Source organism: Paenibacillus taichungensis (genome assembly GCF_003287275.1).
In the GTDB taxonomy this organism is placed as follows: domain Bacteria; phylum Bacillota; class Bacilli; order Paenibacillales; family Paenibacillaceae; genus Paenibacillus; species Paenibacillus taichungensis_A.
The window spans coordinates 115343-173013 of sequence record NZ_QEVW01000008.1; the positions used below are offsets into that span (position 1 = coordinate 115343).

Annotated in this window: 55 protein-coding genes (2 of these 55 running past the window's edge); 42 read left to right on the top strand and 13 right to left on the bottom strand. The window is 45.2% G+C overall.

Translation table 11 applies throughout. The annotated features are described in order from the left end of the window. The 8 genes from DC345_RS13150 to DC345_RS13185 form a co-directional block, all read left to right on the top strand. Window positions 1–659, top strand: partial view of an S-layer homology domain-containing protein gene (locus DC345_RS13150; protein ID WP_113053478.1) — the 3' portion only. It extends 517 nt beyond the left edge of the window; only the last 659 of its 1176 coding nucleotides appear in the window; its start codon lies beyond the left edge, outside the window; it ends in the stop codon at window positions 657–659. Window positions 660–678: 19 nt separating this feature from the next. After that, window positions 679–4419 carry a DUF5704 domain-containing protein gene (locus DC345_RS13155; protein ID WP_258530647.1) on the top strand — a complete coding sequence of 1247 codons (3741 nt, stop codon included), beginning with the start codon at window positions 679–681 and terminating at the stop codon, window positions 4417–4419. Window positions 4420–4597: 178 nt separating this feature from the next. Further along, the gene (gene pulA, locus DC345_RS13160; RefSeq protein ID WP_113053479.1) at window positions 4598–6649 is read left to right on the top strand and encodes a type I pullulanase; all 2052 of its coding nucleotides are present in this window, start codon (window positions 4598–4600) and stop codon (window positions 6647–6649) included. Window positions 6650–7010: 361 nt separating this feature from the next. After that, window positions 7011–9890, top strand: a complete 2880-nt coding sequence (gene pulA, locus DC345_RS13165; protein ID WP_113053480.1) for a type I pullulanase — start codon at window positions 7011–7013, stop codon at window positions 9888–9890. Window positions 9891–10170: 280 nt separating this feature from the next. Then, a complete protein-coding gene (locus DC345_RS13170) occupies window positions 10171–10803 on the top strand; it encodes a 50S ribosomal protein L25 (protein WP_076287804.1) in 633 nt (210 codons plus the stop codon). 263 nt (window positions 10804–11066) lie between these two features. Next, window positions 11067–11585: a hypothetical protein gene (locus DC345_RS13175; RefSeq protein WP_113053481.1), complete on the top strand. Its 519-nt coding sequence runs from the start codon at window positions 11067–11069 to the stop codon at window positions 11583–11585. A gap of 271 nt (window positions 11586–11856) precedes the next feature. Continuing rightward, a complete protein-coding gene (locus DC345_RS13180) occupies window positions 11857–12822 on the top strand; it encodes a helix-turn-helix transcriptional regulator (RefSeq protein ID WP_113053482.1) in 966 nt (321 codons plus the stop codon). A gap of 48 nt (window positions 12823–12870) precedes the next feature. Then, on the top strand, window positions 12871–13233 hold the full coding sequence (locus tag DC345_RS13185; protein WP_113053483.1) for an HIRAN domain-containing protein: 363 nt from the start codon (window positions 12871–12873) through the stop codon (window positions 13231–13233). A 23-nt stretch (window positions 13234–13256) separates the two neighbouring features. Here DC345_RS13185 and DC345_RS13190 read toward each other — a convergent pair whose 3' ends face one another. Then, window positions 13257–14357 carry a glycosyltransferase family 4 protein gene (locus DC345_RS13190; RefSeq protein WP_113053484.1) on the bottom strand — a complete coding sequence of 367 codons (1101 nt, stop codon included), beginning with the start codon at window positions 14355–14357 and terminating at the stop codon, window positions 13257–13259. A 173-nt stretch (window positions 14358–14530) separates the two neighbouring features. Between DC345_RS13190 and DC345_RS13195 the strand changes: the two genes are divergently transcribed. From DC345_RS13195 to msrA, 6 genes are all read left to right on the top strand, one after another. Further along, window positions 14531–14845 carry a DUF3817 domain-containing protein gene (locus DC345_RS13195; RefSeq protein ID WP_181586579.1) on the top strand — a complete coding sequence of 105 codons (315 nt, stop codon included), beginning with the start codon at window positions 14531–14533 and terminating at the stop codon, window positions 14843–14845. Window positions 14846–15124: 279 nt separating this feature from the next. Further along, window positions 15125–15943: a TerC family protein gene (locus DC345_RS13200; protein WP_113053486.1), complete on the top strand. Its 819-nt coding sequence runs from the start codon at window positions 15125–15127 to the stop codon at window positions 15941–15943. A gap of 598 nt (window positions 15944–16541) precedes the next feature. Then, window positions 16542–18005: an RtcB family protein gene (locus DC345_RS13210; RefSeq protein WP_258530648.1), complete on the top strand. Its 1464-nt coding sequence runs from the start codon at window positions 16542–16544 to the stop codon at window positions 18003–18005. After that, window positions 18005–19309, top strand: coding sequence for an AAA family ATPase (locus DC345_RS13215; RefSeq protein ID WP_113053488.1), 1305 nt, complete (start codon window positions 18005–18007; stop codon window positions 19307–19309). Before DC345_RS13210 ends, DC345_RS13215 begins: the two co-directional genes overlap by 1 nt. A gap of 283 nt (window positions 19310–19592) precedes the next feature. After that, window positions 19593–19850, top strand: coding sequence for a GlsB/YeaQ/YmgE family stress response membrane protein (locus tag DC345_RS13220; protein WP_017686880.1), 258 nt, complete (start codon window positions 19593–19595; stop codon window positions 19848–19850). Window positions 19851–20015: 165 nt separating this feature from the next. Then, window positions 20016–20534, top strand: coding sequence for a peptide-methionine (S)-S-oxide reductase MsrA (msrA, locus tag DC345_RS13225; RefSeq protein ID WP_063565249.1), 519 nt, complete (start codon window positions 20016–20018; stop codon window positions 20532–20534). A gap of 122 nt (window positions 20535–20656) precedes the next feature. On the opposite strand, the gene DC345_RS13230 is transcribed toward msrA, so the two are convergent. Both DC345_RS13230 and DC345_RS13235 read right to left on the bottom strand, forming a co-directional pair. Continuing rightward, window positions 20657–21523, bottom strand: coding sequence for a putative RNA methyltransferase (locus tag DC345_RS13230; protein ID WP_181586580.1), 867 nt, complete (start codon window positions 21521–21523; stop codon window positions 20657–20659). A gap of 298 nt (window positions 21524–21821) precedes the next feature. After that, window positions 21822–23096, bottom strand: coding sequence for a hypothetical protein (locus tag DC345_RS13235; protein ID WP_113053490.1), 1275 nt, complete (start codon window positions 23094–23096; stop codon window positions 21822–21824). A gap of 256 nt (window positions 23097–23352) precedes the next feature. Here DC345_RS13235 and DC345_RS13240 point away from each other — a divergent pair, with 256 nt between their 5' ends. The 3 genes from DC345_RS13240 to DC345_RS13250 all read left to right on the top strand — a co-directional run bounded on the left by DC345_RS13240 (window position 23353) and on the right by DC345_RS13250 (window position 25631). Beyond that, window positions 23353–23949, top strand: a complete 597-nt coding sequence (locus DC345_RS13240; RefSeq protein WP_113053491.1) for a restriction endonuclease — start codon at window positions 23353–23355, stop codon at window positions 23947–23949. A 70-nt stretch (window positions 23950–24019) separates the two neighbouring features. After that, on the top strand, window positions 24020–24244 hold the full coding sequence (locus tag DC345_RS13245) for a hypothetical protein (protein WP_113053492.1): 225 nt from the start codon (window positions 24020–24022) through the stop codon (window positions 24242–24244). A 154-nt stretch (window positions 24245–24398) separates the two neighbouring features. Then, on the top strand, window positions 24399–25631 hold the full coding sequence (locus DC345_RS13250) for a DNA glycosylase AlkZ-like family protein (protein ID WP_258530649.1): 1233 nt from the start codon (window positions 24399–24401) through the stop codon (window positions 25629–25631). 104 nt (window positions 25632–25735) lie between these two features. Here DC345_RS13250 and fabV read toward each other — a convergent pair whose 3' ends face one another. Then, window positions 25736–26926, bottom strand: coding sequence for an enoyl-ACP reductase FabV (fabV, locus tag DC345_RS13255; protein ID WP_113053494.1), 1191 nt, complete (start codon window positions 26924–26926; stop codon window positions 25736–25738). 281 nt (window positions 26927–27207) lie between these two features. Between fabV and DC345_RS13260 the strand changes: the two genes are divergently transcribed. The 3 genes from DC345_RS13260 to DC345_RS13270 all read left to right on the top strand — a co-directional run bounded on the left by DC345_RS13260 (window position 27208) and on the right by DC345_RS13270 (window position 30058). Then, entirely contained in the window at window positions 27208–28488 is a 1281-nt protein-coding gene (locus DC345_RS13260) for an XRE family transcriptional regulator (protein WP_113053495.1), read from the top strand. Between the two features lie 274 nt (window positions 28489–28762). Continuing rightward, a complete protein-coding gene (locus tag DC345_RS13265; RefSeq protein ID WP_113053496.1) occupies window positions 28763–29179 on the top strand; it encodes a hypothetical protein in 417 nt (138 codons plus the stop codon). An 84-nt stretch (window positions 29180–29263) separates the two neighbouring features. Then, window positions 29264–30058, top strand: a complete 795-nt coding sequence (locus tag DC345_RS13270) for a hypothetical protein (protein ID WP_113053497.1) — start codon at window positions 29264–29266, stop codon at window positions 30056–30058. A gap of 102 nt (window positions 30059–30160) precedes the next feature. On the opposite strand, the gene DC345_RS13275 is transcribed toward DC345_RS13270, so the two are convergent. Both DC345_RS13275 and DC345_RS13280 read right to left on the bottom strand, forming a co-directional pair. Then, a complete protein-coding gene (locus tag DC345_RS13275) occupies window positions 30161–30976 on the bottom strand; it encodes a class I SAM-dependent methyltransferase (RefSeq protein ID WP_113053498.1) in 816 nt (271 codons plus the stop codon). A gap of 73 nt (window positions 30977–31049) precedes the next feature. Beyond that, on the bottom strand, window positions 31050–31952 hold the full coding sequence (locus DC345_RS13280) for a helix-turn-helix transcriptional regulator (protein WP_397333668.1): 903 nt from the start codon (window positions 31950–31952) through the stop codon (window positions 31050–31052). A 110-nt stretch (window positions 31953–32062) separates the two neighbouring features. Here DC345_RS13280 and DC345_RS13285 point away from each other — a divergent pair, with 110 nt between their 5' ends. After that, complete coding sequence (locus DC345_RS13285) at window positions 32063–33514, top strand: glycoside hydrolase family 1 protein (protein ID WP_181586581.1); 1452 nt, start codon at window positions 32063–32065, stop codon at window positions 33512–33514. 130 nt (window positions 33515–33644) lie between these two features. On the opposite strand, the gene DC345_RS13290 is transcribed toward DC345_RS13285, so the two are convergent. Continuing rightward, on the bottom strand, window positions 33645–34313 hold the full coding sequence (locus DC345_RS13290) for a phosphatase PAP2 family protein (protein ID WP_113053500.1): 669 nt from the start codon (window positions 34311–34313) through the stop codon (window positions 33645–33647). 145 nt (window positions 34314–34458) lie between these two features. On the opposite strand from DC345_RS13290, the gene DC345_RS13295 reads away from it, so the two are divergent. Next, on the top strand, window positions 34459–35025 hold the full coding sequence (locus DC345_RS13295; protein ID WP_113053501.1) for a hypothetical protein: 567 nt from the start codon (window positions 34459–34461) through the stop codon (window positions 35023–35025). 136 nt (window positions 35026–35161) lie between these two features. On the opposite strand, the gene DC345_RS13300 is transcribed toward DC345_RS13295, so the two are convergent. Then, entirely contained in the window at window positions 35162–35938 is a 777-nt protein-coding gene (locus DC345_RS13300; RefSeq protein ID WP_113053502.1) for an AraC family transcriptional regulator, read from the bottom strand. Between the two features lie 21 nt (window positions 35939–35959). Then, window positions 35960–36541: a LysE family translocator gene (locus DC345_RS13305; protein WP_076287827.1), complete on the bottom strand. Its 582-nt coding sequence runs from the start codon at window positions 36539–36541 to the stop codon at window positions 35960–35962. A gap of 268 nt (window positions 36542–36809) precedes the next feature. On the opposite strand from DC345_RS13305, the gene DC345_RS13310 reads away from it, so the two are divergent. After that, on the top strand, window positions 36810–38393 hold the full coding sequence (locus tag DC345_RS13310) for a copper amine oxidase N-terminal domain-containing protein (protein ID WP_113053503.1): 1584 nt from the start codon (window positions 36810–36812) through the stop codon (window positions 38391–38393). A 143-nt stretch (window positions 38394–38536) separates the two neighbouring features. Here DC345_RS13310 and mgtE read toward each other — a convergent pair whose 3' ends face one another. Further along, the gene (gene mgtE / locus DC345_RS13315; RefSeq protein ID WP_113053504.1) at window positions 38537–39907 is read right to left on the bottom strand and encodes a magnesium transporter; all 1371 of its coding nucleotides are present in this window, start codon (window positions 39905–39907) and stop codon (window positions 38537–38539) included. Window positions 39908–40083: 176 nt separating this feature from the next. On the opposite strand from mgtE, the gene DC345_RS13320 reads away from it, so the two are divergent. The 8 genes from DC345_RS13320 to DC345_RS13355 all read left to right on the top strand — a co-directional run bounded on the left by DC345_RS13320 (window position 40084) and on the right by DC345_RS13355 (window position 45873). Next, window positions 40084–40788, top strand: coding sequence for a DNA alkylation repair protein (locus DC345_RS13320; protein ID WP_113053505.1), 705 nt, complete (start codon window positions 40084–40086; stop codon window positions 40786–40788). A gap of 63 nt (window positions 40789–40851) precedes the next feature. Beyond that, on the top strand, window positions 40852–41406 hold the full coding sequence (locus DC345_RS13325) for a methylated-DNA--[protein]-cysteine S-methyltransferase (RefSeq protein WP_113053506.1): 555 nt from the start codon (window positions 40852–40854) through the stop codon (window positions 41404–41406). A 229-nt stretch (window positions 41407–41635) separates the two neighbouring features. After that, window positions 41636–42424: a DUF1361 domain-containing protein gene (locus DC345_RS13330; protein WP_146752131.1), complete on the top strand. Its 789-nt coding sequence runs from the start codon at window positions 41636–41638 to the stop codon at window positions 42422–42424. Between the two features lie 123 nt (window positions 42425–42547). Continuing rightward, window positions 42548–43774 (top strand): amidohydrolase, encoded by a 1227-nt coding sequence (locus DC345_RS13335; RefSeq protein ID WP_181586582.1) that lies wholly within the window; start codon window positions 42548–42550, stop codon window positions 43772–43774. 167 nt (window positions 43775–43941) lie between these two features. After that, window positions 43942–44397 (top strand): GNAT family N-acetyltransferase, encoded by a 456-nt coding sequence (locus DC345_RS13340; protein WP_181586583.1) that lies wholly within the window; start codon window positions 43942–43944, stop codon window positions 44395–44397. Between the two features lie 13 nt (window positions 44398–44410). Continuing rightward, window positions 44411–44839: a GNAT family N-acetyltransferase gene (locus DC345_RS13345; RefSeq protein ID WP_181586584.1), complete on the top strand. Its 429-nt coding sequence runs from the start codon at window positions 44411–44413 to the stop codon at window positions 44837–44839. 65 nt (window positions 44840–44904) lie between these two features. Next, window positions 44905–45315, top strand: a complete 411-nt coding sequence (locus tag DC345_RS13350) for a DUF6157 family protein (protein WP_113053510.1) — start codon at window positions 44905–44907, stop codon at window positions 45313–45315. Between the two features lie 96 nt (window positions 45316–45411). After that, window positions 45412–45873 (top strand): DUF6896 domain-containing protein, encoded by a 462-nt coding sequence (locus DC345_RS13355; protein ID WP_113053511.1) that lies wholly within the window; start codon window positions 45412–45414, stop codon window positions 45871–45873. An 82-nt stretch (window positions 45874–45955) separates the two neighbouring features. Here DC345_RS13355 and DC345_RS13360 read toward each other — a convergent pair whose 3' ends face one another. Then, window positions 45956–46858, bottom strand: a complete 903-nt coding sequence (locus tag DC345_RS13360) for an ArsR/SmtB family transcription factor (protein WP_113053512.1) — start codon at window positions 46856–46858, stop codon at window positions 45956–45958. Window positions 46859–47035: 177 nt separating this feature from the next. On the opposite strand from DC345_RS13360, the gene DC345_RS13365 reads away from it, so the two are divergent. The 11 genes from DC345_RS13365 to DC345_RS13420 all read left to right on the top strand — a co-directional run bounded on the left by DC345_RS13365 (window position 47036) and on the right by DC345_RS13420 (window position 55362). Further along, window positions 47036–48526 carry a glycoside hydrolase family 43 protein gene (locus DC345_RS13365; protein WP_113053513.1) on the top strand — a complete coding sequence of 497 codons (1491 nt, stop codon included), beginning with the start codon at window positions 47036–47038 and terminating at the stop codon, window positions 48524–48526. A 195-nt stretch (window positions 48527–48721) separates the two neighbouring features. Beyond that, on the top strand, window positions 48722–49585 hold the full coding sequence (locus DC345_RS13370; protein WP_113053514.1) for a GNAT family N-acetyltransferase: 864 nt from the start codon (window positions 48722–48724) through the stop codon (window positions 49583–49585). A 48-nt stretch (window positions 49586–49633) separates the two neighbouring features. Beyond that, entirely contained in the window at window positions 49634–50179 is a 546-nt protein-coding gene (locus DC345_RS13375; RefSeq protein WP_113053515.1) for a GrpB family protein, read from the top strand. 41 nt (window positions 50180–50220) lie between these two features. Next, a complete protein-coding gene (locus DC345_RS13380) occupies window positions 50221–50643 on the top strand; it encodes a hypothetical protein (protein ID WP_113053516.1) in 423 nt (140 codons plus the stop codon). Between the two features lie 44 nt (window positions 50644–50687). Further along, window positions 50688–51215, top strand: a complete 528-nt coding sequence (locus tag DC345_RS13385) for a cysteine hydrolase family protein (RefSeq protein WP_113053517.1) — start codon at window positions 50688–50690, stop codon at window positions 51213–51215. Window positions 51216–51588: 373 nt separating this feature from the next. Next, the gene (locus tag DC345_RS13395) at window positions 51589–52155 is read left to right on the top strand and encodes a GNAT family N-acetyltransferase (RefSeq protein ID WP_113053519.1); all 567 of its coding nucleotides are present in this window, start codon (window positions 51589–51591) and stop codon (window positions 52153–52155) included. Beyond that, a complete protein-coding gene (locus tag DC345_RS13400) occupies window positions 52156–52638 on the top strand; it encodes a DinB family protein (RefSeq protein ID WP_113053520.1) in 483 nt (160 codons plus the stop codon). Between the two features lie 94 nt (window positions 52639–52732). Then, window positions 52733–53560: an aminoglycoside phosphotransferase family protein gene (locus DC345_RS13405; protein WP_258530674.1), complete on the top strand. Its 828-nt coding sequence runs from the start codon at window positions 52733–52735 to the stop codon at window positions 53558–53560. Window positions 53561–53616: 56 nt separating this feature from the next. Then, window positions 53617–53964: a hypothetical protein gene (locus DC345_RS13410; protein ID WP_029881333.1), complete on the top strand. Its 348-nt coding sequence runs from the start codon at window positions 53617–53619 to the stop codon at window positions 53962–53964. 456 nt (window positions 53965–54420) lie between these two features. Next, the gene (locus DC345_RS13415; protein ID WP_113053522.1) at window positions 54421–54786 is read left to right on the top strand and encodes a hypothetical protein; all 366 of its coding nucleotides are present in this window, start codon (window positions 54421–54423) and stop codon (window positions 54784–54786) included. Window positions 54787–54810: 24 nt separating this feature from the next. Further along, complete coding sequence (locus tag DC345_RS13420; protein WP_113053523.1) at window positions 54811–55362, top strand: hypothetical protein; 552 nt, start codon at window positions 54811–54813, stop codon at window positions 55360–55362. Window positions 55363–55469: 107 nt separating this feature from the next. Here DC345_RS13420 and DC345_RS13425 read toward each other — a convergent pair whose 3' ends face one another. Both DC345_RS13425 and DC345_RS13430 read right to left on the bottom strand, forming a co-directional pair. Continuing rightward, on the bottom strand, window positions 55470–56537 hold the full coding sequence (locus DC345_RS13425) for an ABC transporter substrate-binding protein (RefSeq protein ID WP_181586585.1): 1068 nt from the start codon (window positions 56535–56537) through the stop codon (window positions 55470–55472). An 87-nt stretch (window positions 56538–56624) separates the two neighbouring features. Next, window positions 56625–57671 carry the 3' portion of a helix-turn-helix domain-containing protein gene (locus DC345_RS13430; protein ID WP_113053525.1) on the bottom strand. It continues 522 nt past the right edge of the window, so the window shows 1047 of its 1569 coding nt (coding positions 523–1569); its start codon lies beyond the right edge, outside the window; its stop codon occupies window positions 56625–56627.

Consider the following 57671-nt stretch of genomic DNA (forward strand, 5'->3'; position numbering starts at 1 on the left):
CTACAACTCGCGCTCAAGCAATTGCTGTTATTGAACGGGTTTTATCGATAAAGGATGGTAAGACATTGGCATCCGATAAGTATGCTGTCGCGGCTGCGGAACTGTACTGGCACAAGACCAATATTTTCACTGTTGCAGAAGAAATCTTTAATGGTCCGAAAAACTCCAATCACAGATTTGGTATTAAATCATGGAAACAGTCGAATCTTATCGTCTCAGCCCCTAACGGTTCTGTTCAGGGTCGCGTAAACAGTCTGATTGCGATTGATTGGAATGATCCGAAAGACCCGAATCGAAAACTGCTCCCATCCAAAGATAAGTTCTTCTGGCTCTACGGGGGACAAGAACAGAAATTCTCTGACAATGATGAGTGTTATATCTTGTTACTTGACTCCGAACTGACAGTTAATAAGAATCCACAAGGATATAGAACGAACCGACTTGCCCTTTCTGTTCTTGGCTATGACGGTACACCTAGTAAAGTAAAAATTAATCAAGCAATGCCTATTCGCTCTAACGATCCCAAAAAGGAAATATACGGCTTAGTGATCCCTAAAAAAGCTCTTTATTATGATGGTTCGGTACAAGTTTTAGTAGAAACAATTACCACTCCTGGAGTTACTGTCTATCAAAAAAAATTAGCACAATCCGAGCTTTAAGAAGTTAGGAAGTGGTCCTTTGAAGAACAGAATTCTTCCCATTGTGTTGTTAATGCTTCTCCTTTCGCAGTTGCTACCAACTAGCATTTTTCTAAACACCGTATCAGCCGCAGGAGAAATTACAGAGATCATAGCGTATGAGATGAAAGGGGACGCTGACGATTATCTTTATGGAGGGCTTTATTTCTCGGATAAGCCTACCTTACCAACCGTTCCAATCGTGGTGCCCTCAAAGCCTGGCAAAATCATTAAAAAGATGGAGTGGATAGACAAGGACGGTAAGGTACTCCGTTCAATATCCATCCCTACAGGTAAAACTGAAATTAAAGCATCTGACAATTTAAAAGATACTTTAAACGGCACGAGGTATACTGTTCGTTCTAAAAATAATTCTAATTACGGTGGAATTTACTATTGGGACAGATGGACAGCTGGTGATTCAGGAAACTTTAATGGTAAGTATTGGCGCGCCGGGGGCGGACAAGTAAGTGTTTATACCAGTGAACCCGGACCAAACTGTCCAGGTGGTGTGCCAACCGAAAACAAAAACCCAAACACGGGGCAAAGTTTTAATGGGAATCTGCCACGTTATCCTGGGTGCACGGACCCTAACTTGGCTGCCAATATTCCACGTACGGAAGCATTCTATATCGTTGCTAATGGAGATTCTCTACATGATTTATGGATTAGGGATGGAGGGATTTCTAAGACTGATGTAAAAGCATCACGCACCATAATTGACTCCACTAGTCCAATTAATGATGTACATGGAACTCAAGGTTATACTGATCCAAGTACAGTTGCAGGTCAAGTAATCGACGTGCCAAGTTTGAACTTAATCACAATTAGTTTTAAACAAACATTTAATAATGATACTTATAGTAAATACTGGGCGAATCCAGGTGCAAAACAAGTATGGTATTTCTCCAAATTTAGAGCTGACTTTGATTCCTACACTTACGTATACAAGGATAAAAAATTGAAAGTCACGTATGCAGATGGGACATCCGGACTTGAGATCAGCGGTAATATTTGCGTAGCGCCAAACGGAACAACTCAGTTAACAGCAACTTTGACAAAGGTAGATGGAAGTGTTTGGCCCCTACAGAGCCATGCCAAGCTCACGTGGTCAAGTTCTAACACATCTACAATGACGGTTAATAGTTCTGGATTAGTAACAGCGGTTGCCCCGACTGGCACAGCAACGATTACTGGACACTTTGTTGACGCTACCCAAGCGCTTGATGAAAAGGATACTTTTGAGATGACAGTTGGCTCGGGGGCTTTATGCACCGACAGTGGCGGAGGAGGCAATCAACCTGAAATTCCTGAAGGTAATGGATCGGGACAATGCAGTTGGACGATTGGAAGTCCCTCTCAAGGAACTGTTATGAAGCAAAGTCACATGGATCCAGGTGCCAATGGGGTTATTCGGGCTGACGATAGGGATTCCGAAAAATTCGATGTTCTTAAGGGGATTCCAACATCTGAATCTCTTTATACCAATGCGTTGGCTGATGAATATTTGTTCAAACAGGATTGGGGGAAAATGTCTGGAAAGACCACATATGACTGTACCGTCGAAGTTACGTACGCACGTCAATGGACAGTACCCGGTCCTCAAGTATGTACTGAAACGGGTTGTACTCCAGGACCTCCGGTGACAAAAACGGATACTCAGTCCAAAACCTATACATTCCAATTATTTAGGGATTACTCATACTGGCAAATTAATAATTTGGAAGTATACAAGATAAATCAGGCTGAAATGAGTAACTACGCCTTGCCCGGCGGGAAGGTCACCATGACACCTTCAGGGTATACGCCACCATCACTTGATTCGAGTAATGATGCAGATGTTAATAGTCACGTTAGACCAGCCAATACTTCATCAATCACTTTTACTCCACCACTTCTAACAGGGGGATTGAACTCCCCGCCATCTCTTCCGGATCACACATCCACGCTTAAAGGGATGGCTGAAAGCAATACGCCTCAAAGTAAAGTCAGTAACGATATGGTCAATTTTAATGGCTCAACGATCATGAGCTCTTCGGAAACGACGAAGGATGGGCCAATTCCGTCTAATATACCTAACCCAACTACTATTAACCGTGATGTACTGTATAAGCCTAATAACATGATCAACAATACGCTCATAAATAAGGCTAATACCACGAGTTCCGGCGAAATTTATTACGAATTGTTGCCGGGCAATGTAAATGGGGGAATCAACAAAGTTTTTCCAATCAACGGCATAAATACGGTCACGGTACATACGCCTGTCGTGAACTACGCTTGGGTATCGGATGACCAGCCGCATAACCAGAAGACGATACCGAATGCAAACCGGGCAGCGCTCATTCTGGAGCGTCCTTTTATCGTAAGAATCCCGACCTCGGGGCAGCATTTGGATGCTGGGAGTTACCCCGGCTATGGCAACCGGGACTACGCCAAGTATTTTCGCATCAAGCAGGTGCGATTCCCATTCGATGTCTATAACGAAGGCCGCAGCCAGTTCATCCCCGCCAAGACGTGGGTGGATATTCCAGTGAATCAGTTGGATACCCCCTTTTATCTTCCGGTTTGGGTGGACGAAGGGGATTACGAAATCGAGTTTCGCAATATCGCCGAAAATGCACCTACGAACTTCACTGAACAGCAGGATGCTAATACGAATCTGGCGCATCATGTAGCGGCAGATACGGTACCTGTGGAAGTCATTGGACGGTTGTATGATTTTCGTGTGACCGATATTTCCGACTATAACTGGGAGAACGTATTCCGTAAGCAGATGGGCCGTCCAGAACCTACGGGAGTCGGTTATTGGACGGGTCTTAACAGTATTGATGGTGACCCCAGGGGGAATTTAGCCCCGTTCATTCTTCCGATACGTCCAGGCAGTCATCCGGTGCAGGGGTTCAAAAATGTGTCAGTCAAAACGGGATACCATATCAAGTTTGATCTCAAAACCAAGGGTAATATGTTTGGCAAGCAGGATGGTGTACGAATTACACCGAGTTTCCATTTTGTGAGTCGGGATGGTTCTTCCCGCCAGGAAGTGGATCTGTACTATCACCGGGGCCAGGAACGCCTCATTCGCATCGGATCGGCGCAGGATTTGGAGAAGCGCTTTGTTGTTCTAAACGCGCGGCTGCGGAATGTACCGATTACGGAGCTGGGGGATGCAGCTAGGTATCGATATACCTACGAGCTGACACCGGAGGAGCAGAGCCAGAGTACCCTTGCGGAATACATGGTCGGTTTCGTGGATCAAACTTCTCACCAGAAAACATGGGTGGGCCGTTATGATTGGCTGATCCTATCCTCGCCGATTCGCACACTGATTGGACCAAAGACGGACATCCCACCTGGCGTCAATGTGGACCGGGCTAATGCAGCCATCCAGCGCTGGTATGGAGAGTACAGTCTGCCAGCCGATGTGTACGCCGTACAGAAAGGAACCGATCTCGAATCACTCGCCAGACAACATCCTCTGGATGAGCAGTCGGCGATCTTCCTGAAGGACGGTCATATCGTAGTCAACTTCAATATTGAGAGTTTGCAAGGTGGCAATACGGTTGCCCCGCACCTGCAATATATTTATGCCCCATTGATGAATCAGTGGCAGATGGAGGGCTTTAACCGGAGTCCGGAAAACAGCCAAGGCAGAAACTGGTCGCTGAAGGATGGTGATGTTGTGTTTTACCATGCGGATCAGTCCAGCCGGAATGATTTTCAATCCAAGGTTCCTCATTAGAGAAAAAGGGCTAATCCCTCAACAAGCTGTGTTTTGCGTGAAATGACGTGAAGCATGGCTTGTTTTTTAATGTTCTTTTTCATCCCCGAGATTATGGTTAGGTGACAGAAGGGGTATAAAAGGTAAGGAGCCTTTGTTCACATCCATTTTATTGCTCATTGAGAGGGGAATACACAGCATGATTGATGACCATCACAAGTTAGACGTATTAAACGTAGTAGATACATACCAAGGAAGAGATCTGGGTGTCACGATGGAACCACAAGCCTGTAGTTTTAAAGTGTGGACGCCTGCCGCAAAGCAGGTAGATGTGCTGTTATACCCGCCTTCAACAGGGGGAAGTCCCAATGAACAGAAGAATCAGGATGAACAGAAGGAACTAGCTATGAACAAGCAGGATCAGGGCATCTGGTCCCTGAAGCTTGAAGGTGAATGGAGCGGTTATCGTTATATGTACAGATCTACCTTTGAGGACGGACGGCAGGAGATAGCGGTTGACCCCTATGCACGAGCTGTGACCATGAATGGAGAAAGAGGAGTCATCGTTAGGCTGGAACAGACGCACCCGAATGGCTGGAATGAGGATATTCGTCCAAAACTGGCAAGCCCGGTAGATGCGGTTTTGTATGAGCTGCATGTGCGCGATTTCTCGATCCATGAGTCATCCGGTATGAGGCATAAAGGAAAGTATCTGGCTTTTACCGAGACAGGTCTGCGTGATTCAAACGGGAATACACTGGGAATCGATCATTTGGTTGAGCTGGGAATCACTCATGTACATCTTCTTCCGGTATTTGATTTTGCGACAGTGGACGAATCGAAGGCAGATGACGGGACTTCCGATTGCTCACGTTATAACTGGGGCTATGATCCGCTCCACTACAACGTTCCAGAAGGTTCCTATGCATCCCGTGCAGATGAGCCGGAGACAAGAATTCGAGAGTTCAAATCGATGGTGCTCGCCCTTCATCAGAAGGGTATCGGAGTCATTATGGATGTGGTGTACAATCATACGTTTGATACGGCAGCCAGTTCATTTGAGAAGCTTGTTCCAGGATATTACTACCGTCAGCACCCGGATGGCACGTACAGCAATGGATCAGGTACAGGCAATGAAGTGGCTACAGAACGCCCGATGGTGCGCAAATTCATTATCGATTCTGTACGCTACTGGGCAGAGGAATACCATGTGGACGGGTTTCGTTTTGACCTGATGGGTCTGATCGACACGACAACGATGAAAGAGCTCGCAGCAGAACTGCATGCCGAGGTTTCTCCATCCATTCTCTTATACGGTGAACCCTGGGGTGCGCTGGAATCACCCCTTGGGGATCAAATGACACTTAAGGGAGCACAGCGTGAAGCTGGATTTGCTGTATTTAACGATAACCTCCGTGGAGCGATCAAAGGCGATAGCGATGGAACGGGAACCGGATTTGCTACAGGAGCGGAGGAAAAAGAAGACGATATATGGAAAGGTGTACGTGGAGCCATTAACGATTTTACTGCTGGCCCGTTTGAAACGATTAATTATGTAACCGTTCATGATAATCTCAACTTGTGGGACAAAGTCGTCCAAACACAAGGATTGCACGATACGCTGGGATTTATCACACATAGCGAGGATGGTCGTGTGAAAGGCAGCGCCAATGTGGAAGAGGCTGTACAGCAGGCGAATCCGTATTTGCAGGTTGACCCGGACCACATACTGGAGAATGAAACGGTTCGGCGCTGTCTGCTTGCTAATGGCATCGTATTGACTTCCCAGGGGATCCCATTGCTTGCGGCTGGAGATGAACTTCTGCGAAGTAAATATGGCGATGCGAACAGTCATGAGAGTGGAGATTCAGTCAATGCCATTCGATGGGAGCAAAAGCAGCAGTTTAAGCCTGTTTATGATTACTATCGTGGCCTGATCCATATTCGGCGCGAACATCCTTCTTTTCGTCTTCGTACCCGGGAAGAGATTGAGAAGCATGTTCGATTGCTAGAAAAGGGAAAAGGGTTGTTAGCCTATGAACTGGCAGGAACGGCTGTCGGAGATTCATGGGAACGGATAATCATTATCTACAATGCTTACAAAGAAACCCGTACAATCTCCATTCCTTCAGGTGCATGGAATGTGGTTGTAGAGCAGGGGCAGGCTGGCAATGAGACGCTGCGTACAGCCAAAGATGGTCAGGTCAGCGTTCCCGCTATATCCATGACGGTTATGTATGCAGGTGAGTGAACGTTCACATCGCTCGCTAAACCTCAACAGGCATCAGGGCATCTTGCCGACCTAACAAGAATTAGTTGTTTGAAAACAGTAATGTTGCACCCTTTCTCCATTGTGGAGCGAGGGTGTTTTACTTTTTTTGTCTATCTTTTCATCAGGACAGGTACAAATGCTGTCAATCTATGGCGCTTGTTTACATATGCTGTATCTTGAAAGCGATTGCTGTGAGGAATTGCATCACATTCAATATGCTAATTGAAAGCCTCTGCTCAACCGATATGTTGAGTACAGACAACCCCGGGTTGACAAATGACGTCTCGCTCCGTAACATCGGGACAACACGAAATCAATGGATATAAAGGCGGTGGGAACGATGCCGGAATGGACATCTTTTCGTTATGAAGGCAACGATCTTGGCTTAACATATACGCGTACAGCAAGCACATTCAAGCTGTGGGCACCTACAGCTCAGCAGGTTTCGTTACTTATTTTTGATGATGAGGGACGTTACGATGCAACTGGTAAAGTAACCGAGCATGATGATGGACAGATAAGATCGATGACCCGTGACCCGAATGGAATATGGAGTGTACAACTTGAAGGGGATTGGGACGGACATTATTATATGTATCACATTACGCATGATGATCAGCATATTGCAGTGGCTCCCGATCCTTACGCTCGTGCTGTATCGGCGAATGGACAGCGAACAGCCATCATTGACCTGGATACAACCAATCCAGTGGATTGGGAAGAGGATGTGAAGCCCGCATTTCTGCGTCCGGCAGATGCAGTTTTATATGAATTGCATGTGCGAGATTTCTCATCCGACCTACATGCCGATATTCCTTTTAAGGGCAAATATTTGGCATTTACTGCTTCCGGGTTGACGGACAGAAGCGGCAACTCCATCGGAGTAGACCATCTTGTTGAACTCGGCATCACACATGTGCATCTTCTGCCTGTAGCGGATTATCAGACGGTTGATGAATTGGCAGCGACAACGAGCGCCGGTTCAAATACCAAATTGCCATACAACTGGGGATATGATCCGCAGCATTACAACGTGCCAGAAGGTTCCTATGCCACCAATCCGCGTGATCCTTCAGTTCGAATCAAGGAGTTCAAGGCGCTTATTCATTCCTTGCACCGACAAGGCATTCGCGTTGTGCTTGATGTGGTATACAACCATACGTACAGCGTGGATGATGGACCTTTTGAACGGATTGTGCCAAGTTATTATTATCGTTACCGTGAGGATGGCACATTGAGCAATGGTTCGGGTGTAGGCAATGAACTGGCTACGGAGCGCCCCATGGTGCGAAAATATATTTTGGACTCTCTCCTGTATTGGGCAGAGGAATATCATGTGGACGGATTTCGCTTCGACCTCATGGGTCTGATCGATACAGACACGATGAACGAAGTGGCCCGTGAGCTGAGAGAACAGATTGATCCGGCTTTTCTGATCTACGGGGAGCCGTGGACAGGCGGAGATTCACCTCTGGATCGGAAAACGTTAAAAGGAACACAACGAGGACAGGGATTTGCCGTTTTTAACGATCATTTCCGCAGTGCCATCAAAGGGGATAGTGATGGGATTGGCAAAGGTTTTGTTACCGGAGCAGACGGTAAGGAGTATGAAATTGCCATGGGTGTAGCCGGAGCGCTGGATGATTTCACATCTTCACCAGTGGAATCCGTCAATTATGTAACGGCACATGATAATCTCAACTTATGGGACAAAATTGCAACAACGATGTACCTCAGGCATGATCTCGGTTACCCGGTATGGAGAGATGGGCAGCCCGTAGAAGGAGGCAGTGCAGAATCGGCGGTTAAAGCAGCAGACCCTTATCGTTATGTTGATGCGGATGATGTACTCGATCATGAGATGGTCCGTCGTTCCTTGCTCTCAACAGGGATTTTGCTTACCTCACAGGGTATTCCATTTCTTCATGCAGGGGATGAGATGCTGAGATCCAAAGCAGGAGATCATAATAGTTATCGCAGCGGGGACGCCGTGAATACGATCACTTGGGCTAACAAAGCTCGATTCAGACCTGTTTTTGACTATTATCGCGGCCTGATTCATCTGCGGCGCACACATCCGGCCTTTCGCATGATTAACGCCGAGCAGGTACGGAATCATCTTCGCATGATTCGTGCAGAAGGAAATGTAGTTGCATTTACACTGGATCACGGAGCAAATCAGGATACCTGGAATCAGATCGTGGTGATCTACAACGGAACGGGTCAGCAGCAGCAAGTAAGTCTGCCGGAGGGTGATTGGCATATTGTTGTGAATGATCACCAAGCAGGTACAGACCTCATTGAGACGGTGAGCGGAACCGCAAGGGTAGAACGATGGTCACTGATGGTACTGTACGACACAGAATATGCTGGCGGTGCTGAACCCGCTGTGATTGAGATCCATTCGCCGCGTCTTGTTTACAATGCCGGAGAGATTGCTGGTTTGCGAGCGTCGGTCAGAGACCGTTTTGGTAATGTGGTGGAGAATGCATTTGTGACCTGGAGCTCTTCGAACCCAAACATTATTGCGATTCAATCTGATGGGACAATTCATACGGGGGAGACTGGGGAAGCAACGATCAGCGTCCAATGTGGCACGATTACCACAGAGTGTACGTTGCAGGTGGACCACCTCCATCCGGAGCGGATTGAAATTATAGGGGAATCGGTAATGTACACGACACGTGTCAGTCGATTTCGCGCCTTGGTTCTGGATCAATTCGGCCAGCCTTTGCAAGGGATGAATATACGGTGGAGCTCGTCTCATCTGGATCATGCAGCGGTCAGTACTGCAGGAATCGTACGTGCTTTAACGCCAGGGTCTGCCCAGATTATCGCGGAGGCTGGAGGGATTCAGGCATCGCTGAATATCAAAATCCACAAACCAATTTCGCGGATTGTTACTCTCCGATATGAACGGGAAGATCAGCATTATGAGGGATGGGATGTCTGGGTATGGGGCACAGGCATGGAGGATGGAGCTGTCCCCTTTGAGCGAGTGGGCGATGCAGCAGAAGCCCGTTTTCGAGTGGCTGCAGGACTGCATCATCTGGGCTTAATCATTCGGCTGAATGAATGGGAAGCCAAAGACACCTGCGGAGATCGTTATGTTGATATCGGTCCTGAAGACGGAGATGTGCACATTATCGTTCACAGTGGGTCGGATCAGATGCAGGTTATCCGTGAAAGTGATGAAGAGGATGATCGTAACAGCGCATAACTGGCAAGATTATTAAGTTCATACCAATGATTAAAAATAGATGCTTAACAAGCGGTCGGAAGGTATTCCGGCTGCTTTTTTGTTCATCAAAAAGGACCATTTTCACCCGGAAAATAAAAAAACTCTACATGTCAGTGTTTGAGATGGTCTTTCATTGGGGTAAATATAGATATGGCCCCAGATTCGGCCACGCACGAAAAGGCCATTCTGGTCTAAAGAGAGAAGCTTATGGCTTCCTAACAAATATAAGTAAGGATCCCTTGAAGGAGGATGTTCAATCATGAAATCCAACGGAAAAATGGCTCAACTTACGGCAACACCAAGAACTGAAAAGAAAGGTGCAGCATTGCGCCTGTTAAGACAAGGCGGACGTGTTCCGGCTGTCGTTTATGGCCCGGGATTGGAAGGTGCCGCGATACATGTAGATGAAAAGGAAGTGCTGAAAGTAGCACGTACAGGTCGCTCCGAAATGTTCAACCTGAATCTTGAGGGTGGCAAAACGGTTCCAGTGCTGATCAAGGATCAGCAGGAACGCAACGGACGTCTGCTGCACGTGGACTTCTTGCAAATTTCTAAGAACAAGCCGATCAGTGTTAGTGTATCGATCGACTTCCAAGGTACCGCAGCCGGCTCCAAGGCAGGCGGTGTGTTCCAGACACAGGAAACTCAACTGGAGGTCGAAGGACTTCCGGCTGATCTGCCAACTTCCATAGAGGTGGATGTTAGCGGACTGGAAATTGGTGATCGTTTGACAGCTGGAGATATCAAGCTCGATAAAGGTCTGACTCTGGTGACATCAGGTGATTCCATCATCGCTTCCGTGATGCCGCCACAAGCGGCTGAGGAAGAGCCTACGGCTTCTGCTGATGAAGCAGCACCGGCAGCACCCGAAGAACCAGCTAAAGAAGAATAGGGAGTTAGAATATTTATTATTCTGTATCTCAACCAAGCCCGGTCGTGATGACCGGGCTTTTTTATATTGGAAATGGACCAAGTGGAGTCGCAGGAGATGCGCGATAATGAATGTCGTTTTAACTTATGACAGATGGTTACATAGTTTTTATTTGGTATGATGACAGTGCCCTGTTTGCGTGAAACAGCGTTACAGTATACTATGATTCGGAGTAGCAGCGATTGACTTCGGAATAATTTGCATAAGAAAGCAGGTTTCACAACATGTTTGATCCGACGATTTATGACAATCTGAAAGTAGGCTTCGAAAATTACCTATATGATCTCGATAATTTGGATGAACTTATTTCCATAACGGATCGGAAGGATCAGCTTGAGTTGGCCCGTATGTCCAGAGAGTTGGTACTGCAATTCTGCCTGCGAGATTGCCCTGACGTAACAGGCGAAGTGGTGCTAAACACATCCCTTGCGGATCTCGCGTCAGAGATTATGGAGACACAAGGAGGTCTACCAGGCTGCCGTTTGCGGCTGCGGTTCAGAATGGTTATTCAGGAGCCTGAGATTCAATGTCCGGCGATTAACTCCATATTACAGGAGAGCTGGCCGGAACAACGAATGAAGCAGCATATTCATTATGTATTTGAAGATCAGCCAGCAACTTACGCTGTCACAGCTGAAGTTCATTTTGACCGCAGTGTGAATGAAGATCAGATGGGAGATATTCCTGATCTGTGCGACCATATGGTCAATGTGCTGACTAAATTATTGCAACTGCACAAATAAACAAGCGAAAAAGTCTTGTCTCTGGTCAAAGAGACAAGATTTTTTTTGTTTTTTTTTAATGCCAAATAGGCTATCAGGCGTAGGTATAAGGACTTGAGGTTAATATTTTACGCAAGCAAGTAAGAGAATGTATATTTAATAAGCCGAATAAGTGCGATTGAACTATACGCATAAGGTGAAATTGCGAAAATAAGTTTGGGACTAAAGATTTAGTACCGGACTAAAGGAACTAGTTTTCCTTGCCGATAAAATATCGAAGGGGAGAAACTACATGACAGAGAAATTAATTCGTCTTCTGCGTATACTTCAGGCTATACAAGCGAATCCCGGAATTTCCGCCAAAGAATTGGCGTTGAAATGCGGTACAACTGTGCGCACGATTTATCGCGATCTCCGAATTTTGGACAGGGTTGCCCCTATCATGAATGAAGGTTATGGCAAGGGGTATCGGTTCATTGGTGAATTTGCCATGTATCCTCTGGATTTTACCGAACAGGAAGCGATGGTGTTCTCCATGCTTCCATCCGTGGTGGATACTTCGCAACTCCCGGCTGAATTCGATTCAGCTTTTGATAAGGTGATGACAGCCCATACTAAAATGAAATCGAGAAACAGTGACATTGTAGAAAATATCGCAGGCATTATTCGTATGGGTACACCTGCATACCGGGAAGAAGGGAAGTATCCCAATTTGCTTATTCCAGTGATTGAAGCCATTCTGGATCAACAAATGATTCGAACCCAATATCACACGCTTACGAAAAATGAAATAACGGTCCGCGACATTGACCCCTATTACCTCATTCCGCGCGATCAGCGTTTCTATTTAATCGGTTATTGCCACTTGCAGAAGAAGGTCCGTTTGTTTCGGATCAGTCGCTTTCTGGACGTTATACAGACCAATACCCATTTTGTTATGGGTGATTTCAACATAACGCAGTTCATGAAAAACACGTGGTCCATTGATCGTGGGGATAAACTGATTCATTTTAAAGTAAGGTTCAGTAAAGAGGTTGCCCCCTACATAAAAGAAGAAGAAATGTTTGTTCGTCCACGAATGACGGATATGCCTGATGGCGGATTGTTATTTGAAGTAACGCTGAACAGTAGTCGTGAGTTCCTGAAATGGTTATATCAATTTGGCCCCGAAGCGGAGGTCCTTGAACCCCGAGAATATCGTAAAGAAATTCGTAAACAACTCATAGAGTGGATGAAGCATTATGAGGAAGATCAATAATTTTATCCATCTAAATTTTTAAAAAAAATGTGTAAAAGGAGCTTATTGATGAGTACCAAATTATTTGCAGCCATGTATGGAATGGAGCATTATCATGGTGTAGAAGCTTTAAACGTAGGCGATATCCTGTTTCTGGTCAAAGACCCCGACAATCGGGTGGATCCCCGAGCCATCAAGGTAGTGGTTCCTCCTATTGGGACCGTTGGATATATTGTTAATAATCCGCTACTCGTGCCTCACGGCTGCTGGACAGGCTCGGGAATTTATGATGCTTTCCGCCAACAAACCTGCGCTAAAGTGAGGTTTGCCATGAAAGATATGATTATTGTGGAGTTAATTGAAATGATGTATGTTCCTGTTCCGCATATGGATAGCTTTATTGCAGACTGGCAGTCTCGTGAAAAAGCTTAACGAAAGTACAGGTTCAACAAGATTTATCCCCGGATAAGTCTAGTATAGGCTGCTTCAAGATGCACTGCTGTTTGGGCCCAACTGAACTGTTCAACTGCACTGGCACGACCAGCTTCTCCAAGCGAACGAGCGAGAGAAGGATTGTCTGCCAGCTTAGTCAGGTAAGCAGCGAAACTTCGGGGGTTGTGATACTGTCTCACAAGGTATCCATTACTCCCCGATACAATGATTTCACGAATGCCTCCATTGTCTGAAGCAATGACGGGCAGTCCTGAAGCCATAGCTTCAACATTAACCAGCCCGAAGGCCTCATGTTGTTGGGAAGGGCACACCAGACAGTCCACAGCCCGGTACAAACGGTCAATGCGCTCATGGTCGATCTGACCTCGGAAGGCAGCATCAACCTTCAATTTTCGGGCAAGCTTCCGCAGTTTGCGGACGTAGACATGAGGTCCTTTACCTGCAATGATCAGTTGCACGGATACCTGATGCTGAATAAGAGCTACGGCACGAATCAGTATGTCCACACCTTTGCCGGGAATCAGTCGGCCTACATACAGAATGGAGAATGGCCCTGTAATAGCGAACTGCTTCCGCAGAAGCTGCTGCTCTTCTCTAGCTGCAGGCAAAAAACGGCTTAAGTCTACCCCAAGTGGTACAACACCCATCCGTCGTTTCAAGGATGGGAATCGGCGCCCCAGCCTTTGTCTAAGGGATTGACTATTGACGGCAATCCAATTCGCTTTTTTTAACAGTGCTAATCTTGCAGGTCCTGGTTGTGCAAAGGTTAACGAGTGAAGATAGAGCACCACAGGCAACGTAGGGAATGCGCGTTTAATTGCAGCCATACTATGAGGTCTGTTGTCTACCTGAATAAGATCGAAGGGTTGGATTTTCAGAAAACGGATCACTGCCCTTGTGTACTCGCTGGGGCTGGTTGCTGGTACACGACGGATCGTTATGCCATCTATGTGCTCTGCAATGGCAAGATTAGGCATCTGGCGGCTTATGATTGTCACCTGGTGACGTAGAGCAAGTTCACGAGCAATGCCGAGGATGCAGATTTCGACGGATCCGTTACCGGGGACTGGCAATTTTTCAGGCGCTATCAGGGCTATTTTCATCAACAGGTTCCTCCTTGTCCATATTCGCAACAATCTATCTTGGTCATATATCCTATGTGTATCGGATGGATTTGGCTCCTGTATAACTGCGCGTGAGGGTAAATTTCGTTTTTGTGATATACTGTACAGGATCAATGAAATTGTTGCGCTTATTTAGAAGCAGGAGGAAAAAAATGTTACATTCAACACTCAGCCGCTTTCGACTGCTGTTGTGGTTACAGGGGCTTTCATATGCGCTTTTGTTATTTGTTGCTTTTCCGTTAAGGGAGTCAGGGATCATGCCAAAGGCTGTCACGTGGTTTGGCAACATCTATGGCTTTTTATTTCTGATGTATTTATTATTTATGGTGAGTCTGTATACCACGCAAAAATGGCGTTTGCGTCGTCCAATTGCTTTGTTTTTTGTCTCGTTTATCCCACTGGGGAATTTCATCTATGACTTGCTGGTCTTTCGCAAGCTGGACCGAGGTCAGTCAAATAAAGCTTGACTTTGCTTATCGTTATGAATATGATGAGAACAGATTATTGAACCTGTTTCAACTTAAAACTAAATATTCCTGATGTTAAAGGGGAGTAGCTTTCACAGTAAAGTCGTCAGTTCGGGATTACATCCCCGGCTTTATTGGCAGCAATTTTGTTGTTAGCGAGACCTTTACCAAGTTTTCATACTGGGTAAAGGTCTCTTTTTGTGAATAAAAAGGACCTTACCAGCAATGGTAAAGGTCCTTTTTTTTGTACATCATAAGGATACTAAGGAGGAGTCAATTTTGGAGTTGTCATTATTATTGGAGTATGGGTGGGTTCTCGCCGTATTAGTAGTCCTTGAAGGATTGCTTGCAGCGGATAATGCATTGGTTCTAGCGATTATGGTTAAACACCTGCCTGATGATAAACGCAAAAAAGCGTTATTTTATGGGTTAATGGGTGCATTTATTTTCCGTCTGGGTTCATTGTTCCTGATCTCATTCCTGGTGGACGTGTGGCAAGTTCAAGCGATTGGTGCTCTGTACCTCTTGTACATCTCCATTAACCACATTATCAAAAAGGTGATGGGTAGCCGAAACAAAACAGATGAAGCGGCGGATTCCGCTCCCAAAAAACCAAAAAAACAATCTGGTTTCTGGATGACTGTATTCAAGGTGGAAGTGGCAGATATCGCATTCGCGGTCGATTCCATTCTCGCAGCTGTGGCGCTGGCTGTTGCATTGCCACCAAGTGGTCTGCCTCCGATTGGCGGACTTGACGGTGGACAGTTTATCGTCATCTTCCTCGGCGGATTTATCGGCCTTGTTATCATGAGATTTGCGGCTTCCTTCTTCGTTAAACTGCTTCATTCCCGTCCAGGGCTTGAAGTTGCAGCCTTTGTTATCGTTGGCTGGGTTGGGGTTAAGTTGGCTGTTATTACACTTGCACATCCTTCACTGGGCGTTCTGGATGAGCATTTCCCGGAAAATAAAATTTGGAAATTTGGTTTCTACATTGTGCTGATTACGATTGCAGTATGCGGTTGGTTCCTGTCTTCCAAAGTGCCTGAAAAAGAAGATGAAAATCCTGTGGAAGAATTGGAAAAACAAGCAGGGAAATGATAAAACGCAAAGCCAAATTTGTCAAAACACGTACCATCAATAATCGATATCTAATCTCATAATATGCTTGAGTAAGCAGGGTCTGTTCCTTACAGACCCTGCTTTTTTTATATAAGTTATTAGCACGAAGTTAAATCTAATGCATATGCAAAATAGGTGATTTTCCAAGAAAAGGGTTGACACATCGAAACGAGTCCGCTTAATATAAACTTAATATTGATGAAGGGAGGCCGAGAGAAATGATGGTTGGTTATGATTTGAAATCCACAAAGACACTACGAAGCACAGACACAATTGTATATCCAGTTCATCGTCTCTTTGGCCTCATACGGGCGACATAGGGGAAGATGCATATCGTTTATCCTTGGAACGTTATTAATCGATATGCTACTCTCGGCGTATATTGCAATGGAGAACAGACGCGGTATGTTCATGCTGCTTTTGTTTTCTGTTATTGTCATGAAGAAGTCACGGACGAACTGTCCGTGGCTTCTTTTTTTGTTCTACTGAAGATGGATATGAATTCGGAATAACGTTAGGTTCATTTTTGAAAGTGAACCGAATCAGCTGAACGTACAGGAAGGAATAATACACATTTATGAATACACAACCTAATTTATTTACGAGTCAAAACGAACCCATAGGTGGCTACCGACATGAAGTCAAATTGCCAGCTGGGGACTTAACGGTATATGCGGCACAACAACTATTCTCGTCATTGGACTATAAGGTGTTCGAGATGGCGAACAACAATCTTCAAATCCCGGGTATTTCCTATATGAGCTATACGCCTGATGTTCATGTCGGTGTAGGCACCTGCATCGGCACAACGGCGGTATGGGATGCCAGTAGTGGTTATGTATCTCCATCCATCGTAGGCAGTGATATCGGCTGTGGTATGCGAGTGCATATGACCAATTTGCATAAAGACGACCTGAAAGACGTGAAGCTGCGCCGTAAACTTGTTAAGGCCATTGAGAAAGTGCTGCCGATGGAGGCAAATCAACGCGGTCATTACTCGGACATTCGTTTGGAGCATATTGTGAGAAAGGGTCTGCATGGATTACCTAAAAAATATATCCCGGATAGCTATACACCGAAAAAATCAACTTCCATCACTCATGTAGAGAGCAGCAAATTTGCTTTTGATGAGGATGTGTTAAATCTGGTCCCGGATATGACTTGGCATCGGGCTCATCGCCAGTTAGGAACTTTGGGTGGAGGCAATCATTTTGCCGAGATTCAAGCGATTGAGATTGCCGAGGAAAATCGGGAGATTGCGGAAGCATGGGGTCTGTACGATGGACAAATTGTTGTCATGATTCATTCCGGTTCCCGGGCATGGGGCGGGTATGTAAGCCAAACCAGTTCATCAGCAATTGCGAAAGTGATGCAGCGAAATGGTTTGGGGACATCCGATCCAAGACTGGTGTTTGCTCCGCTTGAACATGCCGAAGGTCGCCATTACGTCAATATGATGTATTCTGCGCTGAATTATGCCGTGGTGAATCGCCATCTGATTGCTTATGCAATTCGCGAAGCTTTTCGGGATGTGTTTGGTCCAAAATGCGAATTCCGTACCCTCTATGATCTGATGCACAACTATGCATGGGAGGAATCGCACGCGGATCAAGGATCTGTCTTTGTACACCGCAAAGGAGCTACACGTGCATTACCTGCCGGTCACCCGGATAACCCGAAGCCATATCTGGCAACAGGCCATCCCGCGCTTATTCCCGGTTCAATGGGGACTGCTTCATATATTATGGTAGGTCAACCTGAGGGGAAGGATAACTATTATTCGATCTGTCATGGGGCAGGACGCATTCGGTCGCGCACAGCAACAAAGCGCCTGGTTACCGTGGAGGATTTTGCCTCGGCCCTGGGTGTGGGAACTGAAGATGAGATTGTGGTGAACCAGCGTTCGCTCGAATCGATTATTGATGAATCGCCGCAAGCGTATAAAAATGTCGATGAAATTATAGATAGTGTTACCGGCGCAGGTCTGGCTCAAGTTGTAGCCAAATGTAAACCACTTGCCGCTGTGAAGGGAGCCAAGTAATGAACATAGATAAAGAACAATTGAATCATAATAGAGTCATCTATTCCTATGAAGAGCAACGAGACAGTCAAATCCGAAACGAAGGTTATGCCATATATGCCCGTTTGATTCGCGGCATCACTGAGGCTCTTGGCAATCGATACGGCGTTCATTATGAACTCTATGCCAGCGATGATCCAAACAGTGAATACTGGGATCTGCTAAAAGAAGATCTGCAAAGTAACAGCGCGGAAGTGGAATTGGTTGCCCGGATTTTCGAAGATCTGGAGCTACGTACACTACATTATGAGGATGATGGAGATGCACCAACATATGGGGTGCATTATTCGATTCGCAATAATGTATTTGCCTACCCCCAGTGGGGAGTAGCTCTTGTCCGCATTCCTTTCTTCCGGGAGAATGGGATCTACAATGAGGATTTTGTTTTTGCTACAGGAGAAGAGGAATTGAAGGAATTTCTGGGCAGTGTAAGGGAACGGGAACGGCAGCAAAATATGAAAAAAGTCACGGTGTACACGGATGCCCGCAATGGCAGTGATCGTCATGTGGAATCCATTACCCGCTCTGTAGGGCGGGATGAGGTCGTGCTTTCTCCGCAAATTAAACAGGATATCTTCCGTTCGTTGGACCAGTTTTTCGAGGCAGACCGTTCCTTTTATCGAGACTATGATATTCCTTACAAACGTGGGATACTACTGTACGGCCATCCTGGAAACGGAAAAACGACCCTCGTCAAATCCATTGCGGGAAGCATTCCAGGGCCTGCGGCATACTGGCAAATTACCGAATACACAAACAGTGAATCGGTGCGTGAGGTGTTCGAAGCAGCCAAGCGTTTGGCACCCATGGTGTTAATTATTGAGGATATCGATTCCATGCCAGATGAAGTCCGATCCTTTTTCCTGAATACGTTGGATGGGGCAACGTCTAAAGAGGGCATTTTCCTAATTGGCACCACGAATTATCCGGAGAAAATAGATCCAGGGCTCATGAACCGTGCTGGACGGTTCGATCGGGCTTATGAAATACCGCTACCGGACGAAGGGCTGCGCCTGCAATATTTGAACCAACGCGGCTTTGCTGTCTTCGCAGGGGAAGAAGGAACGTTGGAGGCTGCACGATTGACGGATACCTTTTCTCTTGCCCAACTTGGAGAGCTGTATGTCAGCGCAGCGCTGGAATGGCACCAGAATGGCCGGACGGACATTGTGCAGATCATTCAGTCGATGCGAGGAGAGCTGGACAAGAGCCATAAACACAACTGGCTGACCCAACCAGGCAAGGGGCGTGCAGGTTTTTATTAATCGAATATAACCGTTAAAATATTCTCACCTCAATTGGTTATACTAAGGCTGTCTGAATCAACATACAATGACTTTCGGGAGGTACATAACGCAGTCTTGAACTGTGTAAGATGCCGGAAGTGACGCAATCTGTTTATAATGCTTTGTTATAGGCGTAGAACAGAGAAAAGGGCATATGAACAAAAGGTAATATACAACAATTTTCATGCCAATTGTTTAAATGCTTCTGTAGCGGTTAATAGTAGACAGACAACAACAAAAACTTTAATTAGAGGTGAATGATATGGGTTGGTTATGGTCATTAATTATCGGTGGTATCATTGGATGGTTGGCAGGTCTGATTGTTGGTCGTGACATTCCCGGCGGCGTTATCGGTAACATCATTGCCGGTTTTATCGGTGGATGGTTAGGTGGAGTGATCCTGGGAGACATGGGTCCAGAAATGGGCGGATTCTACATAGTACCGGCATTGATCGGTGCCATCGTACTTGTAGCGATCGTGAGCTTGATCTTCCGTTCTATGGGTCGCAGCCGCGGGTAACAAATTCAAGATCCTTGAATTTACAGTGAGTCGGCGACAAACAGTTTAAATAACTGTTGATATAACAGATGCTTTTGAAGAGGTTGATGGAAGTCCACTGCGGTGGCTTTCCATCAACCTCTTTTTGTTTTAAGATATAGGTACAATAGAAAGGGATGAGTGTGCATGGAAAAAGCTACATTTGCCGGCGGATGCTTCTGGTGTATGGTTACACCATTTGAAGAGCAACCAGGCATTCATGGTATTGTATCTGGCTATACCGGCGGTCACGTCGATAATCCAACATATGAGCAGGTCAAAACCGGGGAGACCGGTCATGTCGAGGTCGTTGAAATTACATTTGATCCAGAGGTATTTCCGTATGAACGTCTGTTGGAACTATATTGGCCCCAGACGGACCCAACCGATGATGGAGGGCAATTTCAGGATCGTGGGAGTCAGTACCGTACAGCGATCTTTGTCCATAATGAACGTCAACGCGAGCTCGCAGAACAGTCCAAACAGGAGCTGGCAGCAAGCGGACGTTTCAATCAACCGATTGTAACTGAGATTCGGGATGCAGTTGTGTTCTATCCGGCAGAAGATTACCATCAGGATTACCACAAGAAAAATGAGAAACATTACAAGGAAGACCGTGCGATATCTGGACGGGATGAATTTATTGAAGAAAACTGGAATAAATAAATCTCTTTACATTAGACCAATTTGCATCTTATTGAAAAAGCCGGGAGAGTTCCAACAGGAACTTCCCCGGCTTTTTTTGATTGTTCAATGATTAAGAGAATGTTATTTCAATGGTACAGAACCTATCTTCGTTTTCCCACCAGTATTTCTAGATCAATCGTAATCTGCGATAAGGACTCTTGAGCACTGGCTATGGCTGATTCCGTCCCTTGCCAGGAGAGTGGTGTCATATGAATAAGTGAATTCTTCATGATTTCTGTTACCGGCAGAGTGTATGTTAGCGGAATGCATTCTACGAGATGATGATGCTGGGCAAATCGGTACAATACGCGCGCTCTGCCGTCTAGACGGTGAGAGCGATCCCGAAACAGAAGCTCTCTCATTTCCATTAGATATCGGTCACCGGGAATCACTTTGATGATCCAGCCATCCTTCTTCATCACTCGCCCGAACTCTTCATAATTCGAAGGGGAGAGGATATTCAGGATTACGTCCAGTTGCCCCTCTGCAAAGGGACTATATGCAAGGTCACCAACAAGCCAGATTTGCTGGTCGTAGGTTGAGGAAGCCATGGCAACGCCCTCTTTGGCGATGTCGATCCCCCAGCCCACAGCTGGAGTATTCTGTGTAATCTGCTGCAAAAGGGATCCCTCTCCTGCACCTGCATCTAGAATATGCAAGGGCTGACTGTTGCTACTGGAGTAATCTTCAATCCAATCGCGAATGATATCGATCAGAGGTGTATAGATTGCAGTTTGAGATAAAATATCCCTTTTGGCTGTAAATAAACGTTTGTCATAGCTTCCCTTGAACAAACGTGTCATGAAATTGATATAGCCTTGTCGTGCCAAATCAAACGTATGTCTGGAACTACATTGAATATTGTCTCGACTAATCGTTGTCATTGTTTGATGACAGATGGGACATTTAAGCATATGGATATATGGATAAATAAGCGCAGCACTACGTTCCCTGCGTTGGATTGACATGGATAGCACCCCATTCATTCAGATCTGGATAACTGAAGAAAAGGGCATAACAAATAAACCTCTATCGTACATTTTGAAAAAAGAGGTTAATGTTATGCCCTAAGTTATCTGTATCGAATGAATTGAATAATCATGGGAGGGCTACGCTCCTTGCCAATCAAGAGTATGTTGAAAAAGTAAACGATACTATTATACCAGTTTGCGCAGGTAGGATAAAAGGGAGGGGGACTCTCATCATTGGGTGAAATAACAGAGCGCCCTGTTGACCGTCAGTCGGTCATTCAGAGCGCTCCATTTACTATTTAGCTGAGGCTGTCTTCAATACATACTTGGATAATGCGTCGTCATTGATCTGATAAATCATATGATCGTTATACGTTGAATATCCATCGAGTAATCCAGGAGAGGAGGCAAACTCATATTCATGTACCGTATCCAATGTTTGAGGATCGAGAATATAACCCTTCTTTGCGAAATCAAGTTTGTATTGCCCATCCTGTGTACGATCAACCTGCATAAGAATAGGCTGCTCTTCCTTAAATGTGCGTTCAGTCACTTTACCTTTCATGGTGTACAGCTCCAGCTTTTGGCCTGTAAACAGGGTATAACTGTTGCCTGTGGTCTGAACATAGGCATCACCGGCAATAGCACGGCCCCAGGCGAGTTTACCATCGGTGCCAAAGCCCATCAGCTTGTTACCCGTGTTCGCAAAATTGGCACGCATGATCACGGAGCCATCCTCCAGAATGGCCAGCGATTCACCGCCGCCGTCTCCCAGAGTGTTGGCATTGCTCGGGAACTGATAGAAGGAAAGACGATTCAGCGTACGATCGTAAATCTCCACTTTGGGATTAGCGGCAGGTTGCCAGAAGCTTCCCACTTTGGTTTGTTTGCTTGCATCGACTACGATTCGATCACTGCCTGCTTTGAGTACAGCACCGTTGATTGTTTTTTCCGAAATCAGTTTTCCCTTCTTGTCGTACAGCGAGATGGCTGAACGAACGGAACCGTTCGATTGAACACCAGGGCTCGAAGCGATCAATAACGTATCGTCGTCCAGAAGGTACATGGAAGATGAATTACTCACGTTTTTGACCCAGTTGGTTTTGCCGGAAGTATTGAACGAGTATACCTTTTTGGTTCCATCCGAATATTCCATATATACATAAGCTGTGCCGTTGCTGGTATATAGTGAATTGGAGTAGGTTGTATAAGGCCCACTTTTCTCATGGAAAATAACGTTCCATTTCAATTGTCCGGTCGTGGCATCCAGTGCTTGAAGCGAATCTAGCTGCCAATCCAGCTTGGTATTGCTGCTTGTTTTGGTCACGGGCTGGGAAGAATGCACATATACCAGATTTTTCGCAGGTACTGCGTTCACTTCGTTGACGATAACGTCTTTCTCCGTATTCACTTGTGTGAGTGAGAGAGAAGATGATGTCCATGAAGGTTTAGGCAATGGTACATTTTGTTCTGCGGCCGCGTAGCTTGGTGTATGCAGGCTGAAGAGGAGCGTGCCACTGAGAAGAAGCGCAGCCCATGTTTTGGACTTTCGTTTGTTGGATGTATGCAAGTTATAAACCACCTTTCTTCGATTCAACATAGAACCGATTGTTGAATTCTACCATTTCATACATGTGAAATTCAACCTGAGTGTCTGTAACCTTTTATGATTGAGATATTAAATTATTGTTGTTTGGAGAAGTTCGAGGGTTACAGGGAATTCATCTTCTTTCTGTTACGAGAGAAGTCTGCTATATTTAGTCGGGTGACGAGGGCTAAGAGGGGTACAAGCCTGCCAGATTAGAGGAACGACAAGGAGAACAGACATGAATTGGAATGAAAATATGACCATTGTCGGTATAGGCGTTATCGTCCTTTTACTGCTCATTGCCTGGATCAATCGCCGTGTAATTCGGCGAGGGCAACGTATACGAAGTGAGGCCAATCCGCGTAAGATTACGATTAAGGATATCGATAAAATGCAGGATGGATCGGAATTTGAACTGTACCTGTATCATCTATTCCAACAACTCGGATATGCCGAAGTACATAAGACCACAAGCAGCCGTGATTTTGGTGCTGACCTTGTGTTTGTGGATAGGGCAGGAAGACGTAATGTCATTCAGGCCAAACGTTATGGAGCGAATCATCCGGTGGGGCTCAGCGCAGTGCAGGAGATTTACACGTCCATGCGTTATTATGAAGCAGATCGATCCATCGTGCTCACTTCAGCCAGATATACGGAAGCATGCCGGACGCTGGCAGCGGTCAACGGGGTAAAGCTGCTGGACCGCGAAGATCTGATGGACCTGATCCTGCTGTTTAAATCCAGAAGAATGGAAGAAGCACTGGAATTGATTGAGGAAGACGATCAGGAACCTGTGGAAACATGGCAATCACGGCGGAAAAGAGTTCCACGTTAATCACCTTCACTTGTCTGCCTGCACATGATATATTGAGTGCATACTAATCAAGGGAGTGTGTTCTATTATCATGGCACGTACACAAACGCAAAAAGCATTGCGCAAAGCAGAGCGGTCAGGACAATGGTGTCCAGAGCAAAGTCGGAGAGTAAACGGAGATTATGGAGCGTTATCCCAGCATGTTCGACTCATGCCCACGAAACAGGAAAAATTACAAAAGGTCAAACACAAGAAGCGGACCCAGGATGGTGTTGCTTCTTTTTATTTTGTCTATGGTGTGCGGAGTGCTGTGTAAGCATCAAAATACTCAAAAGCGTTTTCTTCGATTGGTATGACATCCCTTGTACTGGTAAAATCAATGTATCTCTTTTTGAATTGGATCATTATAGCTATACAACCTCTTATCTTCAATGAAAGGAAGAATTCTATATATGTCAACAGCGCTTCGCATGAATAAAAAAATTGTTCGGCGTTTTTTGCTGCATACACAATCTTTATTGGGACGATGGCCAGCCGCCACCTTGCCTTCTAGTCCTGAACAGGTGATGCAGTTGATCCGCTCCCTTGGCTGTGTGCAGATTGATCCTGTCGCTGCCGTAACCGGAAATCAGCATTTGGTGCTTGGAGCTCGTGATCCAGGCTATACCTCCGAATATTTACATACGTTGTTAAGTGATCATAAAGTGTTTGAATATTTTGCCAATGCTGCATGTGTTATTCCGATCGAAGATTATGCAATGTTTGAACCTGTACGTGCCCGATTACGGGATCGACTGGCTCCGTCACTGCAAGGGCTGGAGAATACGGTGCAGCATGTGCTGAAGCGTTTGGAAGAAGAGGGGCCGTTACCCTCCAGAGCTTTTCGTGCTGTCGAACGGGTGAGTGGATATTGGGACAATGCAGATGCGCCTAAAACGAAAGACACCTCGTTAGCGTTGAACTTGCTGCTGGATTCGGCTGCCATTCGTGTCGTGGCAAGGCAGGGCAATGAGCGTTATTTTCAAATTACTGAATCCGGATTGTTGGAGCAGGGCCAATCCATGGCAGCGGAGATCGATATCTTGGCTCAGAGGCAAGCTCTGATGGACAAGTACATTCATGCCTATCGGGTCGTGGACGTGCGAGATCCACGATTGGGCTGGATGAAATCCACCGCTGCTGAACGTCGGAATGATATGGCTGCACGTGTTGCAGATGGTCGCATGATCCCACTGGAGGTAGAGGACGTTGGGACGCCTTACTACATCCGTGCAGAAGATGAGGGTTTGTTGCTTGAGATGGAAAAGGAAGATACACATTATGATCCAACAGGTCCGGTACGATTCCTTCCCCCGCTGGACAATCTGCTGTGGAGACGGGAACGGATTGTGGATTTATTTGATTTCCATTATAAATGGGAGATTTACACACCAGAGGTGAAACGAACCTACGGCTATTACGCCATGCCCATACTTCACGGAGACCAGCTGATTGGACGTATGGACCCGCGACTCGATCGCAAAACGGGCGTGCTGACGGTTCGGTTGTTATCGATGGAAGAGACTGCTCCGCCTGTGGAGGAATGGATCGCGGATTTTCGGGAGGGACTGCAGTTCTTTGCAACGATGCATGGAGCGCGATCCATCACGGTAGAGAAGACGGTGCCGAAGGGGTTAAAAAAGCAACTCAAGTCAATCTTATAGAATGGGTAGACGTCAAAAAGGGAGCGAAAGCTCGCTCCCCTAAGGCTGAATTTGGACCTGTAATAAGCTTGTTATACCAGTCCCACAGTAATATTACTTTTCAATTAACGCAGATGTGGTACTTCAACATTTGGATCAACATCTGCTTCATAATCCACGCCGTCGGTTTCGAAACCGAATAGCTGGAAGAACTCCTGACGGTATCCGACCAAATCGGAAAGATCGTAGATATTTTCGGTGGTCAGCTCGTTCCAGAGCTTCGCCACTTCTTCCTGAACGTCTGCTCTCATCTCCCAGTCATCAATACGAATACGTCCTGCTTCATCGGTCGGGACTTCTCCTCCTGCATACAGGCGATCAGCGAACAGGCGCTGTAATTGCTCGATGCAGCCTTCATGCAAGCCTTTTTCCTTCATGACTTTGTACAATGCAGAGATATACAATGGCACCACTGGAATTGCGGAGCTTGATTGGGTTACCAATGCTTTGGCTACGGTTAGGTAAGCACGTCCGCCTTTTGCACTCAGACGATCATTCAGCTTGTGGGCTGTCGCTTCCAGATGGTTTTTGGCCTGACCGATGGAACCATCACGATAGATCGCATGCGTAAGTTCAGGACCGATGTAAGAAAAGGCAATGGTTGTTGCGTTGTCGGCGAGTACGCCACCTTGTTGCAAGGCATCCATCCACAGTTCCCAATCATCTCCTCCCATCACAGCCACCGTCTGGCGAATTTCTTCTTCGGATGCCGGATCAATCGTAACGGACGTCACTTCTCCCGTATGGAAATTGACTGTTTTGTTCGTGTAGGATTGTCCAATCGGTTTGAGCACGGAGTTGAATACTTCACCAGTATTCGGATCGGTACGGCGTGCCGATGCTACGCTGTAGACAACCAGATCAACCTGACCGAGTTCACTGCGAATCAGTTCAACGGTCTTTTCTCTGGTTTCGTTGGCAAAGGCATCACCTGTGATGCTGTATGATTTCAGTCCTGCTTCTTCCGCAGCTTTCTCAAATGCAGCGGAGTTGTACCAGCCTGCTGAAGCTGTACGTTTTTCAGTGGAGCTGCTTGGGCGGTAAATGCCGATAGTGTTAGCTCCGGCACCGAATGCGGATACGACGCGCGAAGCGAGCCCATATCCTGTAGATGCTCCGATAACGAGTACGTTACGCGGTCCGTTCAGTTGCGGTTGGGATTTTACATAATCAATTTGTTCCTGGACTTGTGCAGCGCAGCCTACAGGATGGGAAGTTGTACAAATAAAACCACGTGTTCTTGGTTTAATAATCATTCATTTGCATCCTTTCATATTCAACTCTTGTTCATCATTATTGGATAATGCTCTTGTACATACTACCTTATTGTAAAACAATTGCCTCTGAAACGGAAACCGTTTCGATGGATTTGGCTAAAAGACGGTATCCGGCTTCGTACCCTGGATGATATTATATAATTTGAGCTAAACATTTACACGATAACGGAGAGGACAGAACGGATCTGTAGAAGCGAAGCGTTCGCCTTTATCACCGGATTTTTGTGATTCACAGGATCGAAACGAAAGGAAGACTAGCCATGCTGAAGGAACGGATTGAATTTCTGAGCAAAAGAAAACAAATCTCCCGTAAAGACCTCGTGGAAGGTCTGGTTACGCAGGCTCACTTTGCCAATATTCTGGCCGATCGTTATCCACTCCCTGAAGATCTGGCAGAGGCTATTGCGTCACGTCTTGGCGTAACGACTTCCTATCTGTTAAACGCTTCTGCACAGGATGAAGAAACATTGGCGCGGGCAGAGGCTATTTTTGAACAAATGTCAGTTCCAGCTTCGGTGATTGCAGAAGATATTGTGTACGCACTTGAGGATCGGGATGATGCGCTGACAGTAGAGCTGACCACGGCCTTAATGAAGGCGGTCTATTACCAACAATTAAATGATGCATCCGCTCATGAATATATACATACATCCTATCTGAATTTTTATCTGGAGAAGTACGGCCGTCCTGACGATGTGGATCTGCCGCGTCCGTTAGCGAAGGCGTTATTATATTACAAAGTGCAGTACTATCGTTCCAAGCTTGCCTCTGTAGATGTGTTAACACATGCAACCAGGCTCAGTGAATTGGCCCTTCCTGGAAGTGAATTCTGGCTGTCTGTGCAAAATATCAAGATGGAAGCCTACATTCAGGTCAAACAGTATGAAGAGGCCAAGCAGGTATTCGATCTCACCATGAGACATGTCTATGATCAGCGGCTGTTTCATCGGTTGTCCGGCTTATATGTGGCGTACAGCGGATATTGCTTTGCGATGGGACTGGTACAGGAGGCGCTCTCGGCATTGACCATGGCAGAGGCGAATCTGGTGTATGCCGGTAATCAGGGCGATCTGGTCACTGCCATTGCGAATAATCGAATTGTCATGTTAACCATGACGGGGGAGCTGGATCAGGCGCAGTCGGAGATCGAGCGATTCGAATCCCTGTTGCAGCAGGAACCCGAAGAAACCCAGCAGGCCATGAAGCCATTAGTGAGTGTGTATCGGTGTGAAGTGGCACTGGCACGAAAAAACTGGGGTGTACTTGCGCAAAGTGTGGATCAACTGTTGAATAGTGCAACAACTCAGGATCAGCAGATGAGTGCAACCTTCTACCAGAGCCATCTGGCTCTTGCGCATGGAGATCGTGAAGTGTTCATGGAGCGTGCGCTCGCGTGTCTGCCTTATTTTGAGTCCGTGCAGCATGTCATGCGTCTTGAACCTTTATATGAGGGAATGGCTGTGGTATCCGAGGATCAGCGAAAATATAAGGAAGCCGCCATGTATTATCGCAAGCTGGTCTACCTGTTACGCAAAAAATAGATGGGAAATCGGTGTGGAATAACCTTTTTTTTGCATGATTATGTTCAATGCCAGTGCATTAGGCACAAAATATGCCTCCCAAGCTTTCATTTAAGAGTCGTTTTCGGCTCTTTTTTTGCGGAATCAACTGAAATGCATGTTAAAGAAACGAAAATCCAGTGGTTTAATCACCGGATTTTTCGTTTCTTTTGTATGCAGCCAAAAGGGTATTCAAGGACAAGCCGTCCTGTTTATACTTTAACTATAACCAAAAACAAAAAACGAGGTGTTCATTATGGGATGGTTTGGTAAAAAGAACAAGCAGGAAGATGCGATCGCGAAGGCAGATAAAATGATGAATAATGGGCTTACAGGCATGATGATGAAAGGTTTTGTATCAAAGGAGCATCGGGAGGCCATCAACCAGAGTCTGGATTCGGCGAAGCAGGCACAACTGGCGGCGAGTGGTTCCCTCCCCTTAACCGCAACAGCCAGAGTAATCACGATTACCGATACGGGTAAGCTAATCAATTTTGATCCGATTGTTGTGCTTGTGCTGGATGTCACAGAGACGAATGGCAATCAGTATCAGCGAACATTGGAAACACTGGTGTCCAAAATGCAGATTCCGCGCGTGGGAGATCGGGTGGGACTGGGACAAAATCCAGCGAATCCGACAGAGTTGATCTACATGGGATTGTTGTCCGAGTAGAAGGTGCTCAAACTGCAAGATGGCAGGCTATCATTCAAGAAATGCAATTAACAACGAATAATAGAGATAGAGAGGGTGGGGCAGATGGTAGGTTTCCTGAGATTAATAGGTGTGTTGACTGTATTCGGGGTGGGATTCTCCCCATTTCTGGCACAGCAGCTGTGGAATGATCCTTTTATCATTATGCAGGCATGGTGGTATACACCAGCGATTTTTGCGGGATTTGGGCTGATCTTTATTCCCTCCATTTTGGGTAATATCTTCGGCGTCGGGAGGGTGAAGTCAGGTTTACCGGCGGTTGGTGTCATTAAAAGCATTCAGCAGACGGGTACGTATATTAATGAGCAGCCGGAAGTTCGACTGGGCCTAACCGTCTCGCTTAAAGGGCGTGAGAAATACGATACCGAGTTGAGAACCGTTATTCCGTTGACGTCCATGGCTCAGTTCCAGCCGGGCAGTTTCATTCCGTTAGTGGTCTCCGTGAAGGATGAAAGCAAGGTAGGTCTTGATCTGAAAGGACGATTGTCTCAGGAAGATATGCAGCAATTGCTGGATGAGAAGATGGTGCAGCATGGTGTGGCGCCTGAGATGATGGATATTGCACGAACGGGCGAGAAAGCGATGGCCAAAATTTTGGATGTTACTCCACTTGGAGGCGAAGGTAATGGCAAAATCAAACTTCAGCTTACGCTTAGTGTAACGAAGTCAAATGGAGAGACGTTTAAGGTGACCATACCGAAGGAAATTTATCCATCTACCCTACCTCAGGTTCAGCAAGGCCATATTATTAACGTGATTTACTCGAAGCAGGACCCGTCAAAGTTGGTGCTGGCACTGAATGTACAGGAAGAACAACTAAGTAATTTGTTCTCATCCTGATGGCTATATAAAAAAAAACCTGCAACATCACTGTGTTCGTGTGATGGGCAGGTTTCTTTTGTGTAATTTTTTTGGAGATTCTGGATGAGCTCAGTTTTAAGATCAGACGATGCCAAGGCGCATCCGATAAGAGAAGAGAACTTGTCTCGATTCCCCGTTAAATATGCGAGTAGCCAGCTGTCTGAATTCGTCTGCTACTTCAAGCAGATCAGTGGCTCCGAGTTTCACTGCCGTTTGCAAGCCGCCTTGGCTTAGCGCCAGATTGACGTATCGGTCCGCATCGAATGTTTCCCGATGATGAAACACAATTTCACGCGAATAACGGAACAAGCCGGACTGCTGAATCTGCTGCAAATGTCCGTCTTTACTCCATTTATGTGCTTGATTTTCCTGGGGAGCCAGACTGGCAGCTCGATGATCTGCCTCCGTATTCAAATGCAAATAGGCTTGTTCCAGCTGCCAATCGACCACTGGTGGCCAGTCACAGTCGTAGGCAGCAAATATGCCTCCTGGACGCAGTACACGCGCAAATTCGCGCAGTGTAGACTGGGGCTCCATCCAGTGGAACGACTGTGAGCAGGTCACGATATCCACACTGCCATCAGGTAGTCCCAGTTCGTGGGAGAGGCCGGAGACAAAGCGAAGATGGTCCGGTTTGCCTGCCGCTTCCCACTTGGACTCTGCGACAGCTCTCATATCATCGCTTGGCTCGATGCCAATAACACGTTCTGCCTCATTTAGCCAAATCCATGACGATAAGCCGGTACCACAGCCAACATCTGCGACCATGCGAGGTTTGCTGCCCAAATAATTCGTCAGAATATCTACGACCTCGGTGGGCGCAGCAGGCCGATTCTGGTCATATAACGTACCAAAACCTTTGAATCGTTCCACATTGTTACGTCTAATGTCTTGCATGGACAAACCTCCTTCAGGATATGGATAAATGCAAAAAAATAAAAGAATCAACAATGATCAGAGCTTCATTATATCATTCATTTTCCAACCTGTTGTTAACGACCTGCTGTAAATGTTCTACCGCTTTGATATGTCGTCTGAGCAGTTCTTGTCCAATGTGCGGAGGCTTGACTACAGTCAGGTCAGATCCAAACGACATCAGGAAGGAATAAAGCCACTCTCCCTCATTCAGTTCAAGGGCAACACGCAGCCTGCCATCGGGATCTTTTTCAACGCGTGACGGTTCAAAAAAATCATACACCCTATATGCAATAGAATTGGAGAACGATAGCTCCAGAGCGACTTGGTTGATTGTGACGTGAGTCTCATTTTCCGGTGATACAATGTTTATGTTGTTTCTGGGAACCCTCGGCAGGAATTCCAGCTGGGTAATTCGTTTCATTTTGAACGTCTGAAATTCGTTTCGGTCGTGCTCGTCGTGGATGTACCCTTTGAAATACCATGTGCTGTTCTTGAACAAAAGTTTGAGAGGTGCAACCGTCGGAACACTCTTCTCTCCATCCGAATTGACATAGTGGAACGTTATCCATTGATTCGTGAAGATCGCCTGTTTGACCTGATTGAACAGTTCCCTTTCCTGCAGTGGAATGCTGCCCCATGGTGAAAAATCGAACTCGATCCAATCCAGCTTGTGATCAAACAAGGCGGTTAAACGTTTGAGCATATGGGCAGTGTTAAGGTGAGGGATGGCGCTGACGCTATATAATCCAAGCAAAATTTCATTCTGATCATCTTCGGACAACAGGGATTTGTCCATGACAAAGTTGTCCATGAGATGGATGCCTCCATGCTTTCCGGTTGTCGTGTATACGGGAATACCCGCTGCACTCAGTCTGTCGATATCACGGTATACCGTGCGTACGGATATCTCGAACAAACGCGCGAGCTCGGGGGCGGTAGCTTTCTTTTTCTCCAATAACAGCAATAGCATTCTGAATAATCGGTTATTTTCCATGCCGATATTATACCATGACAATAGGTGTCAGGGTATGGGTGGTACACTGGATATATAGTGTTAGGAAGATCATGAAGGAGGAATGGATGATGTCGATGAAAGACGGATTTTTCTGGGGTGGCGCAACGGCTGCCAATCAGTTTGAAGGTGGATGGGACAAGGGTGGTAAAGGCCCAAGTACTTCCGATATGATGACGGGTGGAACGCACACGACACCGCGGCGGATTACACCTGTACTGGAAGAGGGCACGTATTATCCGAGCCATGAAGCAGTTGATTTCTATGGTCACTACAAAGAGGATATTGCCCTGATGGCCGAAATGGGCTTCAAAATGTTCCGCATGTCCGTTAACTGGTCCAGAATCTACCCGAACGGTTATGATCTGGAGCCAAACGAAGAGGGATTGCAGTTCTATGACAACGTCTTTGCCGAGTTGAAAAAATACAACATTGAGCCGCTCGTGACCATTTCTCACTACGAGACACCATTTGGTCTGACCCAGAAATATAACGGCTGGGCTTCCCGCGAAGTGATTGATTGTTATATCCGATATTGTACAACCCTCTTCACCCGATACAAAGATCAGGTGAAATACTGGCTGACCTTCAATGAGATCAACTGTCTGACGATGCCAATGGGTGCTTACATGGCTGCAGGTATCCTGTTTGAAGGTAAAGAGACACTGATCGATGGTGTTGATGATCCACAGACCCGCTTTCAGGCGCTGCATCACCAGTTTGTTGCAAGTGCAAAAGCGGTGAAGCTGGGACATGAAATCAATCCTGATTTCCAAATCGGCTGTATGGTCGCTTTCATGACAACATATCCGAATACATGCAACCCGGACGATATTTTGCTCGCGCAGAAGAAGGACCAGCTGTCCAACATGATCTGTGGAGACGTACAGGTTCGTGGAGCATACCCTGGATTCGCCAAACGTTTCTTCGCCGAAGAAGGCATCCAGATCGAGATGCAGCCGGAAGATGCACAGACTTTGCGTGAAGGCTGCGTAGATTTCTATTCCTTCAGCTATTACATGTCCTTGGTCGAGAGTGCGGATGAGTCGTTGGATAGAGCAGAGGGGAATCTGCTGGGCGGCATCAAAAATCCGTATCTGGAAGCTTCCGATTGGGGCTGGCAGATCGATCCGAAAGGATTGCGTTACACGCTGAATCACCTGTATGACCGTTATCAGATTCCATTGATGGTTGTGGAGAACGGATTGGGTGCAGTGGATGTTGTGGAGGAAGATGGCTCCATTCAGGATGACTATCGGATTGATTATTTGAGAGGTCATATTGAACAAATGAAAGAAGCCGTTGCCGACGGTGTGGATCTTATCGCTTACACGATGTGGGGATGTATCGACTTGGTCAGCGCATCCACGGGCGAGATGAAGAAGCGTTATGGCTTCATTCATGTGAACAAGGACAATGATGGCAATGGTGATCTGAGCAGAACACCGAAGAAGAGTTTCCACTGGTACAAAAAAGTTATTGAATCCAATGGTGAAGATCTCTAAGTTGCCACTGTAAAATAGATTTCATAATGACGTAAAAGACCTCATTGGTGCCAGGTGCACCCATGAGGTTCTTTTACGTTTGGTTTGTTTTCAAGCCTGGGTTGGATCATTGCATGGTGATCGAAAAAGCCTAAGCGAGAGATTTGGACTGTAACAGGGAAAGACGTTCCAGATGTCGCTGATAGAACCATATGCATATGGCAAGCCAACATCCACTCAGAAAGTACCCGCCCACGACATCGCTGGGATAGTGTACCCCCAGATAAATTCGACTCATTCCAATCGTCAGGATAAAGATTGCACTCACGATAATCATGAGTACACGTCCAGTCGCTGTCGGTACATGCTTCCAGATCAGGAATGCCAAGCCGCCATACAAGCTGAACGCTGCCATCGAATGGCCACTTGGGAAGCTGTAACCACTCACCTCAATAATCCGGTTAATCGTAGGTCTGGCGCGCTGGAATACCAGCTTAATCAATGCATTTAACAAAGTCGAGCCCGCAATAACACAGGCCAGGAAGAGCAGCTCGCGTTTGTGCCTGAGGTAGATATACAGCACAAGCATGGCGAGAATGGTAATGACAACTACAGGCACCTCGCTGCCAATCCAGGTAAAGAGCTGCATCAATCGTGTCATTCCGGGTGATTCCATGCCCTGAATCCAGCCAATCAAAGTATCGTCAAAGACGTGGATCTGGTTGTCGCTGATGGACAGGGCGATACTTACAAATGCAATGAGGCATAACGCTGCAACGAGCAGCGGGATGGAGATATTCTTTTTCCAATTTTGATTCAAGTGACGGTTTCCTCCAAGGTGTCTGAATTCTGATGATGCCCAATACAGTATTCGTATTATGCTATAATCTTACAATAAATATAGCTTCAAACAAAATGTGAACGATTACAAGATGGGTGTTGCAATCTGAGCCGGGGGTGAAAGGATGAAGCGCTTAGTATGGTTTGCATTGATTTTGTTGTTGGTTGGATTGGGTTACACGGTATTTCCTGGGGAAAAAGCTTATGCTTGCAGTTGTGTAGAATCGAATGCTCAAGAGAAACTGAAGACGTCCACATCGGTTTTTACAGGTAAAGTGGTGAAAAGGGGTGGGGTGCAAATATTTAGCACTGACCGAGTGAGAGCATATACATTTGAAGTGGATACCGCATGGAAGGGTGTTTCTTCTAAACGAATGACTGTCATGGGTAATGATGCCGGGTCGGAATCTTGTGGGATTCAATTGGATAAGAACCAATCCTATCTGATCTTTGCTTATCAGAATAAAATGGACGATAAGTTGCATACGAATCTTTGCAGTGGCAATGTTTCCGTTGATCAAGCTGGAGACGCGTTGAAGCTGCTGGGTGCAGGAAAAGTAGTGAGCCAGGATGATTTTGAAAAAAACGATCAAGGACGAAGTTGGTCATTTTATCTCATGATATATGGGGGACTTATTTTATTGCTTGTATTGGTTAGTGGCTGGATCTGGAGAAGGAAGAAGCGCGCCTGATGTTAGGATCTCATTTAAGGGAGAATGGTAGCACGGCAACGGAAGGAAAAAGAAAATCCCCGTGTGGAACGTTGAGGTAAACTCGCGTTCCATGCGGGGGTTTTATACATTTGGTCGGTTAATCGTACCGATTCAATTAGTTTAACTGCAGCATATATTCATAAGCCGTGATACCGAATACTCGTTTAAAGTGTCTGTTCAGATGAGTCAGGTCGACAAAACCACATTCGGCTACGGCGGAGTAAACATCCTTATGCATTTCAATGGACTGTCTGGCACGCTCCACCTTGCAATTCAGGAAAAACTGGTAAGGGGAAATACCGGCATGGGACTTGAACTCGCGGATAAATTGAAACTTGGACATGTTGAATTCCGCACACAGGTCATCCAGCTTCAGCACATCTTCAATACTGCAAAACATCATTTCTTTCGCTTTTCGAACCAGATTGTCCTGAGGCCGCCATAGCTTGGTGTCGATTTCCGACTGGGACAGCAGTTGCAACAGGCTCAAGAGCAGTTCGCTGCACTTCGCTTCATCCTGTCCGTTTTGAACGGCATCATTCAGCATCAGGATGCTTCGTGCAAGCACAGGGTCATAGACGATGGGACTGGTGAAACGCAATTCCTTCTTCCCGAGAATCTCTTCGACCAAATCCGGCTTCAGATAAAGCATGACATAGTCTATGCCGGCCTTGTCGTAGGAGCTTCCATCATGGGACTGTTCCCGGTTGAATAACATCACGCCGTTTTTGTGGGAGGCTTGATAGTGTCCGTCCAGATGGTATTGCTGAATACCGCGAAGGGTTACTCCAACCGCATATTCCTCGTGACAATGTTTTTTATAGGTGAAATCCGTAAAGCTGGCGGATAAAGCCAGCACGTCCTGTGATTTCTTATAGTTAAACAATTCCATGCTGCACACACCTCCTGCGCGTTAGATGATTCCCGATACCATAATGGCTGAGTATAACAAAAAAAGGGCCATTAGGATACTCACTGCTTTTTGATGACGATTGAGTAAGGTTCTGAAGATGGAGCCAAACACGGCCCAACTGGAATAGGCCAGAAAGCCGATGATGGTAATAATGATCACGAACAGAAACGTTGACATGGTGCTATCGTAGTAAGGTAGAACATAACTGGGAATAACTGTGAACGTGAACAGAACCACTTTTGGATTCACAAACTGCATGATTAAACCGTTTAGAAACCCCGTAACTTGTTTCGATCCCGTCTCGGTGGAACCCATTTTATAGACTTGATAAGCCAGATATATCATATAAACACTACCCACGATCTGCATCACTTGGAGAATACCAGGCAATACCTCAGCAAGTACATGATTGAGAAGAGCAGAAGCAGCAAGCAACAAGCCAAATGCAACTGTGGCACCCCATACATACTCCATCGTTTTCCGGGGACCAACCTGCCCGACGGAAGTGAGAATTACAATATTGCTGGGGCCAGGTGTGAAGGTAACGACAATGCAATAGATGAAAAAAGATGTAAGATTCATAGTGCCTCCCCGAGTTGTAGTTACATGATCATACTCCAGGGAGGCATTGGCCTATAGTACATTATTGCAGCAGAAAGCACATGGGCGAAAAAAATCATAACTATTAAAATTGTCGAGGGACAAGAAAAGGATTTGACGTTATTTTCATGAAATATGCAAAGTTTACAAAGTGCTAACACTATTTAATATTGTACTGATGTTTCTTGCCTAAGCTTTAATAATCTTAACAATTAAATTACATAAAGGGGATAGGCTTAGCCAATTAGATATGAAAAAGATAAAAAAAATCGTAATCTCAGTAGCGTCACTTGCTTTGTTAACGTCTGTGGTTGTAATTGATGTGTATGGTGCAGGATCAAAACGTACGATTGAAGTATCCCAACAATCCGTCAATGTAATTGTTGACGGACAGAAAATGGAAGGAGAATCCTTCCTCTATAATGGAGTAACCTATGTACCCGCAAGGACTATTGGAGAGGCATTGGGCAAAGAGGTTGGCTGGGACGAAAACACTCGGTCGGTGTTCGTTGGGCAGCAAGTAAATGATGACCAAGGGTACCGTGGGACCAAGACACCATATCCATTCGTAGAAACAACATATACTTCAGTTCCAGAAGGATACAAGCCTGTGTTTATCAACTATGTGGGGAGACATGGCTCCAGACACCTATCTAGCTCCAAGTACGACAAAACGCTTATGGAATTACTCCAAATTGCTGAAAAGGATGGACAGATCACCGATTCAGGAAAAGAACTGAAGAATCAGATCGGAAAGTTGATGGAGGTTGAGAAAGACCATTACGGTTTGCTTTCAACACTGGGGGAAGAGGAGTTAAATGGGATCGGAGTGAGACTGGGACAAAATTTTAAAGATGTATTCAGTCCCGATAAAAAAATCATCGCACAAGCGACCTACAAGGATCGGACTCCTCAGAGCAGAGACAACTTTTTGGAAGGATTACAGGAAAGCCTAGGCGACAAAAAGTGGGACATTCGTACGTCCACCTTTGAAGAAGAAAAAGACCCTTATTTAAGACCGTATGACATTGCGACTAAATACAACGAATATGTAGAAGATGGAGAATGGGTAAAATTGTTTGAGGACTATGCCTCACAGGAAACAGGTACACGATATGCCAAGGAACTCCTCTTACAATTCGTATCACAAAGCTTCTATGATAGGTTGGAAGCTGGAGAATTTAAATTGAAAGATGAGCAGGGGAAGGTCAAACTGAGTAACCCGACCGAGGCCGCATCCAATCTTTACGAACTGTACATTATCTCTTCTAACTTAAAGGAGGAAGGTAATTTTGAGTTCGGAAAATATTTCTCAACAAATCAGTTAAAGTGGTACGAAAGCATTGATAACATCAATGATTTTTATGAAAAAGGACCATCCTTGACGTCGACCGATGTACCTCAAAATATCGTTGCTCCTTTAGTTAAAGAGTTGATACATTCCACAGATCAGTCTCTCTCCGATGGAGACACGGCTGGAGTTTTCCGTTTCGCTCATGCAGAAACGATGATTCCACTTTCCTCATTCCTTGACATTAAAGGTGCAAATGTTAGTGTCGACAAGCCGGAAGAAGTGAGTGAAAATTGGGATGGATCCGAGATTTCCCCAATGGGAGCTAATATTCAGTGGATTCTGTATTCTAATGGTAAAGACCATCTTATTAAAATGCTACGAAACGAAGAAGAAATTGCCTTCCCGATTGAAACTAAAACTTATCCCTACTATAAATGGGAAGATGTTAAGGCATATTATCAAAACAAGTTAAACTCCATTGGGGTAGATATGGAAAGTAGTTTGGGAGATAATATTAAGCTCTTACAGGATGAATTTTAACAGAAGCCATAATTAATAAAGATGGAAGAAAAGCCGCTAAATTAAATTTAGCGGCTTTTCGTATGATCAGCTTAGCTATTAATTACTGGGTTATAGCTTTAAAGTGGAACCAGAAAAATATGTTTTATTACACTAAAAGCTAATTACATTAAGGCATCCAGAAAACGGGTTGCGATGCCGAAATAGATGAACAACGATAAAATATCATTCAGCGTTGTGATTAATGGGCCGGAGGCGACCGCAGGATCTACTTTGAAACGACTGAGCAGAAGAGGAATACAGGTACCGGTCAGTGTTCCAATTACGAGGGTAAAGAATAGTGATACTCCAATAATCGCTCCGAGCAGCCAGTCACCTTGCCAAAAATAGGCGATGACCGTAATGAGCAACCCGCATACCAGTCCAATCATTGTGCCTACCTTAATCTCCCGGCCAATTAGCGCGAGCACTGTAGCCTTGTCCAGCTTGCGTCCAATCAGTCCGCGCACAACGACAGCAAGGGATTGTGTACCCGTATTCCCCGTCATACCTGCTATCATGGGCATGAAGAACGCCAGTGCCACAACCTGATTCAGCGTGTCCTCGAAAAAATCCACGATGCTGCCCGAGATCAGTCCGATAAATAACAATAAAATGAGCCAAGGAAGGCGACGTCTGACAGCAACCAGTGGTTTGGTGTCAAAATCGATATCTTTACTACCGCCACCCATCTTGGCGATGTCTTCACTGGCTTCGTCCATAATAATATCAATGACATCATCCATTTGGATCACACCGCATAATCTGCGGTTTTCATCTACGACAGGTAGAGCCATAAACTCATAACGTTGCAGCAGCTGCGCAGCTTCTTCCTGGTCCATATCAACTGTTGCATGGATGACACGCCGGGTCATCAGCTCTTCCACTTTGGTGTTGTCATCTGCCTGAGCAAGGGATTGATAACTCACGACTCCTACTAGTTTGCCTTCGTCATCGGTGACATACAGATAACTGGTTGCAGGAATGTGCAGGATGGCTTGCGATTCTCTCAGTGCTTCCTTCGCGGTTTCATGCGATAACAGGGTACGGTACCGATCGGTCATGATCCGTCCAGCCGTTTCCGGTGGATAGTTCAGCACGGAGCGGATAATGGCTGAATGGTCGAGATTCATATTGGACAACAATTCTTCTCTGCGTTGGAGGGGCAGATCATGCATGAAGCGAATCAGATCACTTTTGTCCATTTGCTGCATGACTTCAAGCGTGCGCTCCGGGCCTAACTGTTCGAACAGATGCACCTGTTCGTGGAGCGTGAGCGCTTCTGCCATGTCGGCGAGAACGTCCGGTTTGAATAAAAGCAAGAAGCGTTTCGTCTCTTGTTCAGGGAACTTTTTATATATGAGAGAAAGGTCATAGGGATGCAGTTCTTTGGCCCATTTGTAAAATTCGGTCAAGTTTTGGGTTTGTACGAATTGCACAAGGAGCTCCGTAATCTCTTCAACCGAAAAATCTTTTTTGGGATGGGATCGGTTCATATGTAGTCTCCTTTCTAGATGGGTTCAACTCCGTATTCTTAAACGAAAAGGAATGGAAGTTAAACAGCGACCATGGGAAATGGATATTGTAATCTTGCTAAAACATTCGATATGGGCTTACAAATGCAAGCTGTCGGGATATACTTGTTGTAGAAAACCCGATGAGGAGGAGACATGTGGAATCGGTTGTAAGAACACAATTGTTATCTCTGGTCGAACCGGAATATCAGAAATTCTCGGCTGCTCTCATTCCGAATATCACGAATCTGTTAGGTGTGAGACTGCCTGAAATACGCAAGATGGCGAAACAAATCGTCAAAGAGGACTGGCGTGCCTATCTGAAAACCGCTGATGATGATTATTTTGAAGAAGTGATGCTGCAAGCGATGGTCATCGGTCATGCCCAAGCAGATATGGAGGAACTACTGCAGCATATTGCCTGGTTTGTTCCCAAAATAGATAACTGGTCGGTATGCGACAGCTTCTGCGGTGGTCTAAAATATACAAAAGCACATCTGGATCAGGTGTGGCATTTCTTGCAGCCTTATCTGGTATCCAACCAGGAATACGACATTCGCTTCGGGGTTGTGATGCTGCTGAACTTTTATATGGAAGAACAATATATCAGCCAAGTGCTTGCTTCATTAGATACCATTCATCACGAAGGGTACTATGTGAAAATGGCAGTGGCCTGGGCAATTTCCATCGCGTATGTGAAGCAGCCTGAAGCCACGATGCGCTATTTGCAGGACAATACCTTGGACGACTTTACGTATAATAAGGCTCTTCAGAAAATAACGGAGTCCTATCGTGTTGATCTGGAGACGAAGCAGATTATCCGCAGCATGAAACGAAAAGTGAAAAAAACAGTTCGTGTGTAGTATGTGTGCATAACGAGAAAAGAAACCAGATATAAAACCTCGTGTGGAAAGGGCGATATACGTATGAGAAAGAGCATCATGTGGACCAAAATGGAATTAGACGGTCGTCCGTGGGTATTGCTTGCCACCGAAAAAGGGTTATGCCGGGTCATCATGCCCAATGAAACGCTGGAAGATTGGAGCAGCTGGATTGGCCGAATTGCTCCTGGAGTGGAGCTCGAAGAGAATGAAGCAGCGTTGAAGCATACCGGCATGATGGATTGGCTGCAATCCTATTTTGCCGGAGACAAGGTGGCTTTCACAGACGAAATTCCACTCGATCTGATCGGAACGGCATTCCAACAGCAGGTATGGACGGAGTTGGGGAATGTTCCTTATGGTGAGACAAGAACCTATGGCGATATTGCTGCTGCGGTGGGGAGACCTTCAGCAGTGCGAGCTGTTGGGGCAGCCAATGGAGCCAATCCTATTCCGGTACTGCTGCCGTGTCATCGCATTATCGGTGCCAACCGCAAACTGACCGGTTTTCGCGGAGGACTTGAGATGAAGCGAAGATTGCTGGATATTGAACAAATCGAAGGTGTGACCGATGGCGGACATGCGCGTTTTAATTTCTGATCATCATATTTTCATATAAAAAAGAAGCAGGGAACTACAGGTAAGTGCTTCGCTTGGTTCTAAATATGTACAGGCACTTCCTAGTGCCTGTTTTTTTGCATTCTTTAATGGTAGAAGAATGGAAGATGAACGCAAATATGGCGATAGTTTTTCTTTTCCTTCTGGGTTCACGCCGCTATTTTCGCATATACCACATTTTGGGTTATGATGGACGTGGACTACAAGGAAGTTGGAGCGACGGTTATTTTATGAAGTCGATAATCAAATGATCGGGACTGCTCAGGCATACCACCAAGGAAAGGGAAATCGAAGCGAAGAAATGAACAATAATAATACGCTTTATTTAAAAATGAGTAGTGTTTTAATCGTTGCTACCATAGGTTGTCTGCTTGTTGCTGTCTACTTGCGTACCAAAACGAACACGAACATGTATCAATTTTTAACGTGGGATATTTTTTTAGCATGGGTTCCATTCATCATTTCATCAACGATTAGCTATGTAAGCCATAAGAAACTTTCAAGAACAAGCATCGCACTAATCGGGGTGATGTGTGTATGCTGGCTGTTCTTTCTACCGAATTCGGCATATCTTTTCACAGAAATTTTGCATGCATTCAGATACTTTGATCCTCAAGGGGAAACTAAATTCTGGGTTAATATTGATTTTTGGTATAGCCTCACCCTAACATTTGTTGTAGCCATACTGGGTTTATTTCTGTCCATTTGCTCGATACATCAAATCCACCAATTGTTAAATAAACGATTAAACCAATTTAGCGGTATGGTAGTTGTGGGCGTTGTTTTACTTCTGAGCAGTCTAGGGGTATACATCGGGAGATTTAATCGGTGGAATAGTTGGGATCTCCTGAAGCAGCCAGGTCTAATTTTAAAGGATATCATGACCGATTCAAGTGCAGGCAACAGCATTCTGATTGAATTTGTGGTTATGGTATTTGTGATTCAAGTTTTAGGATATATTACACTTCGTATACTAATGGGGAAATCCAATAATATCTAGACGATAATCGTATGGAACACCAACGTTTTAACTATTTTTACTGAATAAAATCCTATGTTACCATTGACCACAGATGAATCGGTACTCGATGCAAGATAGACCGAGTGGAAAGAGGGAGTGACCATGTTGAAGCAGGAATACTGGTTAACCAACGTATCACTGGAGCAAAGTTATGTAATGGAAGACGGGCAGGTAACTGGCACCCGGACAAGCCTTGGTCATCTGCGGATTGAAGATGGAGTCATTGCAGCCATTGTGGATGTGGATACGGAATTAACAGGCGAATTGCCGCAGATTGATGGTAAAGGAATGCTGCTGTTGCCTTCGTTCGAGGAAGCCCATATTCATTTGGATAAAACGTATTATGATGCACCATGGAAAGCGGTTCGACGCATCTCGAGCATTTTCGAACGTATCGAAGAAGAGAAAGTATTGCTGCCCAAGCTATTACCCGATGCAAAGCGCCAGGCGGAGAGCATTCTGAGCCTGATTCAGGGATATGGTTCCACCCATGTGCGCAGTCATTGCAATATTGAACCAGTCAGCGGGTTGAAACGGCTGGAAGCGACGAAGCAGGCATTGGAGACATTTTCGGGCAAAATATCCTCTGAAATCGTCGCTTTCCCGCAGCATGGACTTCTCCGCTCTAAGTCGGTTGAGCTCATGCGTCAAGCCATGGCGGAAGGGGCCACTCATGTGGGTGGACTTGATCCGCACACTGTGGACGAGCATATCGAGAAATCGCTAAATGCAATGGTCGAACTGGCTGTTCAGTATCAGGCAGGCATCGATATTCATTTGCATGATTCCGGAGAACCAGGTAAACAAACGCTGCTGCAATTGGCTGATCTGACCGAAGAAGCGGGACTTCAGGGTAAAGTCACCGTAAGCCATGCGTTCTGGTTCGCCCGTGCGGAACAGCAGGAAACGGAAGAAATGGCCAAACGAATGGCTTCCCTTGGTATGAGCGTTGCTTCGACCGTGCCTATTGGTAAAATGATGATGCCACTGCCGATGCTCCAACAACATGGGGTGAACGTGAAGCTGGCGACAGACAGTTTGACTGATCATTGGTCTCCGTTTGGCAATGGGGATCAACTGGAGAAAGCCGGCCGTTTCGCCGAATTGTACGGGTATAACGATGAGCGCTCCTTGGCTCAGTCTCTTGCCTTTGTCACAAATGGTATCACTCCACTGGATTCAGAGGGACAACAGGTATGGCCGAAGGTAGGGGACACAGCTAGTTTTATATTAGTTCACGCAAGTTGTTCTGCGGAAGCAGTTGCCAGAAGAGCTGCACGACAGGCTGTATGGTTTGAAGGAAGACTAGTAAGTGGATCGGTAGAATAGAACATACTGGAATGGATGGACCACGGGAAACCGTGGTTTTTTGTTCTGGATCTGTAAGGAAAGAACTGCTAATCAGCAGGTTGAAAAAGAGGAAGGAACTGTTCGCATATACCACTTTTTGGGGTATGATTGACGTAGTAATCATTTGAGCGCAAGGAGAGATTGATGTGTCAGCAGAGCAAGTGAATCTACAACTTATAAACCCAGAAAACGAATTAGAGTGTATCCAGCTTCAACCGCGCGAAGACCAATTGAATTTGGTAGCAAGCAATGCAGATTCATTAATACATGCGACGAAGGAAATCACCTCGAAGCCATACGGAATTTTTGCAGAGGAGCGTATGATAGGCTTTATTTTATTTGATAATGAGATATATAATGATGGATATTATTGGATACTTCGATTCATGATCGATGAGAAATACCAGGGAAAAGGATACGCCAAATTGGCGATCAAGGAAGTGATTCATAAGTTAAAAGAGAGAACCGATTGCAAGCAAATCAGGGTATCTCATGTGCCGCACAACATAGTGGCAAACGCTTTATATAAGAAATCCGGGTTTCAGGAGACGGGTGAATTCGAGGACAATGGTGACATCATATTAAGTTATTATATAAGTTGAGGAGTGGTACCTGATGATTAGAGAGGCCGAAGCAAGGGATGTCGAGGTTATTGAAAGGTTGTACAAAGAATTATTACCGAACAACCTGAATACGAAGGTACTGGCGGAGCGAATTGAAGAAGTAAGGAATAATTCCAACAGTTTCTTATTCGTTTACGAAGTTGGTGATCAGGTTATTGGGACTGCGCATTTACATATTTGTCTGGATGCTTTGGTGGAAAATAGACCGTTTGGCGTGGTTGAGCGGGTTATCATTACGGAGCATGTGCAGAGTAAGGGATATGGATCTGAACTTATGAAGCACATAGAGGATGTATGCATTCAGAAAAATTGTGTAAAGATTTTTCTCACCAGCGGTTCATCCAGGGACGAAGCACACAGCTTCTACACGAAGTTAGGATACGATGGGGAATCCAGCAAGGCTTTTAAAAAATATGTATAAAACAGCTCAAGCTTGATTGTATATTCGTATCCATATGTTTTCTGAATTGATGGGAGGATATATAGATGAAAGACATGAACTATTATGAAACTTTTATTGCAGTAGCAGAAGATTGTCCTGTTCAAGTGGCAGAGATCCCCAAAGCCAAAAACAGCGGCAAAACCGTTCCAGTTATACAGTATGAAATGATAACAAACCACCCTTATCAATATACGCAAGAGGATGTCATGTTTGAAGTATTCGCGCAGCGCAATGATATTCCAGATGAACAAAGATCACTAGAGAGAACCAAGTTTTTCTCCAAGGGACAACCCTGTCTTCGCACTTCTTCGTTGGGGAAACGTTACGGTTGGGGCATTCATCATAATTCACAAGGAAAAGTGGCGATCTACGCCGTAGAATCAGAAGCATATCAAGAGTTCTTAAACGATAGCAGTTTAAAACATGTAAAGGCGATGCGCTCGAGCCGTCAATAGCTCTATCCGTTGGAGCACCAAGTACAAAGAATAAAAACAAACATAGGGCGAGATTGAAGGTCTTTCAAGACGTCCGCTACAAGCAGGAGGCAAGAGATGCACCCTTTAACCCAAGAAACAACAGATACATTATTGGAAGCAATGAACGCATACAAAAGAATCGCACAAGAACTGATCGACAAATTGATCTCGGAAACCAGTCAGGCTGAGAAGGAAGAGATCATTACTGGAGCGTACTACTTGCTTTCTAATGAAGAAGTATTAAACGGTGAAGAATATTTGAGTGGAAACTGGCATTTTGATGTTCATGGAGAGCATTGCATGTTCGAGAATGCAGAAACAGGGCAAACGTTGGAGGTTTCTCTCGGCAGTAAAGATGATGTTGGAAACATGGACCCTTATTTTTTTTATAACTTTTTGAAATCCACTGCAAATTATGAACACCTGATCACCTATTTCGAAAATCCCTTTGGGGATATGTTGGATTTATTTGAAAGTTTGGCGGCCCAGAATGTGCTAATTCATGTTCATGGCGTTGAATATAGAAAGCTTCTTTAACTGCGTACAGCAGTATCCCGTTCATTCAAAGGAATACGTTTGAAGAGAAGAACGGGATTATTCGTTACGACATAAAGAAAGATCAGTGTTGTACGCGTATGACAATATCCTGGTCATGATTGCCGAACCCGGATCCATAAAGTGTTAATCCCCCGACGTTAGCGCCCTCCTCGTCAACCGTGAAACGAAGCGTCCAGAATGGTTCCTCCAGTTGGATATCCTCGATCGTCACGTCTGACATCCACTCTCCATCCATATACGTACCCGAGCCATCCACACGAATGGTCTTTAATAATCCATATTGATTCACATTGCGATGCCACCATGTCGGTGTATATTTGCCTCTAGCAGCTCTTCCGAAGTCAGCGGGGCTTGTCCATGTTCCAAGCGAAATGCCGTTAAACGTAAATCGGATATCCGATGGCCAATGATCTCGTAAACCCGGGGCTTCAGAAGCCAATTCCACTGAAATTTCAATGGCTTTAGCAGTCTCATCAGGAAGCATATAGTTAGGCGTTTTGTATTCGACATAACCTCTTCCAAACCAGAGGATGGCAGCATGGACCCGCTCAGGATCAAGAAAGTAGCGTGGGTCGTCCCAGACTCCTATTTCTTTCTCGTGTGTTCCAAGACCGCAGGTAGGATGAACTTCAAATGCAGTATAGTGACCCACTGAAATGGTCTGTTCTCTAATTCTTGCTGTCCGATTGGCGGATGGCAGTTCGATCTCGATGTTATTTTGTGTGAGGAAACACAATTTGTGCGTGCCTCCATTCAGGCGTATCCTGCGGCTATCGATCAATCCGGCTTGCTCAAGCTTTCGTATGTGCATCGTGACGATGGAGGGGCTAAGTTCTAACACAGCCGCAATATCCTTCACATTCATTTCACCATCTGCAATAAAATCCATTATTTTCCATCTAACCTCGCTTGCCAACGCTTCGTATAATGGTATGAATTTTGAATCTCCGTTCGCTTTGATCATCCTTAACAATCTCCTAACCAGATCTATTGAAATCACATATATATTAATTTAACGAAAATAACTTGACTCTTCAACTCTAACGCATTGAAAGAATGATTGCGATAGTGTTTAATTTTTTTATCTGCTTATGAAGCTGGATTCTTAAATATGTGAATTAGAGAAAAAGAGGTGGCTCAAATGAAATACAATAATCCGGTCATTAAAGGATTCTATCCAGATCCGAGCATCTGCAAGGTGGATGACACTTATTATCTGGTATGCAGTTCTTTTCAGTACTTTCCGGGTGTCCCGCTATTTGAAAGCAAAGATTTATTGAATTGGACGCAAATCGGTCATTGTTTAACCCGAAAAAGCCAGATTCATTTGGAGACGGTGGGCAGCTCCGGAGGAGTTTTCGCCCCTACAATTCGATACAACAACGGGCGATTCTTCATGACCACGACGAACGACACGACGCGTCAGAATTTCTATATATGGACTGACGATATATACGGGGAGTGGTCAGAACCGATTATTGTGGATCAAGGGGGAATCGATCCCGATCTGTATTTTGAAGACGGCAAGGCCTTCTTTATGAGCAACGGAACCGACGATGAAGGAATTGGGGGAATCATTCAGTGTGAAATTGACATTGAAACAGGTCACAAAAAGACCCCAAGCCGTTCAGTATGGCAAGGATCAGGCGGACGTTATCTGGAAAGTCCACATTTGTATAAAATGAATGGATATTATTACCTCATGGCATCTGAAGGCGGAACCGAATACGGTCATATGGTCACGTATGCGCGGGGAGATTCTCCTTCCGGTCCTTTCGAACCCTATGCCAAGAATCCTGTTCTGACCAACCGTAATCTTGGCGGTTACGAGTTGCAGGGGGTTGGTCATGGCGACCTGATTCAGGACGAGGAAGGCAATTGGTGGATCTTCCATTTGGGATTCCGTCAGAGTGGGCAATGGCTTACCTATCATCATCTGGGCCGGGAAGTATTTCTTACGCCAGTTACCTTTGACGAGGAAGGCTGGTTTACAGCAGGGCACGAAGGTACGACGCTTATGAGTTTTGACACTGATCGTATCTCTGACACAGTCATTCAACAAGAGAAGAAAAGCTATACGTTCGAGAACACGGATTGGAATCTGGACTGGTGTTATCTTCGTCATCCGAATACAGAAAATTACATGTTAGAGCAAGGCAACTTAAAATTAAAAGGAACCGAAGTGACACTGGATGTTCCAGCATCCCCGACATTTATTGGGCTACGTCAAAAAGACTTTGACGCGACCATCTCTGTTGACGTTAGTCTTACGAATGGCGAGGCAGGCATCACCATCTACATGGATGAACAGCACCATTATGACTTGGCCCTTCGCAAAGAGCAGAGCGGGTATAAGGTGATTGAGCGTCTGAATATTGGGGATATCAAATCAGTCGAAAATGAAGTGGAACTGGGAAGTGATCATCATGCCACTTTGGTAATACAGGCAAGCCATGAACGCTATAGCTTCCTTATTCGTGCAGATGGCAAGGACATCCTTTTAGGGACAGCACAGACGAAATACCTTTCCTCAGAAGTTGCCGGGGGATTTACAGGCGTGCTCATTGGTCTATACGCTAGTGGAGAAGATTCTGTGGCTGAGTTTTCTAAATTTAAGTGTGATTATCTTTGAAAAGGTAAGGGGAGGGACTTTTGTTCCTTCTCTTTTTTTGAATTCTTGTGATTTTTCAAACAAAAGAGTAGTAGCACGTGTTTATGTATTAGATGCCGCAAGCAAATAATGAGTTGTATGCTGAGAATCAAGTATAGATTAAAACATATTTGGATAACCATCGAGGAGTAAGTTGTAGTAGAGAGGGAGAAGGCAATGAGTGATAAGACTTCATATTCGTTAGTAGCAGCGAATCAAACTAGCTATGCCAAGTATTTTGCGACGTATAGAAAGAATATCTGGTTTAGACCGAGCTGGGCATCCCTTCAAGAAATGATGCTAGACGCAAGTGATTGTTATTGGATCTATCAAGATAATCAACGAGTGGGAGGGATTTCTTTGACAAGTAATGAACTTGGATCTTTCTTTATGATCCCTCCATCCACGTTGACTGTAGGTATGGTTCATTTCTTAAAGAGTTATGCCATTCAAAATTCAGGGGGTCAGTCAAAAGTAGATGCTTACAATGTTCTGGCTGAACATATTGATGTGTTGAAGTCGGCTGGTTTCGAAGTTTTAAACACAAGGAAATGTATGATTAGACCTACAGAGAAGATTGAAAATGACCTCCATACTGATTGTATTTGTATTAAACCCCAATTGGAACATTTGCCAAGCATTGTTCAAGTCATGAACGAATCATATCGTGGAGGAATGGATGAGGGAAATCTGGATACATATCGGGATGACGTGAGTTATTATTTTGAACATAACCGTCAGGATGAGCTATTGAATGCATCATCGGTTTTAGTAGATAAAAAGACGAACGAGGTTGTTGGATTTTGTTTGATTTCGATGTGGGAGGATATGCCTCTTGTGTATGATATAGCAGTTAAGCCGTGCTATAGTAATCAGGGTTTGGGAAGATATATGTTATTCAAGGCGATTTCTCATCTGGAAGGTTTCTCTCCAACCATTCGTTTGTTCGTTATATTAGGAAATAAGGCTGACTATTTATATACCAGATTAGGTTTTCTTTCAGGAGAGGAAACATCTCACTTGGTTTATAGAGTCGTGTAGAGAAATGATGATAGAAACTATACTTAATGAAATCAAAGGGAGGACTACATGGAAGATCAATGGAGAATTGCAATGTATGATCCTGCTTGGAGGCATATGTTTCTCGAAACCGGGATGAGATTAAGAGAGGCGTTGGGAGAGACGGCTGTGCGGATTGACCATGTCGGATCAACTTCCATCGTCGGAATGGATGCCAAACCGATCATAGATATACAAATTTCCGTATCCAATCACGAAGAATCGCCTAACTACAAACAAGAAATCGAAGCGGCCGGCTTCGTATTTAGAGAAGAAAATCCCGATAAAACCAAGCGATATTTTCGCGAAGTACCAGGAAGCAGGAGGACACATGTACACATAAGACAAGCAGGGAGTTTCTCTGAGCAGATGAACTTGCTTTTTAGAGATTATTTGAGGGAACATCCAGAGGATCGATTGAAATATGCAAAAGAGAAGCACAGGCTTATGGCATTATACAAGGACCAGCGGCCAAAGTACGTGGAAGGCAAAGGGCCGATGGTGTGGAGCATTTTAGAGAAAGCTCATATATGGTCCCAAGAAATCGGGTGGCAACCGGGAGAATCTGACGCGTAGGAACATTCATTGGAGATGGATAACCTTATGGGAGTGGTGAGATGAACATTGGAAGAAAGCTTCTGACGACCGTTCTAACCATCATTTGTTTTACTTTGACTGCAAGTATCATATCCATAAATGAATCTTACAGCTTTGATTTTTATATTATTGTTTATCTTGTATATGCGACTCCCCTGATCACATTGATTGGGCTACCGTTATCCCTATTGCTGGATTATCTGTTGAGCAGATCTCGTTTCACAAATTATGTCATTTATTTAAGTTTGAGAATACTAGGTTATGCATGTGCAGGAGTGTTAGGAATGTATTTCTATTATTTGCTCATGGGCGCGGGAGAAGAAATTCTAAATTTTAAAGAAACGATAGTTTTGAGCTTATTTGGCGTTCTAGCTGCTATACTATTTGTGTTGATCGATCTGGGATTGGAAGGTTTGTTAACGGTGCGTAAAAGGAAGACGTAGTCATAACAATTGCTGATTTCATATTATTTTTCAGGAGGAATAAGATGCCAACTCATTGTGCAATTCTTGTAATCGATGTTCAGGTAGCCATGTTCGATGAATCAGATCCCGTATATCAGGGGGACGTATTGCTTCAGAAAATACAACACGTCATTGCCAAGGCTCGGGAAAAAGGTCACTCCGTTATCTACATTCAGCATAGTGAAGGAGCAGGCAGTCCCCTTGAGCGTGGAACGGCAGGTTGGGCGATTCATCCGTCCATTGCGCCGATCACTGGTGATCTTGTTATTGAAAAGCAAACCCCTGATTCGTTTCACGAAACAGATCTGAATCTGAAATTGCAAGAAAACGGAGTGACGGATCTTATTCTGACTGGCATGCAGACGGAAATATGCTTGGATACGACTTGTCGCAGAGCAAGTAGCCTTGGCTATGCACTAACCTTGGTTCGTGATGCTCACAGCACATGGAATTCCAACATTCTTCAAGCTGAGCAGATTATAGAACATCACAATTCGGTTCTGAGCATGTTTGCGAATGTGGTGGATACCGAAAATGTAATGAATGGATGAGATGAATTGAGGTTCAATAAAAGAATATTTAATCTTTCGGCTTGGCTTGCTGTGTTGGCAGTCATTTTTATTCCTGGAACAGCCTACACGGAGGGGACTTTACGAACAGAGTATGGTTTTCCGTTGCGGTTCTTTACTGATTATCACTATAAGAAACCTGATGATACGATCTGGTTCCTTTCCAATGTATCTGTGAATGCTCTTCTTTATCTGTTTAATGTCCTGTTTATATACGCTGGAATTCATGTTTTACTCTATGTAAAGAAGAGAATGACGAAGCCAAAAGAGTAGGGAGCTGCGACGATCGCGGCTCTTTTATTATTACCATATCATGGGTTATGATAGAAGGCACGAATAGATTGGGGATGATGATATGAAACAGATTCCAACAGAATGGAATTCAGAACGACTTTTCATTTCCGATTTGAAAGAATCTGAGATTTTCGATATCCAATCCATTGTTGATACGAGTAAATACGTGCTGGAATGGGACGGACGAGATCATGAGCCGGATTATGTGAGAACGTGCTTTGAAGAAGGCAATCTTCCTCCTGGGGGAAGGCTGGAGAACTACCGAATTCAGACCATTCGTACGATTCTGCAAAACCAAAATATAGGTGTATTGAGCCTGTACCATGGCTACCCCAAGGAGGATTCGGTTTATCTCGAATTTTTGTATATTCATAGTGAGACCCAAAAACAAGGTTATGGACAAGAAATGATGCATGCGTTGACCCGATTATTTTTCGAGCTTGGTTATAAGGAAATCAGAATCAACGTGGCACTCAAAAATTGGCCTGCACTACGATTTTGGACCAAGTCGGGATTTGATCAGATTAGCGGGATTTACGGAGACCTTGAACATTCGAATAAGACTTTTGCCAATATGGAACTGATCAAAACACTTAAAACGCATGATATAGAAAAGGAGAATGGCTAAGTGGAATCTTTCTTTCGTTATAACTGGATCGTGCGTGAGCAATGGTTTGAGTGGTGTGAGGATGTACCGTTGGAAGAGCTGCTTCGGCCTCGAACAGGCGGGGTAGGCAATATATTGCAAACGTTTTTTCATATCATTGATGTAGAGTGGAGCTGGCTTCAATTATTGCAGGGCAAACCGGATGGTATGGAGAATTTTGATAATTATAAAACACTGGAGGCCGTACGACAATTCGATCGCAAGCTGCGACCTGATGTGGAGGCATTTGTTCTATCCTGGGATCCCAGCATGGAAAAGAGACCATGCATAGATCCCGAATTGGATAGCACCGTCGTCAAGGAATCGTGGGGAGAAGTGATGCGTCACGTGATTGCTCATGAGATTCACCATATGGGGCAATTATCGGTGTGGTCCAGAGAACTGGATAAGAAGCCTGTATCTTCCAATTTCATTGGTAAGGGACTTATTAAACCTGATAACTAGAGTTGAAAAGGTGACAGCAAGGTTCAAATTCTAATTTCAAAGAGAAGGGTCGGGCAAAATGAGGTTAACTCTGGAAAGTATCCGCTGGGTCGAGTTGAGCGAAGAAATTCGCTGCCTTCTTGAAAAACCATACAAGATTCTTCCCCTGTCACCAGGCTTGGAAGCAGAAGTTGTTAAGATAGAATGCGCAGATCACTCGTATGTGTTAAAGATATGGAACAAGGATTCCAAACCCAATATTCGCAACCAGTATGAACTATTATCCAGACTATGCGAGAGTGGAATACAAGTCTCCAAACCGTACGGTTGGGGCATGGATGTGGATTCTAATCAAGTTCTGTTAACGAGTTATGACGGGGAGCCTATAGCCAAGTTAATCAAAACCAAGCTGGAGCAATTGGCCCAAATGTTAATTCAAGTGCATGGTTATGATATAAATGGTATGAGTAACGCGGATGCAAATTTCATACCGCAATATGATTTCGTGGGATATTTTTTCCCCTCCATTGAACTGCATGAGGATATGCATCAGATCCTGACGAACCTTCTTCAACGGACTGAGTTTAGGCATGATTATTTGATCCATGGTGATTATAACCTGGGAAATATTCTGGAGTCAGATGATCAATATGCGATTATCGATTGGACGAATGGTCAGCGTGGTGATCCCAGATACGATATAGCGTGGTCCATTTTTCTGATGACGATCTATACGGGGGAACGAAACGGTAAGATGTACAGTGCTCTATTCAAGAGTCTATCGGAATACACACCAGACGATGCGGAGATTTTTGAAGCTATGGCTTGTTTGCGCTGGATCCTATTAAAGCGTGTGTCTAATGTTCCTATGGGGCCGGGTGTAATGCAGCGGGTTAAAAAGATTATTGGCAGTAATTCATATTTAAATGATGAACTGCTGTAGTATTGTCCTAAACTGTTCTTCACTGCATACCTATGGTATAGAGGAGCGTGATAGGTATGGAACAGAAGGTGCAAACCTATTTTGAACTGAAACAGCAGCAAAAAGAAATTGAACAACGACTATCTGTGTTACGAGATGAGATTGTCGGGTATTGTGAGGAGCAGGGTGTCTATGAGACGCAAGTTGGCGGATACGCTGTGAAAACGGTGCTTCAGCACCGTAAGGAATATGATGATCAGAAGCTGTACGCGTCCCTTCCCGATCCGGACATTTGGCGACTACTGTCCAAGGTAGACAGTCATAAGCTCAAAAGCCTCATCAAACTGAACATACTCACTGAAGAGCAGATTAGTCCAGCTTGTACGGTGAAGCCAGTAACATTATTACAGGTGGACAAGTTGTAACCCTTTGCACGCCATTATATATTAACTATTCTATAATCGTCATCACTAAGCACCTTCCACGGCATATTGCTCTTTTGCCATCATCGACGGAATACGGAGGTGTTTTTGTTTTTGCGTGGAAGCAAAAGCTGGCCTTTTGTGTTCGATCAACAGTTACAACTAAAGAGTCGTCTGGAGTAACATTAAGGAGTAGCGATCATAGGCTCTTTGTCATTCGCACTTCTAAGCCTACGCTCCCTGAGGAGCTGATTGAATCGGTCACGATGTGACCGGTTTTTTTGTTGTATGCAAAAGTTGTGTGCCAATTTCAGCTGTGCGTTTTAAGTCATCTGTGATCATAGTCTCAAATCAGTCCCGGAATGAAAGCAAGCGGATGCTTTAAACAGTCAAGCGAGTAGTTTATATGTTATAATTTGTAATTAATTCATGTGCCATCTTTGATAGGGAGGGGAGAAAATGAAGATTAATTACTTGGCTTTTATTGCGCTCATGTTTATTCTCGTAGGATGTTCTGAGAGGATGATATCCCTGAATGGGGAAAGTGAGCATTGGAAAGTTGTGGTTACCAACAGATTTCAAACCGGTATGGTTGAATATACGATTCGATATACCGGGGACGAAAATATGGTGAAAGATGTTGGTTATCAGTTTGACGGCAAAGATCTAACGGCAAGCGGATTGGAAGAAAATCTGGGTACACCTGTCCGGGATATTAAGCAATCCTCGGGTCCGAAATACTTGGAAAATGAAGACTTTCCTATCCCAGTCCATATTCAATGGAATGAAGATCAGGAAGAGACAGTATATCTTCAAAAGTTGTAAACCGATGAGTTGAGGAGATGGACTATGAGGAAAAAAGTAATTTCGATCGTGCTTGCCATCTGGGTATTGATGATTGTGACCAGTGTGGTTCTTCTGTTTCTGCCCAGAACGATCCATCTTGATGGTGTGGGTGTAAAATATCGGCTAGGGGGAGAAGACAACAGGGAACCAGAGCAAACGGTTCATATCAACATGGATGGCAAGCGTTATCTAACGACCTCGGGTGATTACATATTCAGAGGAACTATTGATATTGAAGGTGAATCTTTCCCTGTACCCGAAGATCAAAAGAACCTCGAAATTCGTTTTCATGAAGGACACGGATTGATGGAATACTTCATTTTTGAAAATGGGCAAACGGATATCTTCCTATACGGAACACTATTCGTAGATCGTGCATTCACCCGACTCACCATCGCTATTTCGGAGGAGAATTCGAACGGAGAGCAGAACAGTAAAAGTTGGAGCTCCGAAGATGGGCTCATGCTCTCGATGCCTGCAACGAATCGTTCCGAAGCTATTCAGCTCTCAAATGAACTGATGGAAACCTATCTCGGGGGCTATACATTAAAATGAGAATTCATAAACATAAACAGGCATGCATTTACCTGGAGGCTTTCTTCCTTCATGTAAACGACATGCCTATTTTTTGTTTATGCTGCAAATCTCTAGTGATTTTGTGTTCAGTTTCCAAGCAAAGCTTGTTCTACTTCATCCAGAACCTGACCATAGGCAATCGGTCCAAATCCAGCTACCCAGACCGTGTTGTCCACCAGGTAAACCTGGTTGCTCTTCACAGCCTTCAGGCCTTTCCAGACTGCATTGTCACGCAGCTTCGTGAGCGCTTGTTCGTTATCTGCTTCACTACCGGAGATGATCATGAAAATACGATCCGGATTCAATTCAGGCAACAACTCGAGCGACACATTCTCAATAACTTCATTCATGACGATGCCTGCTTTGGCAAGATCAGGTGCATGGAGTCCGGCTATATCGTACAGCAGGTTCGGAGAATAGAAGGCGTCGGAAGATTTGTCACTTGGGGCAAATACCTGAATCTGCTTATCGGTCAAACGAAAAATCAGAATGGTGTCATCCGCGGCATTGCTGGCAGCAACCTTGGTACCAAGTTCCTTGGCCTTTTGATACAATTCATCCACGATTTCGTCTGCCTCTTTTTCTTTGCCCAATACTTTGGCTGTGTCCTTGAACCATTCAAGCGAATTGCTGAAGTAGCTGCTCATATAGACGGGTCCAATTGCGCTGATCGCGTCGTATTCATCAACAAGTACTTCATTGGACAGAATGAGATCCGGCTCTGTGTCCAGAAGTGCTTCCTTGTTGAATTCATTGACGGAACCGAGCGGTACGACGCCTTCGAGCTTGTCCTTCAGATAGGCAGGCATCTCCTGACCGACTTGGGTCACCATGGCGTATGGTTTCATGCCCAATGCCACGAGGTGATCGGCATACGCATAGGTCAAGCCAGCGATACGCTTGGGTTCAGCAGGAATATCCACAGGACCCTTAATACCCTCAACGGTACGTGTCTCCGTACTGATTGCCTCACTATCAGACGATGTGGTACCGTTGGTGTTCTCTGTTGACTCACTGGCTGCGGAAGTGGATTCTCCCGTAGAAGTCTGTTCGGCTTTGGCGCAACCGGCAATTAGAATAATCAGCAGTATGAGCATGATGCTTGCCTTCAAATTGGGTTTAAATCCTCGTTTGTTTCTTCTATCTGTATTCATATGTGCATGTTCCCCTTTACTGATTATCATTCTCAATTACTAGTATAGGAGAGAAGATTCAGTGCGTCGAGGCACAAAAGGAACCATTCACATGCACGATAGTGACCGAAGGCGCTCGGGAATTTCCCGTAATAACAGATCATGCGAGAAGGCATTATAGCTGCCGAGTACATAATTCATCTGATCCAAATAAACCCGTCCCCGCTTCACCGCTTCCCGCGCTTTCCACCACGGTGAGTTTAACCATCTCTGCCGCTCTGAATCACTGACTGAAGGGTGGAACACCAACATGATGTAATCGGCGTCCAGATCATCCATCTTCCAATCCTCAGCAATATAATGGCTCTGCTGTTCATGGATCAGGGATGGGGTGGACAATTGCAGATCCTGATACAGGACCGCACCCATATGGCGGTAACCAGCAACAAAACAATCCTGACTTCGTACAAGTAACGACACGATTGAAGCAGAGCCGATCTGCTGACGAAGATGTGTTGCAGCCTGAAGGGATCTCTCATCATATTCATCCAGCCAGCTGTAAGCTTGTTGATTTCGTCCGGTAGCCTCAGCAATTTCAAGGAACTGACTGCGCCAGTCCTGGGATTGAAAAGCAATCGTCCGTGTAGGTGCAATCCTGTCTAGTTGCTGAACATGTGTATCGTCTGTATATTCACTGGTCAAAATCAGATCCGGTTCAGCCCGGAGCAGTGTAGCTGAATCGGGGGCTTCACCTTCATAGGCATTCATGAAAAGCGTATGATCCAGCAAAGAGGTCTTGGCTTTGAAAGAAGATCCCGTTGCGGCGCAAGGCTCCAGTCCCAGTGCCAGCAGATGCCCTGTATATTGATTATTCATGGCGGCCACCCTGATCTGACGTGGATTCGAATGAATATAGACGGTAGGCGAGAGGCCCACGGTTTTTTTGAATATGCGACTGAAGTATAAAGGGTTGTTGTAACCCACTTGGGCGGCTACATCCTGTATGGAGCTTTGTTGCCTGGTGAGCAGCCGTTTGGCGTGATGCATTCGAATGTCGGTCAGATATTCCTGCGGACTTTTGCCCACGTTTTTCTTGAAAAAACGGGAATAGTAGCCCTCGGAGAAACCCGCCCGTTCGGCAAGCTGTTGACGTGT

What these genes read in the sequence shown, in the direction of transcription:
- pulA (WP_113053479.1), top strand. Translation starts at nt 4,598, where the DNA reads ATGATTGATGACCATCACAAGTTAGACGTATTAAACGTAGTAGATACA.
- pulA (WP_113053480.1), top strand. Translation starts at nt 7,011, where the DNA reads ATGCCGGAATGGACATCTTTTCGTTATGAAGGCAACGATCTTGGCTTA.
- DC345_RS13170 (WP_076287804.1), top strand. Translation starts at nt 10,171, where the DNA reads ATGAAATCCAACGGAAAAATGGCTCAACTTACGGCAACACCAAGAACT.
- DC345_RS13175 (WP_113053481.1), top strand. Translation starts at nt 11,067, where the DNA reads ATGTTTGATCCGACGATTTATGACAATCTGAAAGTAGGCTTCGAAAAT.
- DC345_RS13180 (WP_113053482.1), top strand. Translation starts at nt 11,857, where the DNA reads ATGACAGAGAAATTAATTCGTCTTCTGCGTATACTTCAGGCTATACAA.
- DC345_RS13185 (WP_113053483.1), top strand. Translation starts at nt 12,871, where the DNA reads ATGAGTACCAAATTATTTGCAGCCATGTATGGAATGGAGCATTATCAT.
- DC345_RS13190 (WP_113053484.1), bottom strand. Translation starts at nt 14,357, where the DNA reads ATGAAAATAGCCCTGATAGCGCCTGAAAAATTGCCAGTCCCCGGTAAC.
- DC345_RS13195 (WP_181586579.1), top strand. Translation starts at nt 14,531, where the DNA reads ATGTTACATTCAACACTCAGCCGCTTTCGACTGCTGTTGTGGTTACAG.
- DC345_RS13210 (WP_258530648.1), top strand. Translation starts at nt 16,542, where the DNA reads ATGAATACACAACCTAATTTATTTACGAGTCAAAACGAACCCATAGGT.
- DC345_RS13215 (WP_113053488.1), top strand. Translation starts at nt 18,005, where the DNA reads ATGAACATAGATAAAGAACAATTGAATCATAATAGAGTCATCTATTCC.
- DC345_RS13220 (WP_017686880.1), top strand. Translation starts at nt 19,593, where the DNA reads ATGGGTTGGTTATGGTCATTAATTATCGGTGGTATCATTGGATGGTTG.
- msrA (WP_063565249.1), top strand. Translation starts at nt 20,016, where the DNA reads ATGGAAAAAGCTACATTTGCCGGCGGATGCTTCTGGTGTATGGTTACA.
- DC345_RS13230 (WP_181586580.1), bottom strand. Translation starts at nt 21,523, where the DNA reads ATGTCAATCCAACGCAGGGAACGTAGTGCTGCGCTTATTTATCCATAT.
- DC345_RS13240 (WP_113053491.1), top strand. Translation starts at nt 23,353, where the DNA reads ATGAATTGGAATGAAAATATGACCATTGTCGGTATAGGCGTTATCGTC.
- DC345_RS13245 (WP_113053492.1), top strand. Translation starts at nt 24,020, where the DNA reads ATGGCACGTACACAAACGCAAAAAGCATTGCGCAAAGCAGAGCGGTCA.
- DC345_RS13250 (WP_258530649.1), top strand. Translation starts at nt 24,399, where the DNA reads ATGAATAAAAAAATTGTTCGGCGTTTTTTGCTGCATACACAATCTTTA.
- fabV (WP_113053494.1), bottom strand. Translation starts at nt 26,926, where the DNA reads ATGATTATTAAACCAAGAACACGTGGTTTTATTTGTACAACTTCCCAT.
- DC345_RS13260 (WP_113053495.1), top strand. Translation starts at nt 27,208, where the DNA reads ATGCTGAAGGAACGGATTGAATTTCTGAGCAAAAGAAAACAAATCTCC.
- DC345_RS13265 (WP_113053496.1), top strand. Translation starts at nt 28,763, where the DNA reads ATGGGATGGTTTGGTAAAAAGAACAAGCAGGAAGATGCGATCGCGAAG.
- DC345_RS13270 (WP_113053497.1), top strand. Translation starts at nt 29,264, where the DNA reads ATGGTAGGTTTCCTGAGATTAATAGGTGTGTTGACTGTATTCGGGGTG.
- DC345_RS13275 (WP_113053498.1), bottom strand. Translation starts at nt 30,976, where the DNA reads ATGCAAGACATTAGACGTAACAATGTGGAACGATTCAAAGGTTTTGGT.
- DC345_RS13285 (WP_181586581.1), top strand. Translation starts at nt 32,063, where the DNA reads ATGAAGGAGGAATGGATGATGTCGATGAAAGACGGATTTTTCTGGGGT.
- DC345_RS13295 (WP_113053501.1), top strand. Translation starts at nt 34,459, where the DNA reads ATGAAGCGCTTAGTATGGTTTGCATTGATTTTGTTGTTGGTTGGATTG.
- DC345_RS13300 (WP_113053502.1), bottom strand. Translation starts at nt 35,938, where the DNA reads ATGGAATTGTTTAACTATAAGAAATCACAGGACGTGCTGGCTTTATCC.
- DC345_RS13305 (WP_076287827.1), bottom strand. Translation starts at nt 36,541, where the DNA reads ATGAATCTTACATCTTTTTTCATCTATTGCATTGTCGTTACCTTCACA.
- DC345_RS13310 (WP_113053503.1), top strand. Translation starts at nt 36,810, where the DNA reads ATGAAAAAGATAAAAAAAATCGTAATCTCAGTAGCGTCACTTGCTTTG.
- mgtE (WP_113053504.1), bottom strand. Translation starts at nt 39,907, where the DNA reads ATGAACCGATCCCATCCCAAAAAAGATTTTTCGGTTGAAGAGATTACG.
- DC345_RS13325 (WP_113053506.1), top strand. Translation starts at nt 40,852, where the DNA reads ATGAGAAAGAGCATCATGTGGACCAAAATGGAATTAGACGGTCGTCCG.
- DC345_RS13335 (WP_181586582.1), top strand. Translation starts at nt 42,548, where the DNA reads ATGTTGAAGCAGGAATACTGGTTAACCAACGTATCACTGGAGCAAAGT.
- DC345_RS13345 (WP_181586584.1), top strand. Translation starts at nt 44,411, where the DNA reads ATGATTAGAGAGGCCGAAGCAAGGGATGTCGAGGTTATTGAAAGGTTG.
- DC345_RS13350 (WP_113053510.1), top strand. Translation starts at nt 44,905, where the DNA reads ATGAAAGACATGAACTATTATGAAACTTTTATTGCAGTAGCAGAAGAT.
- DC345_RS13355 (WP_113053511.1), top strand. Translation starts at nt 45,412, where the DNA reads ATGCACCCTTTAACCCAAGAAACAACAGATACATTATTGGAAGCAATG.
- DC345_RS13360 (WP_113053512.1), bottom strand. Translation starts at nt 46,858, where the DNA reads ATGATCAAAGCGAACGGAGATTCAAAATTCATACCATTATACGAAGCG.
- DC345_RS13365 (WP_113053513.1), top strand. Translation starts at nt 47,036, where the DNA reads ATGAAATACAATAATCCGGTCATTAAAGGATTCTATCCAGATCCGAGC.
- DC345_RS13370 (WP_113053514.1), top strand. Translation starts at nt 48,722, where the DNA reads ATGAGTGATAAGACTTCATATTCGTTAGTAGCAGCGAATCAAACTAGC.
- DC345_RS13375 (WP_113053515.1), top strand. Translation starts at nt 49,634, where the DNA reads ATGGAAGATCAATGGAGAATTGCAATGTATGATCCTGCTTGGAGGCAT.
- DC345_RS13380 (WP_113053516.1), top strand. Translation starts at nt 50,221, where the DNA reads ATGAACATTGGAAGAAAGCTTCTGACGACCGTTCTAACCATCATTTGT.
- DC345_RS13385 (WP_113053517.1), top strand. Translation starts at nt 50,688, where the DNA reads ATGCCAACTCATTGTGCAATTCTTGTAATCGATGTTCAGGTAGCCATG.
- DC345_RS13395 (WP_113053519.1), top strand. Translation starts at nt 51,589, where the DNA reads ATGAAACAGATTCCAACAGAATGGAATTCAGAACGACTTTTCATTTCC.
- DC345_RS13410 (WP_029881333.1), top strand. Translation starts at nt 53,617, where the DNA reads ATGGAACAGAAGGTGCAAACCTATTTTGAACTGAAACAGCAGCAAAAA.
- DC345_RS13415 (WP_113053522.1), top strand. Translation starts at nt 54,421, where the DNA reads ATGAAGATTAATTACTTGGCTTTTATTGCGCTCATGTTTATTCTCGTA.
- DC345_RS13420 (WP_113053523.1), top strand. Translation starts at nt 54,811, where the DNA reads ATGAGGAAAAAAGTAATTTCGATCGTGCTTGCCATCTGGGTATTGATG.
- DC345_RS13425 (WP_181586585.1), bottom strand. Translation starts at nt 56,537, where the DNA reads ATGAATACAGATAGAAGAAACAAACGAGGATTTAAACCCAATTTGAAG.